The organism is Hyphobacterium sp. (assembly GCF_043584775.1).
GTDB lineage: Bacteria > Pseudomonadota > Alphaproteobacteria > Caulobacterales > Maricaulaceae > Hyphobacterium.
In genome coordinates this window covers 1,318,645-1,374,877 of record NZ_CP121327.1, presented here as the reverse complement: position 1 = coordinate 1,374,877, position 56,233 = coordinate 1,318,645, and the positions used below count along the sequence as shown (strand labels likewise).

At 58.8% G+C, this 56,233-nt stretch carries 56 protein-coding genes, 1 tRNA gene and 1 pseudogene (2 of these 58 running past the window's edge); 39 read left to right on the top strand and 19 right to left on the bottom strand.

Annotated features, from left to right (window positions below; genetic code table 11):
• On the top strand, positions 1 to 350 hold the 3' portion of the coding sequence (locus tag P0D52_RS06795) for an IS1595 family transposase (protein WP_394694664.1). Its footprint begins 517 nt before the window's first position; only the last 350 of its 867 coding nucleotides appear in the window; its start codon lies off the left edge, out of view; the stop codon is at positions 348 to 350.
• A gap of 120 nt (positions 351 to 470) precedes the next feature.
• On the opposite strand, the gene P0D52_RS06790 is transcribed toward P0D52_RS06795, so the two are convergent.
• The 4 genes from P0D52_RS06790 to P0D52_RS06775 all read right to left on the bottom strand — a co-directional run bounded on the left by P0D52_RS06790 (position 471) and on the right by P0D52_RS06775 (position 3,826).
• Positions 471 to 1,343: a hypothetical protein gene (locus P0D52_RS06790; RefSeq protein WP_394694663.1), complete on the bottom strand. Its 873-nt coding sequence runs from the start codon at positions 1,341 to 1,343 to the stop codon at positions 471 to 473.
• Between the two features lie 91 nt (positions 1,344 to 1,434).
• Positions 1,435 to 2,220, bottom strand: a complete 786-nt coding sequence (gene trpC / locus P0D52_RS06785; protein WP_394694662.1) for an indole-3-glycerol phosphate synthase TrpC — start codon at positions 2,218 to 2,220, stop codon at positions 1,435 to 1,437.
• Positions 2,217 to 3,236 (bottom strand): anthranilate phosphoribosyltransferase, encoded by a 1,020-nt coding sequence (trpD, locus tag P0D52_RS06780; RefSeq protein ID WP_394694661.1) that lies wholly within the window; start codon positions 3,234 to 3,236, stop codon positions 2,217 to 2,219. The genes trpC and trpD overlap by 4 nt, the downstream gene beginning before the upstream one ends.
• Positions 3,236 to 3,826 (bottom strand): anthranilate synthase component II, encoded by a 591-nt coding sequence (locus P0D52_RS06775; RefSeq protein ID WP_394694660.1) that lies wholly within the window; start codon positions 3,824 to 3,826, stop codon positions 3,236 to 3,238. Before P0D52_RS06775 ends, trpD begins: the two co-directional genes overlap by 1 nt.
• A 118-nt stretch (positions 3,827 to 3,944) precedes the next feature.
• Here P0D52_RS06775 and P0D52_RS06770 point away from each other — a divergent pair, with 118 nt between their 5' ends.
• Positions 3,945 to 4,877, top strand: coding sequence for a divergent polysaccharide deacetylase family protein (locus P0D52_RS06770; RefSeq protein WP_394694659.1), 933 nt, complete (start codon positions 3,945 to 3,947; stop codon positions 4,875 to 4,877).
• Here P0D52_RS06770 and trpE read toward each other — a convergent pair.
• Together trpE and P0D52_RS06760 are read right to left on the bottom strand one after the other, a co-directional pair.
• On the bottom strand, positions 4,839 to 6,281 hold the full coding sequence (gene trpE / locus P0D52_RS06765; protein ID WP_394694658.1) for an anthranilate synthase component I: 1,443 nt from the start codon (positions 6,279 to 6,281) through the stop codon (positions 4,839 to 4,841). The genes P0D52_RS06770 and trpE overlap by 39 nt on opposite strands.
• Positions 6,278 to 8,191 carry a SurA N-terminal domain-containing protein gene (locus P0D52_RS06760; protein WP_394694657.1) on the bottom strand — a complete coding sequence of 638 codons (1,914 nt, stop codon included), beginning with the start codon at positions 8,189 to 8,191 and terminating at the stop codon, positions 6,278 to 6,280. The genes trpE and P0D52_RS06760 overlap by 4 nt, the downstream gene beginning before the upstream one ends.
• Positions 8,192 to 8,303: 112 nt before the next feature.
• Here P0D52_RS06760 and tpiA point away from each other — a divergent pair, with 112 nt between their 5' ends.
• The 16 genes and pseudogenes from tpiA (at position 8,304) to P0D52_RS06680 (ending at position 20,544) form a co-directional block, all read left to right on the top strand.
• Positions 8,304 to 9,020, top strand: coding sequence for a triose-phosphate isomerase (gene tpiA, locus P0D52_RS06755; RefSeq protein ID WP_394694656.1), 717 nt, complete (start codon positions 8,304 to 8,306; stop codon positions 9,018 to 9,020).
• A gap of 85 nt (positions 9,021 to 9,105) precedes the next feature.
• A complete protein-coding gene (locus P0D52_RS06750; RefSeq protein WP_394694655.1) occupies positions 9,106 to 10,089 on the top strand; it encodes a PleD family two-component system response regulator in 984 nt (327 codons plus the stop codon).
• 32 nt (positions 10,090 to 10,121) lie between these two features.
• Positions 10,122 to 10,448 carry a preprotein translocase subunit SecG gene (gene secG / locus P0D52_RS06745; protein WP_394694654.1) on the top strand — a complete coding sequence of 109 codons (327 nt, stop codon included), beginning with the start codon at positions 10,122 to 10,124 and terminating at the stop codon, positions 10,446 to 10,448.
• 77 nt (positions 10,449 to 10,525) lie between these two features.
• Positions 10,526 to 12,154, top strand: coding sequence for a CTP synthase (locus P0D52_RS06740; protein WP_394694653.1), 1,629 nt, complete (start codon positions 10,526 to 10,528; stop codon positions 12,152 to 12,154).
• A 77-nt stretch (positions 12,155 to 12,231) separates the two neighbouring features.
• Positions 12,232 to 12,888, top strand: coding sequence for a GIN domain-containing protein (locus P0D52_RS06735; protein ID WP_394694652.1), 657 nt, complete (start codon positions 12,232 to 12,234; stop codon positions 12,886 to 12,888).
• Between the two features lie 111 nt (positions 12,889 to 12,999).
• The gene (gene rpmF / locus P0D52_RS06730; protein WP_394694651.1) at positions 13,000 to 13,182 is read left to right on the top strand and encodes a 50S ribosomal protein L32; all 183 of its coding nucleotides are present in this window, start codon (positions 13,000 to 13,002) and stop codon (positions 13,180 to 13,182) included.
• Positions 13,183 to 13,289: 107 nt separating this feature from the next.
• Positions 13,290 to 14,564: a phosphopyruvate hydratase gene (gene eno / locus P0D52_RS06725; protein ID WP_394694650.1), complete on the top strand. Its 1,275-nt coding sequence runs from the start codon at positions 13,290 to 13,292 to the stop codon at positions 14,562 to 14,564.
• A 375-nt stretch (positions 14,565 to 14,939) separates the two neighbouring features.
• On the top strand, positions 14,940 to 15,245 hold the full coding sequence (locus P0D52_RS06720; protein WP_394694649.1) for a septum formation initiator family protein: 306 nt from the start codon (positions 14,940 to 14,942) through the stop codon (positions 15,243 to 15,245).
• Positions 15,246 to 15,349: 104 nt separating this feature from the next.
• Positions 15,350 to 16,384 carry a pyruvate dehydrogenase (acetyl-transferring) E1 component subunit alpha gene (gene pdhA / locus P0D52_RS06715; protein WP_394694648.1) on the top strand — a complete coding sequence of 345 codons (1,035 nt, stop codon included), beginning with the start codon at positions 15,350 to 15,352 and terminating at the stop codon, positions 16,382 to 16,384.
• Complete coding sequence (locus tag P0D52_RS06710) at positions 16,384 to 16,782, top strand: nuclear transport factor 2 family protein (RefSeq protein WP_394694647.1); 399 nt, start codon at positions 16,384 to 16,386, stop codon at positions 16,780 to 16,782. The genes pdhA and P0D52_RS06710 overlap by 1 nt, the downstream gene beginning before the upstream one ends.
• Positions 16,782 to 17,189, top strand: coding sequence for an MAPEG family protein (locus tag P0D52_RS06705; RefSeq protein ID WP_394694646.1), 408 nt, complete (start codon positions 16,782 to 16,784; stop codon positions 17,187 to 17,189). The genes P0D52_RS06710 and P0D52_RS06705 overlap by 1 nt, the downstream gene beginning before the upstream one ends.
• Positions 17,189 to 18,125, top strand: a pseudogene (locus P0D52_RS06700) (biotin/lipoyl-containing protein). Before P0D52_RS06705 ends, P0D52_RS06700 begins: the two are co-directional and overlap by 1 nt.
• Positions 18,125 to 18,523, top strand: coding sequence for a GFA family protein (locus P0D52_RS06695; RefSeq protein ID WP_394694645.1), 399 nt, complete (start codon positions 18,125 to 18,127; stop codon positions 18,521 to 18,523). Before P0D52_RS06700 ends, P0D52_RS06695 begins: the two are co-directional and overlap by 1 nt.
• Entirely contained in the window at positions 18,520 to 18,834 is a 315-nt protein-coding gene (locus tag P0D52_RS06690; RefSeq protein ID WP_394694644.1) for a hypothetical protein, read from the top strand. The genes P0D52_RS06695 and P0D52_RS06690 overlap by 4 nt, the downstream gene beginning before the upstream one ends.
• A 1-nt stretch (position 18,835) precedes the next feature.
• Positions 18,836 to 20,182, top strand: a complete 1,347-nt coding sequence (locus P0D52_RS06685) for a pyruvate dehydrogenase complex dihydrolipoamide acetyltransferase (RefSeq protein ID WP_394694643.1) — start codon at positions 18,836 to 18,838, stop codon at positions 20,180 to 20,182.
• A complete protein-coding gene (locus tag P0D52_RS06680) occupies positions 20,182 to 20,544 on the top strand; it encodes a cupin domain-containing protein (protein ID WP_394694642.1) in 363 nt (120 codons plus the stop codon). The genes P0D52_RS06685 and P0D52_RS06680 overlap by 1 nt, the downstream gene beginning before the upstream one ends.
• A gap of 91 nt (positions 20,545 to 20,635) precedes the next feature.
• On the opposite strand, the gene P0D52_RS06675 is transcribed toward P0D52_RS06680, so the two are convergent.
• Positions 20,636 to 21,532 (bottom strand): haloalkane dehalogenase, encoded by an 897-nt coding sequence (locus P0D52_RS06675; RefSeq protein WP_394694641.1) that lies wholly within the window; start codon positions 21,530 to 21,532, stop codon positions 20,636 to 20,638.
• Positions 21,533 to 21,666: 134 nt separating this feature from the next.
• Here P0D52_RS06675 and lpdA point away from each other — a divergent pair, with 134 nt between their 5' ends.
• The 4 genes from lpdA (at position 21,667) to P0D52_RS06655 (ending at position 25,022) form a co-directional block, all read left to right on the top strand.
• Positions 21,667 to 23,079, top strand: coding sequence for a dihydrolipoyl dehydrogenase (gene lpdA, locus P0D52_RS06670; protein WP_394694640.1), 1,413 nt, complete (start codon positions 21,667 to 21,669; stop codon positions 23,077 to 23,079).
• A gap of 21 nt (positions 23,080 to 23,100) precedes the next feature.
• Positions 23,101 to 23,451 (top strand): hypothetical protein, encoded by a 351-nt coding sequence (locus tag P0D52_RS06665; RefSeq protein WP_394694639.1) that lies wholly within the window; start codon positions 23,101 to 23,103, stop codon positions 23,449 to 23,451.
• Positions 23,452 to 23,527: 76 nt separating this feature from the next.
• Entirely contained in the window at positions 23,528 to 24,196 is a 669-nt protein-coding gene (locus P0D52_RS06660; RefSeq protein ID WP_394694638.1) for a hypothetical protein, read from the top strand.
• A gap of 85 nt (positions 24,197 to 24,281) precedes the next feature.
• Positions 24,282 to 25,022 carry a hypothetical protein gene (locus P0D52_RS06655; protein WP_394694637.1) on the top strand — a complete coding sequence of 247 codons (741 nt, stop codon included), beginning with the start codon at positions 24,282 to 24,284 and terminating at the stop codon, positions 25,020 to 25,022.
• Here P0D52_RS06655 and P0D52_RS06650 read toward each other — a convergent pair.
• The gene (locus P0D52_RS06650) at positions 25,019 to 26,782 is read right to left on the bottom strand and encodes an AMP-binding protein (RefSeq protein WP_394694636.1); all 1,764 of its coding nucleotides are present in this window, start codon (positions 26,780 to 26,782) and stop codon (positions 25,019 to 25,021) included. The genes P0D52_RS06655 and P0D52_RS06650 overlap by 4 nt on opposite strands.
• Before the next feature lie 248 nt (positions 26,783 to 27,030).
• Between P0D52_RS06650 and P0D52_RS06645 the strand changes: the two genes are divergently transcribed.
• The 4 genes from P0D52_RS06645 to P0D52_RS06630 are packed head-to-tail and all read left to right on the top strand — an operon-like array spanning position 27,031 to position 30,701.
• The gene (locus P0D52_RS06645; RefSeq protein WP_394694635.1) at positions 27,031 to 27,909 is read left to right on the top strand and encodes a hypothetical protein; all 879 of its coding nucleotides are present in this window, start codon (positions 27,031 to 27,033) and stop codon (positions 27,907 to 27,909) included.
• Between the two features lie 45 nt (positions 27,910 to 27,954).
• Complete coding sequence (locus tag P0D52_RS06640) at positions 27,955 to 29,217, top strand: polymer-forming cytoskeletal protein (RefSeq protein WP_394694634.1); 1,263 nt, start codon at positions 27,955 to 27,957, stop codon at positions 29,215 to 29,217.
• A 57-nt stretch (positions 29,218 to 29,274) separates the two neighbouring features.
• Positions 29,275 to 30,237 carry a lipoyl synthase gene (lipA, locus tag P0D52_RS06635; protein ID WP_394694633.1) on the top strand — a complete coding sequence of 321 codons (963 nt, stop codon included), beginning with the start codon at positions 29,275 to 29,277 and terminating at the stop codon, positions 30,235 to 30,237.
• Positions 30,234 to 30,701, top strand: a complete 468-nt coding sequence (locus tag P0D52_RS06630; RefSeq protein WP_394694632.1) for a type II toxin-antitoxin system RatA family toxin — start codon at positions 30,234 to 30,236, stop codon at positions 30,699 to 30,701. The genes lipA and P0D52_RS06630 overlap by 4 nt, the downstream gene beginning before the upstream one ends.
• 6 nt (positions 30,702 to 30,707) lie before the next feature.
• On the opposite strand, the gene P0D52_RS06625 is transcribed toward P0D52_RS06630, so the two are convergent.
• Together P0D52_RS06625 and P0D52_RS06620 are read right to left on the bottom strand one after the other, a co-directional pair.
• Positions 30,708 to 31,208 carry a CinA family protein gene (locus tag P0D52_RS06625; protein WP_394694631.1) on the bottom strand — a complete coding sequence of 167 codons (501 nt, stop codon included), beginning with the start codon at positions 31,206 to 31,208 and terminating at the stop codon, positions 30,708 to 30,710.
• Positions 31,201 to 32,328: a bifunctional 2-C-methyl-D-erythritol 4-phosphate cytidylyltransferase/2-C-methyl-D-erythritol 2,4-cyclodiphosphate synthase gene (locus P0D52_RS06620; RefSeq protein WP_394694630.1), complete on the bottom strand. Its 1,128-nt coding sequence runs from the start codon at positions 32,326 to 32,328 to the stop codon at positions 31,201 to 31,203. Before P0D52_RS06620 ends, P0D52_RS06625 begins: the two co-directional genes overlap by 8 nt.
• Before the next feature lie 110 nt (positions 32,329 to 32,438).
• On the opposite strand from P0D52_RS06620, the gene dusB reads away from it, so the two are divergent.
• The 8 genes from dusB to hflX all read left to right on the top strand — a co-directional run bounded on the left by dusB (position 32,439) and on the right by hflX (position 42,503).
• The gene (dusB, locus tag P0D52_RS06615; RefSeq protein ID WP_394694629.1) at positions 32,439 to 33,413 is read left to right on the top strand and encodes a tRNA dihydrouridine synthase DusB; all 975 of its coding nucleotides are present in this window, start codon (positions 32,439 to 32,441) and stop codon (positions 33,411 to 33,413) included.
• Between the two features lie 120 nt (positions 33,414 to 33,533).
• Positions 33,534 to 35,732 (top strand): ATP-binding protein, encoded by a 2,199-nt coding sequence (locus P0D52_RS06610; RefSeq protein WP_394694628.1) that lies wholly within the window; start codon positions 33,534 to 33,536, stop codon positions 35,730 to 35,732.
• 3 nt (positions 35,733 to 35,735) lie between these two features.
• On the top strand, positions 35,736 to 37,139 hold the full coding sequence (locus P0D52_RS06605; protein WP_394694627.1) for a sigma-54-dependent transcriptional regulator: 1,404 nt from the start codon (positions 35,736 to 35,738) through the stop codon (positions 37,137 to 37,139).
• Positions 37,140 to 37,151: 12 nt separating this feature from the next.
• Positions 37,152 to 38,525, top strand: coding sequence for a Trk system potassium transporter TrkA (gene trkA, locus P0D52_RS06600; RefSeq protein WP_394694626.1), 1,374 nt, complete (start codon positions 37,152 to 37,154; stop codon positions 38,523 to 38,525).
• Positions 38,526 to 38,531: 6 nt separating this feature from the next.
• On the top strand, positions 38,532 to 39,944 hold the full coding sequence (locus tag P0D52_RS06595) for a potassium transporter TrkG (RefSeq protein WP_394694625.1): 1,413 nt from the start codon (positions 38,532 to 38,534) through the stop codon (positions 39,942 to 39,944).
• A 5-nt stretch (positions 39,945 to 39,949) separates the two neighbouring features.
• Positions 39,950 to 40,873, top strand: coding sequence for a D-amino-acid transaminase (locus P0D52_RS06590; RefSeq protein ID WP_394694624.1), 924 nt, complete (start codon positions 39,950 to 39,952; stop codon positions 40,871 to 40,873).
• 44 nt (positions 40,874 to 40,917) lie between these two features.
• Complete coding sequence (gene hfq, locus P0D52_RS06585; RefSeq protein WP_109260329.1) at positions 40,918 to 41,178, top strand: RNA chaperone Hfq; 261 nt, start codon at positions 40,918 to 40,920, stop codon at positions 41,176 to 41,178.
• On the top strand, positions 41,175 to 42,503 hold the full coding sequence (hflX, locus tag P0D52_RS06580; RefSeq protein WP_394694623.1) for a GTPase HflX: 1,329 nt from the start codon (positions 41,175 to 41,177) through the stop codon (positions 42,501 to 42,503). The genes hfq and hflX overlap by 4 nt, the downstream gene beginning before the upstream one ends.
• Here the strand turns inward: hflX and mazG are convergent.
• The 7 genes from mazG to P0D52_RS06545 form a co-directional block, all read right to left on the bottom strand.
• Complete coding sequence (gene mazG, locus P0D52_RS06575) at positions 42,500 to 43,297, bottom strand: nucleoside triphosphate pyrophosphohydrolase (protein WP_394694622.1); 798 nt, start codon at positions 43,295 to 43,297, stop codon at positions 42,500 to 42,502. The genes hflX and mazG overlap by 4 nt on opposite strands.
• An 86-nt stretch (positions 43,298 to 43,383) precedes the next feature.
• Entirely contained in the window at positions 43,384 to 44,220 is an 837-nt protein-coding gene (locus P0D52_RS06570; RefSeq protein ID WP_394694621.1) for an MBL fold metallo-hydrolase, read from the bottom strand.
• On the bottom strand, positions 44,217 to 45,002 hold the full coding sequence (locus P0D52_RS06565; RefSeq protein WP_394694620.1) for a TatD family hydrolase: 786 nt from the start codon (positions 45,000 to 45,002) through the stop codon (positions 44,217 to 44,219). Before P0D52_RS06565 ends, P0D52_RS06570 begins: the two co-directional genes overlap by 4 nt.
• A 2-nt stretch (positions 45,003 to 45,004) precedes the next feature.
• Positions 45,005 to 46,012, bottom strand: a complete 1,008-nt coding sequence (locus P0D52_RS06560; RefSeq protein WP_394694619.1) for a DNA polymerase III subunit delta' — start codon at positions 46,010 to 46,012, stop codon at positions 45,005 to 45,007.
• Positions 46,005 to 46,637 (bottom strand): dTMP kinase, encoded by a 633-nt coding sequence (gene tmk, locus P0D52_RS06555; protein WP_394694618.1) that lies wholly within the window; start codon positions 46,635 to 46,637, stop codon positions 46,005 to 46,007. The genes P0D52_RS06560 and tmk overlap by 8 nt, the downstream gene beginning before the upstream one ends.
• A complete protein-coding gene (locus P0D52_RS06550) occupies positions 46,637 to 47,776 on the bottom strand; it encodes a D-alanyl-D-alanine carboxypeptidase family protein (RefSeq protein WP_394694617.1) in 1,140 nt (379 codons plus the stop codon). The genes tmk and P0D52_RS06550 overlap by 1 nt, the downstream gene beginning before the upstream one ends.
• A 76-nt stretch (positions 47,777 to 47,852) precedes the next feature.
• The gene (locus tag P0D52_RS06545; RefSeq protein ID WP_394694616.1) at positions 47,853 to 48,701 is read right to left on the bottom strand and encodes a septal ring lytic transglycosylase RlpA family protein; all 849 of its coding nucleotides are present in this window, start codon (positions 48,699 to 48,701) and stop codon (positions 47,853 to 47,855) included.
• Positions 48,702 to 48,820: 119 nt separating this feature from the next.
• Between P0D52_RS06545 and P0D52_RS06540 the strand changes: the two genes are divergently transcribed.
• A tRNA-Ser gene (locus P0D52_RS06540) sits at positions 48,821 to 48,908 on the top strand.
• A gap of 55 nt (positions 48,909 to 48,963) precedes the next feature.
• Here the strand turns inward: P0D52_RS06540 and P0D52_RS06535 are convergent.
• Positions 48,964 to 49,152: a YadA-like family protein gene (locus P0D52_RS06535; RefSeq protein WP_394694615.1), complete on the bottom strand. Its 189-nt coding sequence runs from the start codon at positions 49,150 to 49,152 to the stop codon at positions 48,964 to 48,966.
• Positions 49,153 to 49,497: 345 nt separating this feature from the next.
• A complete protein-coding gene (locus P0D52_RS06530) occupies positions 49,498 to 51,672 on the bottom strand; it encodes a M12 family metallo-peptidase (protein WP_394694614.1) in 2,175 nt (724 codons plus the stop codon).
• A 487-nt stretch (positions 51,673 to 52,159) separates the two neighbouring features.
• Between P0D52_RS06530 and P0D52_RS06525 the strand changes: the two genes are divergently transcribed.
• From P0D52_RS06525 to kynU, 4 genes are all read left to right on the top strand, one after another.
• Positions 52,160 to 54,031 carry a M2 family metallopeptidase gene (locus tag P0D52_RS06525; protein WP_394694613.1) on the top strand — a complete coding sequence of 624 codons (1,872 nt, stop codon included), beginning with the start codon at positions 52,160 to 52,162 and terminating at the stop codon, positions 54,029 to 54,031.
• A gap of 147 nt (positions 54,032 to 54,178) precedes the next feature.
• Positions 54,179 to 55,024, top strand: coding sequence for a tryptophan 2,3-dioxygenase (locus tag P0D52_RS06520; protein WP_394694612.1), 846 nt, complete (start codon positions 54,179 to 54,181; stop codon positions 55,022 to 55,024).
• Complete coding sequence (kynB, locus tag P0D52_RS06515) at positions 55,024 to 55,653, top strand: arylformamidase (protein ID WP_394694611.1); 630 nt, start codon at positions 55,024 to 55,026, stop codon at positions 55,651 to 55,653. Before P0D52_RS06520 ends, kynB begins: the two co-directional genes overlap by 1 nt.
• Positions 55,654 to 56,233, top strand: partial view of a kynureninase gene (gene kynU, locus P0D52_RS06510; protein WP_394694610.1) — the 5' end (the start) only. Its footprint extends 662 nt past the window's final position; the window shows 580 of its 1,242 coding nt (coding positions 1–580); the start codon lies at positions 55,654 to 55,656; its stop codon lies off the right edge, out of view.

The following is a 56,233-nucleotide window of genomic DNA, read 5'->3' as shown; positions in this document are numbered from 1 at the left end:
TTGTTCCAAACCGCTACGCTAAAACTCTGGTCCCTATCATTCGTCAGTGCATCGCAGAAGGTACGCGCGTTATGACTGACGACTGGTCAACCTATCGCGGCCTTCGTAACTGGGGCTTCTTCCATGAAAGCGTCAATCACAGCGCTAAAGAGTACGTTCGCGGCGATGCGCATACCAACAATATCGAAGCGTTCTGGTCAGGCGTTAAGCGGATGGTCAAAGGCACCCATATCTGGGTAAGCCCCAAGCACCTGCCTACTTATCTCGGCGAGGCGGAGTTTCGGTACAACCTGCGGAACCAGCCGCAGATGATGTTCCCGCTTTTGCTGTCGGCTTTCCAGCGGCCATAGCCTCCGTCAGAGCGTCAAATCTAGCACCGTCTGCCGTGCGGTAGTGTTCCGCAGCAAAACGCTCTAGCTGGCCGCTCTTGCGGGCTTCTTCTAGGGATAGGTATCGGCCTCTGGACATGCTCAACCCTCCTGAACAGGCTTCAGATATTCAACGCTTTCTTTTTGCACATTAACACCTTCAACATAAAACGTCTTTCCAACTTGACGCCCGCCGACCAACAATTCCGGAACATTGGAAATAGATACCTCATAATCGACCTTCATAACGGCCTCGGGTGTTTCTTCATCTACGCCGCCAAACTCCAGCGCATAAGACAGCATCGCCGAAAAGGTGTCAGAGGGCTTGTAAATCCGCACGCGACCGGATCGAATTTTTTCACTAGTCTCCGGATTTACAGGGGAAGTAAATCCCGAACTTGCCTTGCCGGTTTGATGTTGCCGCCCATCAATATTGTAGTCCCAACCGCACCCCTTCAGCTTCAAACGACGAGGCGAGCGGTTTCTGAAAGCAACTTCTAACCACAGATCCACGCCGTCTACGGTGTGTATTCCCGCGACCTTGATGCCATTTGGAACCAAATCGGCACTTTCTGGCACAACATTCGAACTAGGCTGAAAGCCTTTATCAACGCGCAAAGAGGGCTGCTTAGGTGGTGAGCGATATGATTTTAGCTCGCTTTTTGTTGGCCCTACTGGCGGAGTGGGTGGATTTGTATCGTTTTCTGAAAGCGACCGAAGGTTCCGCCGATCATAAATATCGATGCGTAGATTAACGAATTTCCGCAGCCAGTTCGGCATTCCCGTTTTTCGAAGCCATAGAATGATCGACCACGCGCCGGTTATAATTCCTAACCCTATTAAGATGAAGGCGACAATTAGTAGAATGCGGCTGTGGTTCGGGTCTAGATCAGGCATCGCAATGTCCAGAACCGCAAGACCAAGCCCAAACAACATGGTCGTCGCTGTAATCCAATATCTGTCGCTCTGATTCATCCCCAATGAATGCACGTTCCAAGTGAGTTTGTGGAGTCGTCATAACGTCACATACCTCAAGGGGATATATGGGACGTCAAGTAAACGGCGATCAGCCCAGAAGTTGACGCGTCGCCTCTGTCACATCCGCTTGCCGCATCAGGCTTTCTCCGACGAGCAGGCCTTTGGCGCCAGCGGCCTTGAGCCGGACGACATCCGCATGCGTGGCGATACCGCTCTCGGCAATGGCGAATCGATCTGCCGGAATATTCGCCGCGAGGTTCTTGAAGGTCGAGAGAGACGTCTCGAATGTCGTGAGGTCGCGATTATTCACGCCAATCAATTTCGAGGGCAGGGCGAGGGCCCGCTCGAGCTCGGCCGCATCATGGGTTTCGATCAGGGCGGCCATGCCGAGATCCTGCGCCGCCTGAACCAGATCCAGCGCCAGCGCGTCGTCTACGCTGGCCATGATCACCAGGATCGCATCTGCGCCCAGCGCCCGCGATTGTTTGGCCTGCCAGACATCGAGCAGGAAGTCCTTACGAAGGGCGGGCAGGGACACAGCGCCACGCGCCTGAGCGAGATAGTCCGGATGTCCCTGAAAACTGGGTTGATCGGTTAGAACCGACAGGCAGGCCGCCCCGCCATCGGCATAGGCCTTGGCCAGAGATGCGGGATCAAAATCATCCCGTATCAGTCCCTTGGACGGGCTGGCTTTCTTGATTTCGGCAATCAGGGCGATGCCTGAGGCGCCGGCCTTGGCGGTCAATGCGCCTTCAAAATCGCGCGCCGGACCGCATGCGGCGATCATCTCGTCCAGGCGTGCATTGCTGAAAACCGCTTTCTCGGCGGCAATTTCATCGCGCTTGTAGGCCTCGATCTTGCGAAGCGCGTTCACGCTTCGCCTCGGGAAATCTGCGCCATCGTCTCCAGTGTTGCTTTTGCAGCGCCGCCATCAATGGCAGCAGCGGCCATCTGCGCACCGTCCTTCAGATTCCTGGCGAGCCCGGCGACGATGAGCGCTGCGGCCGCGTTCATGACGACGATATCGCGATAGGCCGACGGCTGGCCGTCCAGAAGGGCACGCAGGGCGGCTGCGTTTTCTTGCGGAGTGCCGCCGATCAGGTCTTCGATCACAGCCTGGGGCAGGCCGGCATCGGACGGCTGCAGCGTGAATTCGGTGATCTGGCCATTATCAAGCTCAACCACACGGGTTTCGCCGGTCGTGGTGATTTCATCCAGACCATCCGAACCATGCACCACCCAGGCAAATTCACAGCCCAGCGTGTGCAAGGCTTTTGCGACCGGCTCCTGCCAGCGGGCATCAAACACGCCCAGCAATTGACGTTTGGCTCCGGCGGGGTTCGCCATCGGCCCCAAAAGGTTGAAAATCGTCCGCGATCGCAGCGCTTTACGTGCGCCGCCGACATGGCGCACGGCGGAATGGTGCGCGGGCGCAAACAGGAAACCGGCACCGGCCTCCCTGACCGAACGCTCCACCTGATCAGGCGTCGCTTCCAGATTGATGCCCAGCGCGGCCAGAACTTCCGATGAGCCCGATTGGGACGATGCCGCGCGGTTGCCATGTTTGGCCACCTTTGCGCCGGCGCCCGCGGCGACAATCGCGGCCGCCGTGGAGATATTGTAGGTGCCCTTCGCATCGCCGCCTGTGCCGCAAGTATCGATGGCGCCGGCGGGGGCAGTGATCCCCTTCATCCGCTTGCGCAGCGCTCTGGCACCGATGGCGAGATCGTCAGGCGTTTCGCCGACAGCGGCGAGGCCAATGAGGAAGCCGCCGATCTCGGCTTCTCCGGCTTCGCCCTCCATCAACAGGTCAAAAGCCCCGGCAATGTCGTCCGCTTCAGGGTGTTCGCCGCGAGAGAGCGATTGCAGGCAGTTATGAAGCGCGCTCATCAGGCGATCTCCTTCACCGGCAGACCGGCCAGTGTCATGAAATTGGCGAGCACATCATGCCCGTATTGGGACGCAATGGATTCAGGATGAAACTGTACGCCGTGTAGCGGCCGCGATTTATGGCGCATGGCCATGTTTTCGCCGTCGGCGGTGCGGGCATTGATGATCATCCCGCTGTTATCAGGCAGGCCTGCCACGGCCAGAGAATGATAGCGCGCTACGCCAAACGGGCTGGGTAATCCGGCAAAAACGCCGCTTCCATCATGTGTGATATCGCTGGTTTTGCCGTGCATGATCGCCTTGGCCTGAACGGTCTGTCCGCCAAATATCTCGCCCATGCATTGATGGCCGAGGCAGACGCCAAGGATGGGCAGTTCATCCGGTGCAGTGCGCAGTATATCCATGCAGATTCCCGCGTCTTCGGGACGCCCCGGGCCCGGCGACAGGCAGATGGCGGCAGGCTTGAGCGCCAGCGCATCGGCCGCTGACATCACATCATTCCGGATGACATGGGTCTTCGCTCCCAATTCCTCGAAATAATGCACGAGGTTGAAGGTGAAGCTGTCATAATTGTCGATGATCAGCAGCATGAAGGCCGGTCCCGTTGGTTTGCGCGGTAATCTAGGCAAGCGCCTGCCGCGTGCAATGCTGCAATGCGGTAATTGCGGGTAAACGAGACGTTAACCGAAGCGGTGTGTGGGTTATGTCATGCGCAAGCGCACCCTTCATCCTTCGACGCCTCTGGTGTCCGGCCTGATCGCGGCTCTGGCCTTCATGGCGGGGGCGGCGGCATTCGAGTTTGGCCGCAGCACGGCAGAAGCGGAGACACGTGCGGTGGATTTCCCGGCGGAGTCCATAGCGATGGTGGCTCCATCCGTTGAAGCGCCGATAGCCGTGGTGGAGGAGGTTCAACCCGATCTGCGCCCGGTCGTCGCTCTTGTGATCGATGATGCCGGGATTGATCCGCAACTGACGCGCCGCACCATGGCGCTGAATGTCCCGCTGACCCTGTCATTTCTGCCGTATGCAGAAGCGACACCCGACCTGGCTCGGGCAGCGGCAGCCAATGGCCATGCTGTTTTCCTGCACATGCCGATGGAGCCTTTTGGCCTCGAAGACCCGGGGCCGGGGGCACTGACGCGTTATCTGCCGCCGGATGAAATGGCCCGCCGGGTGAATGCCGCGCTGGAACGTGTGCCGGGAGCCATCGGGCTGAACAATCATATGGGCAGTGCCTTTACCGCCGAGGCCGCGGCCATGCGCGCGGCCCTGACGCCACTTGCAGGCCGTGATCTGATCTTTCTCGATTCCCTGACTTCAGGCCGCAGCCGCGCCGGCAGAATTGCCGACGAGCTTGGGCTGATCTCCTATCGCCGCGATATATTCATCGATCACGATGCCGATGCGGTTACGGCTTCTCTGGATGCACTGGTCGCAGCGGCGCATCGAAACGGGCAGGCCATCGCCATCGGCCACCCGCGCACGGGCACGCTCGAAGCTCTGGAAAGCTGGCTTCAGGGCGAGGCGGCGCAATCGGTCCGTTTTGTGACCATGTCAGAATACGCCGAGGCAATCCGGGAATCAGCGGAACTGGCGGAAAGATCAGACGAAGCGGTGGGCCTGTTCGGCGGCGCGGAATAGGGCCTGCGCCTTGTTGATGCATTCCTGACGTTCCGCTTCCGGATCTGAATCGAGCACAATCCCGGCTCCCGCCTGAACATGCATCTGGCCGTCCTTGACCAGCGCAGTTCGAAGCGTGATCGCCATGTCCATATTGCCATCGGCGCTGAAATATCCGGCAGCGCCGGCATAATAACCGCGCCGGTACGGCTCGATTTCATCGAGTATCTGCATGGCCCGCACTTTTGGCGCGCCGGACACTGTGCCCGCCGGAAACCCGGCAAACAGGGCAGATATTGCGTCTTCGCCGTCAGCCAGCTCGCCTTCGACATTGGAGACAATGTGCATGACGTGGCTGTAGCGCTCGACGATTTCGCGTTCCGTGATGCGGATTGTACCCGCTTTTGCGACCCGGCCGACATCATTGCGGCCCAGATCCAGCAACATCATGTGCTCGGCGCGCTCCTTCGGGTCCGCCAGAAGATCAGCTTCCAGCGCCGCATCCTCGGCAGGGTCGGCGCCGCGTGGGCGTGTGCCGGCGATCGGACGGACTGTGACTCTGCCGTCGCGCAGGCGGACCAGAATTTCCGGGCTCGACCCCGTCACGGCATAACCGTCAAACTGGAAGTGGAACAGAAAGGGGGAGGGATTGAGCCGGCGCAACGCGCGGTAAAGCGCAAAGGCCGGCAGATCGAAGCCGGATGAAAAGCGCTGGCTGAGAACGCCCTGGAAAATATCCCCGGCTTTGATGTGCTGTTTGATCCGATCAACACTGGCGCGATAGGCGTCTGCATCGAAGGTGGAGACCGGCGCGATCGATTGCTCGGGACCCGTTCCGGAGGCAGGCAAAGGTGCATCGAGTTGGTCGAGCAGGCCTTGCAAGCGGTGCCGCACCTCATTTTCCGACGCGCCTGCAACCACCCGTCCATAAGCGGTGATTTCCTGTTTGAGGGCATCAAACACGATCACCACGCGCGGCCGGATCAGCCGGGCTTCCGGAATGCCCGCTGGATCATCGGCTTGCGTGTCGGGCAGGGGCTCGATCGCCCGGATCAGGTCATATCCGACATAGCCAAAGAGGCCGGATGCAATCGACGGAATACCGGCAAGTTCTGGAAGCTGTGCCTCCGAGATCAGATTCCGGAGCGACGCAACAGGGTCGCGGCCATCCGGTTTTGGCGCAAGGCCCGATTCCGGTTCCTGAAGAAAGGGCTGACCCTTTTCGACCGTCCAGATGAGGTCCGGATCCATGCCGATGGCCGAAAACCGCCCCCGAAAAGACCCGCCCTCAACGGATTCAAGCAGGAAAGCGTTCTTGCGGTCTCTTGCCAGTTTGAGAAAGGCAGCAACCGGCGTGGTCAGGTCATCAACCCGATTGACCGAGACCAGTCTGCCAGAAGAGCCCGCGAAGCCGGTCTGCGTCACTGGATTGCGTTAGGATCGACCACGCCCAGAGCCTGATCGCGCAGCTGCACATTGACGGCCGAACCATCATAGTCGAATTCGCGATAAAGGGCCGACACCAGGCTGGAATCGATATCCCGGCGATATCCCTGGTTCAGGAAGTCCTCGACCTGCGCCAGAACTTCCGGCTGCGGGATTTCGCCATCCCGCGCGGCATTGACGCGAAGCACCATGTGCGACCGGCCGGAACCCGTCCGGGTCGCTTCCATTTCACCGACATCAAGACCGAAGGCCAGGGACACAACCTGGCGGCTGAAATTATCCGCCGTCTGGTCCCGACGCAGGCTGGCCTGTTCGACGCGGAAATCCGGATTGGCGGCTGCGATGGCGTCGAGCGTCTGTCCGCTCTCCACGAGTTCAACAACCTCGTTGGCAAGTGCCTCGAGGCGGGAATCGATCTCCTGCAAACGCCAGACAGTTTCGGCATCATCGCGGGCCTCTTCCAGCGTCCGGACCCGTGGTTCTTCAACCACATCTACGCGCGCGGCAAAGAAATTGCCGTCGCCATATTCGGTCAGTTCGCCATCAATCAGGGTCGGGCTGGCAAAAATGGCCTCCAGAACATCCTGTTCTTGGAAGAAAACAAAGGCAAAGCGGCCATCATCATCACGGCCCTGATTGTCGACAGGTTGGTAGACCGCATAGGGCAGGTCCGCAGCCAGAGCGGATTCCTCGATGTTGAAGCCGCTACCCCGTGCCTCTTCATAAGCGCCAAGGTCTGCGTACAGGGCATCTTCAGCCGCGGCCCGGGCCAGCTCATCGCGGATTTCAGCACTCCGCTCTTCGAGTGTCGGAATGTCATCGTCCTGCGCCGCCTCGACGACGATGGCAAACCAGCTGCCAAACCGCGTTTCCACGGCAATCGTGTCGCCGGCGGCCATTTCAAACAGCGCATCTCGCACCTGTTCGTCCGGCACCTGATAGGATTGCCGGTCTTCCTGACGCGATGGCGGATTACCGCCAAGGTCAGCGGCAATCGCCGCCGGGTCTTCGTCATTACCCAGGCGTTCGGCCGCTTCACGGGCGGCGCTCTCATTATCGAAAGAAATCTGGGTGTAGGTACGGGTGGCGGGTGTGCCGATGGCGCCCACCTCAAGTTCATACTCGTATTGCTCGGCGATCTGCGTTTCATCGACGGTGACGTTGCCGAGATAATCTTCAATTCTCAGACGCATGATGGTGAATCCACGCCGCGCCGGCGTCGTGAAGAATTGCGGATTTTCGTCAATCGTCGTCTGGAGTTGCTCATCGGTCGGTTCGCCGATTTCACCCGCCGCAGACGGGGATATGATCAGCGCTTCCAGGTCCCGGGTTTCCGACAGATAGCGGGTCAGAATGGTGCGATAGACATCGGGCTGGCGAATGCCATCGAACAGCCCTTCGGTCAGCTGGCGCAAAACGATATCGTTCCGGATTTCTTCCTCGAACTGGTTTTCGCGCTGACCGGCACTGGCCAGATAATTTTGGTATCCGAGGCGGTCAAAACCGCCAGTGATCGGGTCGACGAACGCCTCAAACCCGATGATTTCGTTACGAACGGCTGCGTTGGAGGCGGAAATCCCCAGAGAGCGGGCCTGAGAGCGCAGCATGGCATCGAGCACCAGCTGGTTCAGAACGGTGTCGCCCAGACCGTCTGCACGGGCCTGCTCCTGCGTATAACTCGGGTTTTCTTCCCGCTCGCGCTGTACGGCGCGGTCGAAGTCCCGTGACAATTCGTAAACCGTCACGCGCTCATTGCCGACCGTGGTGACGGCGGTGCCCGGCGCTTGGAAGATGTCATTCACGCCCCAGAGCGCGAAGCTCACAATCATCAACCCGATGATGACGACGAAAATGGGGTTTTTAATGGCATTGCGAACGACAGAAAGCATTGACGAGAGCCCGATATTCTTGCGTGAGTGCCGGAAACTAGCGGCGGCGTTTACAGGCCGCAAGCGCGCCGTCATTGTCCGGTGCAACGGAATCAGACCGGAGGAGGGGTGAATGGCGCGCCGTATGCTGATCGCAGGCAATTGGAAAATGAATGGTTTACGCCAATCACTTGGATTTCTAGAGGAAATCCGTCCCGCAGCCCATTCCCGGCGCAATGTGGATGTTCTGCTAGCCCCGCCGGCGACGTTGATTGTCAGCGCTGCAGAAATCGCAGGGCCCGTTAAAATCGGCGGACAGGATTGTCATATTCACCCGTCCGGCGCGCACACCGGCGATATTTCAGCGGAAATGCTGCGCGATGCCGGGGCCAGTTATGTCATCGTCGGGCATTCCGAACGCCGGGCAGATCACGGCGAGAGCAGCGAGCTGGTCCGCGCGAAAGCAGAAGCGGCGCAGGCAGCGGGGCTGGTTCCCATGATTTGCGTGGGCGAAAGCGAATCCGACCGTCGTGAGGGGAAGGCCGAAGCGGTCGTGGGCGAGCAACTGCACCAGTCACTTCCAGGAAGCACGGCTTATGTTATCGCCTATGAGCCGGTCTGGGCGATTGGGACCGGATTGACAGCCTCGCTGGACGATATCGCGGCAATGCACGCCTTCATCCGCTCGAAGCTGCCAGACGGAGCGACGACGCAAATCCTGTATGGCGGATCGGTGAAACCGGCGAATGCGGCAGACATCCTGTCACTTAACGATGTGGACGGCGCGCTTGTGGGTGGCGCCAGCCTGAAAGCGGCAGATTTTGGTGCAATTATCGAGGCCGCCCCGTAAGATTCGAAACGTCGTCGTAAGCCGATATCAATCATTTTCCGGCATGAATTGAACTCGACTACCTATAGGGTTCGGGGTGAAATCAATGGCGGAAATGGATCTTCAGCGCGCGTCAGTCCTGCTTTTCGATCCCGTGCACGTAAATTTGCGCACCACGCGCTATGCACTGAATGAAATTGGATTTCGCTCCATTGAAGCCACCAGCGCCGTTGATGAGTTCCAGCGCCAGTTGCGCGACAATAGCTGGGACATGATCGTTGCCGAATGCTCGGCTCCCAAAGTTGATATATTCAAGTTGGTCCGCATGATCCGGCGCGGCGAGATGACGCCCAATCCCTATGCCGTGATTGCGTTGACGTCCTGGACGCGCGATGGCGCACACGTACGTCTGGCGATCGAGTCCGGCGCAGATGATGTCATTGTCCGCCCGTTCTCGACGCTATTTGCCGAAGAACGAATCCGGACAATGATCCGCAAGCGCAAGGCCTTTGTGGTCACCAGCGATTATGTCGGCCCGGACCGCCGATCCGGTGACCGGGCGGCGGAAGCCAATGACTCAGTGATCGTACCGAATACGCTTCAGGCGAAAGCCGATGGCGATGAAGAGCAATTGCGCGAGGCCTATATGGGCATTCGCGAAACAAAAAAGCAGATTGAAGGCGAACGGATCCGGCGTCTCGCCATGCGAATTGTTGTTACCACGGAATTACAATTTGATTCCAAGGCGGGGCCGGCGAAAGCCTTTGACCCCGCTGACATGATGAAGACAGCTCGCGAATTGCGTGATCAGCTGGAACAATGCGGACGGTATGATGCCGTGCAGGTGGCAGAGGCCCTGATTGATCACGCCCGTAACTTCCGCAATCCGGATGAGAGAAACGTCAAGAATTTCCGCCTGGCGAAAGAGTTGGCGATCGGGACCTATGCCGCTTATGCGAACGGTCAGTCACTGGAAAAAGCAGAGAATGAAATCTCGTCGACAGTGCAGGCTCTGCGAACGCGGCTGTCATCCGCCGCTCCGGGGAGTAGCGTTCAGGACTTGCCTGCGCTAAAAGCCGCCACCATGTAGACGGGGTTCCCGAAGAAGGCGGCGATTTTGCCATGATGACAGTACTTTTGATCATTCAGCTTCTGGTTTCGGCCGGGCTGGTAGGCGTGGTTCTGATGCAGCGCTCCGATGGTGGTGCGCTGGGCATTGGCGGCGGCGGTGGCGGCATGATGTCGAGCCGCGGCGCAGCGACCGTGCTGACCCGCTCGACCACCTTCCTCGGGGCTGCTTTCTTTGCCCTGTCGATTATATTGGCGATTGTGGCCGGCGTGGATGCACAGGGACGCAGCGTTTTCGACGAGGTTGAAGACGATGCTCAAACGCTTGATCTGACGATCGAGGAAGATACTTCGACGCCATCCCTGCCGGACGAACGCTAGTCTTTCACTGACATTTCCAATGAACTGACGGATGGCGCGCTTTCGCTGCGTCCGAATCTGGGTTATTCAGAATTCCCATGCCGCGATATATCTTCATCACTGGCGGCGTGGTCTCCTCGCTTGGAAAAGGCCTCGCCTCCGCCGCACTCGGTGCTTTGCTTCAGGCGCGTGGATATAAAGTCCGCCTGCGCAAGCTGGACCCCTATCTGAATGTCGATCCGGGAACCATGTCGCCTTACCAGCATGGTGAGGTGTATGTGACCGATGACGGGGCCGAGACCGATCTGGATCTGGGCCATTATGAGCGTTTTACCGGCGTCGCCGCTGCGCAAAGCGACAACATCACGACGGGCCGCATCTATTCGACCATTATCGAACGCGAACGCCGCGGCGATTATCTGGGCGCGACCGTGCAGGTGATTCCGCACGTCACCGACGCCATCAAGAATTTCGTGCTGTCGGACGCCGGCGACGTGGATTTCGTGCTGTGCGAGATCGGCGGCACCGTGGGCGATATCGAAGGCTTGCCCTTCTTTGAAGCCATCCGTCAGCTGGGCCAGGAGCTGGGCCGGGACAACGCCATATTCCTGCACGTTACCCTGCTGCCTTACATCAAGGTCGCCGGCGAGATGAAAACCAAGCCGACCCAGCACTCCGTCAAGGAATTGCGGTCCATTGGTATCCAGCCCGACATTCTTCTCTGCCGTTGTGAGCAACCGCTGGATCCCGGTGATCGCCGCAAGATAGCGCTCTTCTGCAACGTGCCGGAATCAGCCGTCATCGAAGGTCAGGACGCATCGTCATTGTATGATGTGCCGCTGGAATATCACGGCCAGGGCCTCGATAGCGAGGTTCTGAAGCGTTTCCGTATCGAGGACGCACCGGAGCCCGATCTGTCGCGCTGGGAAGCGATTTCCCGCACCATTCACGAGCCGGACGGCGAAGTCACAATCGGTGTTGTTGGAAAATATACCGGCCTTCTCGATGCCTATAAATCGCTCAACGAAGCCCTCACCCATGGCGGTATTGCCAATAATGTGAAGGTGAAGCTCAAATGGTTGGATTCCGCACAGTTCGATAACGCGGACACCTTCGCACCGCTGGAGAATGTTCATGGCATTCTCGTGCCGGGCGGATTTGGTGAGCGCGGCGCCGAGGGCAAGATTGCCGCAGTCCGCTTTGCGCGCGAACGCAAGATTCCGTATTTCGGAATTTGCTTTGGCATGCAGATGGCCGTGATCGAAGCGGCTCGCCATCTCGCCGGCCTCGAGAAAGCCAATTCCTCGGAGTTTGGCCCGACCGAAGAGCCCCTGATCGGCCTGATGACCGAGTGGACGCGCGGAAATGATATCGAGCGTCGCGGCAGCGATGATGATCTGGGTGGCTCGATGCGGCTGGGCGCCTACAAGGCGACGCTGAAAGAGGGGAGCCGGATTCACGAAATCTACGGCTCATCCCAGATCGAGGAACGTCACCGGCATCGTTATGAGGTCAATATCGCCTATCGCGAACAGCTGGAAGCCGCCGGGCTCAAATTTGCGGGCCTGTCACCTGATGGCGTTCTACCGGAAACGGTGGAGTTGGAAGACCATCCCTGGTTCATTGGCGTGCAATACCATCCGGAGCTGAAATCCCGCCCGTTTGAGCCGCACCCGCTTTTTGCCAGCTTCATCAAGGCCGCTGTCGAGCAAAGCCGGCTGGTCTGATTTTCATTCGGTTGCATCCAATTGCCGGAGCAGGTGCATCCCTGAACTGACGACGCGTGTCAGGACGGGAGAAGACCATGATGAAATACGCTTTCAGTGCCCTTGTTGCGATCGGGCTGGCGGGAACGGCCGCAGCGCAATCAGCCACCACCCAACGCTCGATAGACAACTTTCGCCATCTCGATGCGGGCGGAAATTTCGACATCCGTTTTGAACCGTCGGATGTCGCCAGCCTGCGATTTGAAGGCGATGTGGACGATATCGACGATATCGAAATCGATCTGCGGGGCGATACGCTGGAAATCCGGCAGGACCGCGGCGCACTGGGGTGGTTTGGCCGGCGGCGGCATTTGAACCTGACGGTCTATGTGAGCGGCCCGGGCGTCAGCTCCTTCGAATTCTCTCGCGGCATTGACGCAAATATCAGTGCGCTGGAGGGGGATGATATTGCGATCCGGGTCTCGACCGGTGCCGATGCGGAGTTTTCCGGCACCTGTGGGACGGCACGAATCAATGTGTCGACCGGCTCTGATCTCGACGGACGGGATTTGGCGTGTGGCACAATTCGCGCGAATGCCTCTACCGGTGCAACCGTCACAATTGATGCCCGCGACGAACTGGTGGCGAATGCCTCGACCGGCGCGGATATCCGGTCGATCACGCGGCCACAAAGCCTGAGCGTGCGGTCCAGCACCGGCGGAAATGTCCGCGCAGGCAGCCGTCGGTCGAATTAGCCGCAGTCCATGCACCAAGGCGGTTGCGTTCGCCGGTGAGTGAGGCTATACGCCCCGGTCTTCGCGGGGGTGTCCCTGCGTTACCTGTTCACTTAACGACCGGAGAGACCTATGGCGGTCCCCAAGAGAAAAACGACCCCGTCCAAGCGCGGGATGCGCCGCAGCCACCACAAGCTGGCTAATCCTTCCTACGTGGAAGATCAGGACTCTGGCGAATTGCGCCGTCCTCACCATATTGATCTGAAGACCGGCATGTATCGCGGCAAGCAAATTCTGGAGCCGAAGGAAGACTAGGGTCTTCTGAGGTTTCATTTGGAATTCGGATGAACGCGTGGGCTTGCGCCCGCGCGTTTTTCTTTTATGACGCGCCCGGACACTGACTTTGAACCCGGAGCGCTTCCATGACTGCAATCGTCGACATTATTGGCCGTGAAATTCTCGACAGCCGGGGTAATCCCACGGTCGAGGTCGATGTCGTCCTCGAAGATGGCAGCATGGGCCGTGCGGCTGTGCCGTCCGGCGCGTCAACCGGCGCACACGAAGCCGTCGAGATGCGCGATGGCGGCGAGCGCTATAATGGCAAAGGCGTCCAGAAGGCGGTTGAAGCGGTTGAATCCGAGATTTTCGACGCGATTGGCGGCATGGATGCCGAACAGCAGCGCGATATCGACGATACGCTGATTGCTCTGGACGGAACCGACAACAAGAGCCGTCTGGGCGCCAACGCGCTTCTGGGCGTGTCTCTGGCCACCGCCAAGGCCGCGGCGAACTCTCTGGCACTCCCGCTTTATCGCTATATCGGCGGCATCAATGCCCGCGTATTGCCGACGCCGATGATGAATATCGTCAATGGCGGCGCCCATGCGGACAACCCGATCGATTTCCAGGAATTCATGATCATGCCGATCGGCGCGCCCAGCTTCTCGGAGGGGCTGCGTCAGGGTGTCGAGATTTTCCACGCGCTGAAATCGCGCCTGAAGGCGGACGGCCACAATACCAATGTCGGGGATGAGGGTGGTTTTGCGCCCAATCTGAAAAGCGCCGAAGAAGCACTCGATTTTGTTATGGCGGCGATCGAGTCGGCCGGCTTCAAGCCGGGTGATGAAATCGGTCTGGCGCTGGATGTGGCTTCGACCGAATTCTACAAGGACGGCAAATACGTGCTCGAAGGCGCGGGCGTGACGCATGATGCCGAAGCCTTCGCAGCCTATCTCGCCAAGCTGGCCAATGACTATCCCATCATTTCCATCGAAGACGGCATGGCCGAAGATGATTGGGACGGTTGGGTCGCGCTGACCGAAGCGGTCAGCGGCAAGGCCCAGCTGGTCGGCGATGATCTGTTCGTGACCAATCCGGTGCGCCTGGCAAAGGGTATCGAAATGGGCGCGGCCTCCGCTGTGCTCGTGAAGGTCAACCAGATCGGCACCCTGTCTGAAACCATGGATGCGGTCGAAATGGCCCTGCGCTCTGGCTATGGCGCGGTGATGAGCCACCGTTCGGGCGAAACCGAAGACACCACCATCGCCGACCTCGCCGTGGCGCTGAACTGCGGTCAGATCAAGACCGGCTCCCTGGCGCGCTCGGACCGCACCGCGAAATACAACCAGCTGCTGCGCATTGAAGCACAGCTCGGCGCACAGGCGCTTTATGCCGGCGCGGATCCGATCGCAATGTAGGCGTTCGCTTTGGGATTATTCTGGTTTCTGACGATACTTTTCCTTTTCGTGTTTGCGGCCGGCACAAATCGCAATGGTCGCAAATAAGGGCAGGGGATGGCGCAGGCGTCATTCCCGCTTTGTTTGATACGTGAATGAGGTGAGTGTTCCAGGCGAGGAGCGCTCATGCTGGACTTCATATCGAATTATTGGTGGATGTTTGCGCTGCTGATCCTGCTCGGTGGTTCGGGTGGCCGAATCCGTAACCGCCACAAGGACGATTAATTCGATCCCCGTAACCCTTGATTCACCCTGTTGAGGTTCAATGCCTCATCAGAAAACGAGCCGGGATGAACCTGGCCGATTTCAGACTTGGTGAATGAGGTGGGCAGCCGGATGCAATCCCTGAAACGACTTTTTCCATCCATGCTGTTTGCCGCGATGATCGCCTATTTCGGCTATCACGCCCTCAATGGCGAACAGGGCGTTCTGAACTGGATCGTGGTCAAGAACCAGATCAACGAGGCCGAGATCGAGCTGGCCGAGGCCCGCGCCGAACGGGAAGCTCTGGAAGTGCGCGCCGCGCGGCTCCGCTCGGACAGTCTCGACCTCGACTATGTCGAGGAGCGCGCCACCGCCTTGCTGAATATCGCGCACCCGCGCGATTTTGTGGTGGACATAGAGACGCCGCGCGAGCGTTAAACACCCGTTCAAATCACGAAATTGCAGCTTGCCGTAAGCGGCAACTTCCTGTTATGGCCAAGCCAAAGATCAGGGAGTGTGGACTTTAGTTCACATACGAAAGAATGGCTGCAAAGAAATCTGCTGACCGGACGACCGACACCGCTGCAAAGCGGGCCAAGGGGCCAGAGGCCAAGGTCACCAAGAACGACCTTCTGACCTATTACCGCGACATGCTGATGATCCGCCGTTTCGAGGAGAAGGCGGGCCAGCTTTACGGCATGGGTCTGATTGCCGGTTTTTGCCACCTCTATATTGGCCAGGAAGCCGTTGTTGTCGGTGTGCAGGCAGCGCTCGACGAGGGCGATCAGGTCATCACGGGGTATCGCGACCACGGCCACATGCTGGCCACCGGCATGGATCCGAATGGCGTGATGGCCGAGCTGACCGGGCGCGAAGGCGGTTATTCACGCGGCAAGGGAGGCTCCATGCACATGTTCAGCCGCGACAAGCAGTTCTTCGGCGGTCATGGCATCGTCGGCGCTCAGGTCTCCATCGGCACCGGGCTGGCCTTCTCTGACAAGTACAAGAAGAACGGCAAGGTCTGCGCGACGTATTTCGGCGACGGCGCGGCCAATCAGGGCCAGGTCTATGAGAGCTTCAACATGGCCAAGCTCTGGGATCTGCCGGTGGTCTACATCATCGAGAACAACCAGTACGCCATGGGCACCTCGGTGAAACGCGCCTCATCCGAAACGCACCTGCACAAGCGTGGCGCGTCCTTTGGCATTCCCGGCATCGAAGTCGACGGCATGGACGTCATCGCCGTGCGGGAAGCCGCCGCGAAGGCGCGCAAGCATTGCATGGAGGGCAAGGGCCCGTTCATTCTGGAAATGAAGACCTATCGCTATCGTGGTCACTCCATGTCCGACCCGGCGAAATACCGGACCCGTGAAGAGGTCGACGATATCCGCTCGCACCACGACCCCATCGAGGGCGCGAAGGAACGCCTCCTGAAGGAGAAATTCGCCACTGACGACGATCTCAAGAAAATCGACAAGGACGTGAAGGCTATCGTCAACGCCTCGGCAGATTTCGCCAAGGAAAGCCCCGAGCCCGATCCGTCCGAACTCTACACCGACGTTTTGGTGGAGAGCTGATGACACCCGCTGAATTCCTCCATCTCTGGCACAAGGCCGTCCTCAGCAAGGATGCGGCGCTGTTGTCGTCCATCATTGCGGAGGGCTGCGAATTGCATTCGCCAGTCGTCTGGAAGCCGACGAGCGACAAGGCCTATCTCATTCACATCCTGCAAGGCGTTATCGATACGATTGATGACTTTGCCTATCGGGAGGAATGGGTGAAGGAGAACGGCATCATTCTGGAATTTACCGGCACGGTCGCTGGAAAAGGCCTCGTCGGGATCGACAAGATCACGCTCGGCGAAGATGGCCGTATGATCCGTATCGAAGTCCTAATCCGCCCCATGAATACCTATATCGAATTTGCCACCCGCATGCGCGAACACGCGCTGGCCTTCAAGAAGGAAATCGCCTGATGATGCCTCTGGAACTCTCCTATCTCGTATCCGCGATCGCCCTCTATTTCGTGATGATTGCGGTACAGGCTTTCCTGTCCAACATCGAAAACAAGCCGGCCGCCATGGCCGGCAGCCGCGATGGCATAACAGATAAGGGCGTCATGCTCGGCCGGGCGCGCCGCGCCAATGCCAACATGGTTGAATCCCTGATGATGTTCGTGCCGCTCGTCCTGGTCGCTTACGTCACCGATAATCTGAACGGCATGACCGAGCTTGGTGCCGGCCTGTTTCTCGCCGCGCGTATCGTCTATGCCCCGATCTACTGGTTCGGGATTCCTTGGCTGCGCACGCTCGTCTGGGCGGCCGGCCTGACGGGTATTGTCCTCATCTTCCTGCAAGTCCTGCCCTTTACCGGAGCCGCCTGATGCCAATTGAAGTTTTGATGCCAGCGCTCTCGCCGACGATGGAAGAGGGCAATCTTGCCAAATGGCTGGTGAAGGAAGGTGATACCGTCTCTTCCGGCGATCTTTTGGCCGAGATCGAGACCGACAAGGCCACGATGGAAGTCGAGGCCGTGGAAGAGGGCAAGGTCGGCAAATTACTCGTCGCCGAAGGCACGGAAGGCGTGAAGGTCAATGAGCCCATCGCGCTCCTGCTGGAGGAGGGCGAGGACGAGAGCGATCTGGATTCCTATTCGACGGATGGCGGCGGCGCCAAATCGGCCCAATCGGACGAAGAAGATGACTCTTCAGATTCAGACCAGGACGACGGCGAAGCCGAAGACGAAAGCGCCGACGCCGCCCCCGAGCCTGTGCGTCACGCTAAGCCGGCCGCGTCAGACCCCGAAATTCCCGATGGCACCGATATGGTCCCGACCACGGTGCGCGATGCCTTGCGCGATGCAATGGCCGAGGAAATGCGCCGTGACGACACGGTTTTCGTCGTTCATGACCTTCAACTTCGCCATGCAGGCGATCGACCACATCATCAACTCGGCCGCGAAGACCCTTTACATGTCCGGCGGCCAGATGGGCTGCCCGATGGTGTTCCGCGGCCCGAACGGCGCGGCGTCTCGCGTGGGCGCCCAGCACAGTCAGGACTATTCGGCCTGGTATGCGTCTGTGCCCGGCCTGAAAGTGATCGCGCCCTATGATGCGGCGGACGCCAAGGGGCTACTGAAAGCCGCCATCCGTGATCCGAACCCGGTCGTCTTCCTCGAACACGAGTATCTCGATGCGCCGCCTGCGCGCGTGCATCAAAAGGACGTGCCTCTGCCCTATGCCGGCAATCTCGAAAAACTCTCCCTGCCGGGCAAGGACGATGTCGTCCGCGCGGCGAAACAAGTCTGTTACGTGGACTGATGGCAGCGCCCACCAAACCCCGCAGCGGTGGCTGCCATTGTGGCGCGGTGCGCTTCACGGCTGATCTGCCGGACGAGATTGTCGCGCTGTCGTGCAATTGCTCGATCTGTGCGATGACGGGCTTCATCCATGTCATCGTCGAGCCGGAGCAATTCCATCTGGAAAAGGGCGAGGGCGCGCAAAGCGAGTACACCTTCAATACGCATCAGGCGAAGCATCTCTTCTGCCCGACCTGCGGGGTGAAGAGCTGGTATTATCCGCGCTCCCATCCGGGCAAGGTTTCGATCAATCTGCGCTGCTTCGACAGTGATCAGGGCATTTCCGGCCGGATCGTGGATTTTGACGGTGCCAACTGGGAAAAGAATGTGAACGAGATCAATCCGGAGATGAGCGCATGATCGCCGCCCTCTTTCTGTCGCAGGCATTGTCGCCGGCCTTTCCCGTCCTCGAGCCGGACACGATCTGCCGCGGCGACCGGGCCTGCCTGACGCGCGAAGCCGGGGCGCTGGACCGCTTGCAGGAGAGCTGGGCCGGGCAGCCGGAAGCGGCGCGCGCCCATTGCACTGCAAAAATCGTCGCCGGTGACATCGATCAATATGCAGGCCTGGAAGCCTGCCTCATTATTTACCGGGTGATGGGCGATCAGGGCGCGGATGAAATCACGCAAGCCGCGATCGACCTGACGCCCGCTTCCGCCGAGAGGAATTAGAATGCCGATAGAAATCCTCATGCCCGCCCTGTCGCCCACCATGGAAGAGGGCACGCTCTCCAAATGGCTGGTGAAGGAAGGCGATACGGTCAGCTCCGGTGACCTGCTGGCCGAAATCGAAACCGACAAGGCAACGATGGAAGTCGAAGCCGTCGATGAGGGCGTCGTTGGAAAAATCCTTGTTGATGAAGGCACGGATGGCGTGAAGGTGAATGCCGTCATCGCCCTGCTTCTGGAAGACGGCGAAGACAAGAGCGCGCTCAAGGATTACTCGCCCGAGGGCGGACCTGATGTGTCGTCTGACACGGCAGATGACGATGCCGGCGACAAGAAGACGGGAAAGGACGAAAAGTCCGCGAAACCGGAAAGCAAGGCGGACGATAAGCCTGCCGTAAAGTCACAGTCGTCCTCAAAAGACGATAAAAATGATGGCCGGATCAAGGCCTCGCCACTCGCCAAACGGATGGCCGAACAGGCGGGGATCGATCTCAAGGACGTCGACGGTTCCGGACCGAATGGTCGTATCGTCAAGCGCGATATTGAAAACTTTGACGGCAAGCCGGAACCGGTGAAATCAGAGGCGCCGAAAGCGGCTGCCCAGGATGCGCCGAAAGAGATCAGCGAGGATGCGCCTCTGGCGCGCTATGGCATTTCCGAAGATCGCTACACGGTCGAGAAAGCCGATGGCATCACAAAGATTTCGGCCAAACGTCTGACCGACAGCTTCCGCGATGTGCCGCACTTCCCGCTGACCGTGGATTGCGAACTGGATGCGCTGCTGGCTTTCCGCAAGCAGGTCAATGAGAAAGCCCCGGAGGGCGTGAAGGTCTCGGTCAATGACATATTGATCAAGGCGTCCGGGCTCGCGCTGAAGCGTGTGCCGGAAGCCAATTCTTCGTGGATCGAGGATGGCCGTATCGCCCGCCACAAGCATGCTGATGTCTCGGTGGCCGTGGCCATTGAGGGCGGTCTGATCACACCGATCATTTTTGACGCGGACGCCAAGGGCCTCGCACAAATCTCGACAGAAATGAAAGACCTCGCAACGCGCGCCAAAGACCGTAAGCTGAAGCCGGAAGAGTTCCAGGGCGGTACGTTCAGCCTGTCCAATCTGGGCATGATGGGGATCAAATCCTTTGCCTCCATCCTCAATCCGCCGCAGGGCATGATCCTGTCGGTGGGCGCGGGCGAGGAACGTCCGGTGGTCAAGGATGGCGCTCTGGCCAAAGCGACGGTGATGACGGTCACACTGACCTGCGACCACCGCGTTGTGGACGGCGCTACCGGAGCGAAGTGGATCTCGGCCTTCAAGGGCTTCATCGAAGACCCGATGACGATGCTGATGTGATGAAAACCAAAGTTTCCATCGCCGAAAAGCACACCCTGTTCGATGAGCGCTGGACGCCCAAAATCATCGCCGGGCTAGACAATTACGATGTGAAGATCGCCAAGGTCGAAGGCGAGTTCGTCTGGCACAAGCACGATGAAGAGGACGAATTCTTCCTCGTCACCAAAGGCCGGCTGAAGCTGGAGCTGGAGGGCCGCGATGACGTGGTTCTGGACGAAGGCGAAATCTATGTTGTCCCGGCCGGCCTCCAACATCGCCCCGTCGCCTTGCCTTACGCCGAGATCATGATGATCGAGCGCAAGGGCGTCCTGAATACCGGTGATGCCGGGCATGAGCGGGCGGTGGTTGCGAAACGATTATGAGTGTTCCGTCATCCCCCGATTTATTCGGGGGATCTGAAACTCTCTCAGATTGCCCGGACAAGCCGGGCAATGACGGGAGAAAAGTCAGCGGCTACATACCAAACGTCTCCAGCGCCGCTTTCGCAATCGGCTCGCCCCATTCCTGAACAAAATGGCCGCCATCGGCGATTTCCATGGGCTCGGGGCATCCCTTGATCAGTTTCTGTAGCGCGCGCATGGCGGGCGGGCCTAGCACTGGATCCTGCATGCCAATTGCCATGAAGGTGTCGCCGGACCAGTCCTGGTTCCAGAATTTTGCGGCCTTCAGATTGGTGTCCACGCCTTCCATGTCCGGCGAGACTTGCACCAGCATCGGGAACCGCCGTACGCCACCCATATAGGACGGGTCGGGGAAGGGGGCCTGATAGGCTGCCACTTCTGTATCGTCGAGAATGGGCGTGGCGCGCTTCATCAGATCGCCGACATTGAACTCCGGATTGGTCGCGACATAGTCGCGCCAGGCCATGAAGCCCGGCCCGGGATCCTTGCCGACCCCCAGTCCGGTATTCATGACCAGAAGGCGCGTGAAGCGATCCGGATAGTCCATCGGCACGGACAAGCCCAGCAAGCCGCCCCAGTCCTGACAGACCAGACAGACATCCTTGAGGTCCATGTATTCGATGAAGGCTTTCAGGGAATTGCGATGAAAGTGGAAGGTATAGTCCTCATCCTTCACCGGCTTGTCAGACCGGCCAAAGCCGAAAAAGTCCGGCGCCACCACCCGGTAGCCCGCGTCGAGAAACACCGGCATCATCTTGCGATAGAGATAGGCCCAGCTCGGCTCGCCATGCAGGCACAGGAAGACGGGTGCATCTTTCGGACCCTCATCCACATAATGCATGCGCAGGCCCTCATATCCCGGCAGATCCTCGATATAATGGGGGTCGTAATGCCAGTCCTTCAGATTGGCGAACCGGTCGTCCGGCGTGCGAAGTGCATCGATTGTCATCTGGGTCTCCCTCGGGTTTGAGTGCACCTTGGGCAAACAATACCCGGCTGCAAACCCGGTTTGCGGTTGAAGCATTGATTTTTCTGTGACCAACCGCCAAACCGGGCACTGAATTTACGCAGGAGTTTCAAGGCATGGCGGACGCATTCGACCTCATCGTGATCGGTAGTGGACCGGGCGGTTATGTCACCGCCATTCGCGCGGCTCAGCTGGGCATGAAAACCGCCATCATCGAACGCGACAAGCTGGGCGGTATCTGCCTAAACTGGGGCTGTATCCCGACAAAGGCTCTGCTGCGAACCTCCGAAGTTTATCATCTGATGCACCGTGCAGATGAGTTCGGCCTGTCGGCCAAGGATATCAGCTTTGACATCAAGAAAGTGGTCGAGCGCTCGCGCAAGGTTGCGGGCCAGCTTTCCGGTGGCATCGGCCATCTGATGAAGAAGAACAAGATTACGGTCATCGAAGGGACGGCGCGGCTGGAGAAGGGATCGTCCGCCCCCAAAGTCATCGTCAAGGCGAAAGACGGCAAGGACGCATCCTATCAGGCCAAGCATGTCGTGCTGGCCACCGGCGCGCGCGCCCGAACCGTCCCGCAGGCCGGACTGGAGCCGGACGGCAAACATATCTGGACCTATCGCGAAGCCATGGTGCCGGAGGAGATGCCGAAATCCCTGCTGGTGATCGGATCGGGCGCGATCGGCATCGAGTTCGCCAGCTTCTACAAGACGATGGGCGCTGATGTGACCGTGGTCGAGATGATGGACCGTGTCTTGCCCGTCGAGGATGAGGAAATCTCCGCCTTTGCGGCCAAGCAGTTCAAGAAGCAGGGGATGAAGCTCATCACCGGCGCGCAGGTCGAGAAACTCGACAAGGACGCGAAATCAGTGAAAGCCACGGTGAAGACCAAAGACGGCAAGAGCCAGACGATCGAGGTCGAAAAAGTCATTCTCGCCATCGGAATCACCGGCAATGTCGAGGGCCTTGGTCTCGAAGACCTCGGCGTCAAGATTGAACGCGGCCATGTCGTCATCGACGGATATGGCGCGACCGGTGTCAAAGGACTTTATGCCATTGGCGATATCGCCGGACCGCCCTGGCTCGCGCACAAGGCCAGCCATGAAGGCATTATCTGCGTTGAAAAAATCGCGGGCAAAAACCCGCATGCCATGGACACCTCCAACATTCCCGGCTGCACCTATTGTCATCCGCAGATCGCTTCGGTCGGCCTGACGGAAGCCAAGGCCAAGGACGCCGGTCACGACGTGAAAGTCGGCCGCTTTCCGTTTGTCGGTAATGGCAAGGCCATCGCGCTCGGTGAGGATCAGGGCCTCATCAAGACCGTGTTCGATGCCAAGACAGGCGAGCTTCTCGGCGCGCACATGGTCGGCGCAGAAGTCACGGAGCTCATTCAGGGCTTTATGGTCGGCAAGGTGCTGGAAACCACTGAACAGGAATTGATGCACGCCATCTTCCCGCACCCTACGCTCTCGGAAATGATGCATGAGAGCGTGCTCGATGCCTATGGCCGCGTGATTCACATCTAGATCGCCTGAAGGGAGGGCAACATGGCTTACGAAACAGGTATCGGTGCCAGCCATTTGACATTCGGTTCTCTGTTCCGGATCTTCTTCTGGAACAGCCTTTCTTTCTGGATGCTGTTCGGTACGCTGATGGCTTTCCTGTCGTTGGCCGGCATGGACACGGTCAGCTGGAATGGCCAGCCGGTCCATGGTGTCGGAGGCTTCATCACCGGCCTGCTCATCTCGTTGATTGCCGGCGGCATATTCTCCGCCCTTGGCGCTGTGCTGTCGGCTCTGATCGTCAAACTGGTGGGCAGATTCCTGCCTCTCGGAAATCTGCGTTCCAGCAAGCAGAGCTTTTCCAACGTCTCGACCGTTTTCAGCGACGACAACTGAGACCTGCATCCGATCCGTGTATTTCCTGCATCATTCTTCCAAAGGGCCGGATTGCGGCCATAATGGGAGCCTGATCATGAAAGCCATTCTTTGCCTTGCCGCTTCGACCTTTGCTCTGACCGCTTGCAGCTATTCTGCAAGTGGACCGGCAAGCAACCGATCCATTGACCGCGCCGGCCTTGTCGCTGCCGGAGACATCGATGCTACCGGGAGTGCCGAATACGCCGGCATGTTCGTCGATGCCGGCGGCAATATCGATCGGGATCTGTCGCTTGCCGGCGCCAATGTCGTTTCGGACGCCCGCGTCGGCGGTGACCTCAGCATGGAAGGTGCCCGCATCCGGTTCACCGGCCGCGTAGACGGCAATACGGAAGTTGCCGGCGCAACCATGTATCTCAACGGCTATTTCGGTGGCCGCATGGAGGTCATGGGCGCGCGGGCCACGATTGACGGCGACGTATTGGGCGAACTGGAAGCCATCGGTGCCCGCTTCAATCTTCAAGGCCGGTTTGCATCCCCCGTCCGCGTTGTCGGTGGCGGACGTGAAGGCCGCAATGGCCGCATCGTTATATCCGGTGCGTTAGAGCAGGGCGGCTATATCTGTGCCAGCCAGGTTGATATTCGTCGCAATGCTCAAATCTCCGGCCCCTTGACGATCATCGCTGAAGATCGTCCGGACTGGGATGGCAGCTATGATTTCGAGGCTCTGAACGGGCGTGACTGCGAACATCTTTCACGCGGATAAAGCGAAAGCCGGTTGCATCAAACGCAAAAAACAACAAGATTGCCCGCTGGAAGGGGCTCTCTTTTAATCCCTGAGGGAGCTTGAAATGAACAAATCAATCTATCTTTTGGCGGCATCTGTGGCCGTCCTTGCCGCATCCCCGGCGCTGGCGCAAAGCCAGGATGTCTCCATGTCCGGCATAACAGTGGACTATTCGGGCGACGTCTCCGGCGATGGCGATTTTTCCGGAGCGACCGTGGATGTCAGCGGCTCGTTTGGCGGCGATCTGGAAGTGTCCGGTGCGTCCGTTGAAGCCGATGTTGAAGTCGGCGATGATCTGGAAATCAGCGGCGGTGCAGTCGATATCCGCGGCTCAGTCGGCGGCGATGCCGAAATCAGTGGTGGCGCCATTGATATCAATCTCACCGTAGCCGGCCGCAGCGATATTTCCGGCGGCGCCATTGATGTCTACTCCGGATCTGTTTTCACGGGCGATACCGAAATCTCGGTCGGTGCCATGGATTTTGGCGGTCATGCGATGTCCAGCCTGTCGATCCGGTTTGGCGATCTGGACTTTACCGGACGGGCCGACGCCGCCGTCGATTTTGAAGGCAATAACCGCGAGGGCATCTTCCGCCGCCGCGACCGCAGTGAAATCGAAATCTCTGGCGTGCTGAATGCCGGTGGCACGATCTGCGCTCACGAAGTCCGTTTCCGCGAGGGTGCCGAGGTCAATGGGCCGCTCACCGTCCACGCGGATGAGGAACCGGATTACGCGGCCGGATTCGACGCTTCCAATATCAGCTTTGTCATGCGCGAGCGCGAGCGTTGCCGCGACGACGACTAATCGCCGCCTTTGGCAAGCTTCTCGACCGCAACATAGTTGATCTTGCCAGTGCCCAGAACGGGGATCTCGGAAACCGGGATCACCCGTTTTGGAATCGATAGCTCGGCAATGCCGTGACTGCGGGCAAAGGCGACCATATCACTTCGCTCCGCATTCGCATATTCTGTCACGATTACAACCTGTTCGCCTTTCCGGGGGTCGGGCAGTGTGACAGCAGCATGCAGACAATCCGGCCAGAGTGACGTGGCGATATTTTCAACGACCGCCAGCGACACCATTTCTCCGCCGATCTTGGCAAAGCGCTTCTGGCGCCCACGGATCTGGACACAATCCTCTTCATCGAAGATGACAATATCGCCGGTATCGTGCCAGCCATCCTTGGGCGGATGGATCACGCCGGGCTGATCCGTAAATATATAGCCCTGCATGACATTCGGGCCCTTCACATGTAGGCGTCCACCGTCCTCGATGCCCTCAACCGGCTCCAGCCGGGCCGACATGCCGGGAATCATCCGTCCTACCGAGCCGGGCTTGTTTCTTTCGGGTTGATTGACCGCGATCACGGGGGACGCCTCAGTGGCCCCATAGCCTTCGAGTATCATCAGATCGAACTCGCGCCGCACCATCGTCCGCGTTTCATCTTTCACGCGCTCGGCCCCGCAGAGCACAAAGCGGAGGCTGTCAAAATCACCTTTCTCGGCAACGCGGGCATACTGGTTCAGGAAGGTATCGGTAGCAAAGAGCACGGTCGCCTTGGTCTTGCGCACCCGCTCCATAATGGTCTTGCCTTGCAACGGGCTGGGATGAAGTACGGCCGGAATGCCAACGAACAAGGGCAGGAGCAGGCCGCCGGTCAGGCCAAAACTGTGAAATGTTGGTAGCGAGTTGAAGACGATATCCGTCGGGTAGATATCGACATGCGCACGCGCCTGTTCGACATTGGCCACCAGGTTCTGATGGCTCAGCGCGACGCCTTTCGGATCACCTTCGGTACCGGAGGTAAAGAGAATGACGGCCGTATCGTCCGGACTGACGCGAGTGGCGACAAAATCGGGGAAAATGGGTCCCAGCAATGCCCGCACCTTGTCACCCAGCCCGATCGATTCCCGAACGTCTTCGAGGTAGATCATCTCGTGATCTTCAGCGAGTTGAAGCTCCAGTTCTTCCAGGCCGCCGAGCTCAATAAATTTGTGTGCCGTCACAATTTTCGTGGCCTCGGCCCCTCGGCAGGCGGCCTTGATGGCTTTTGGGCCGGCCGTGAAATTCAGCATGGCCGGGATGCGGCCATAGGCATTCAGGGCAAAAAAGGCGATGCCAGCCCCTGCACCGGTGGGCAGAAGGACGGCGACTTTCTCACCCTTCTCGGTCAACCGCGAAAGTGCGGATCCCAGTCCGAATGACGCTCTCAGTATTTCATTGTAATCAAATTTGCGGCCATCGGCATCGATGATGGCGACCGCCTTGCCGCCAACCTTGGACTTGGCGCGCATCATGGCCTGCAACACAGAACGCCGGGCGCGCGACAGCTTGAATGGAGCGCCCTCCAGTAACGGCCATGTCGACGGGTCTGACTCCGGCGTCTGATCACTGTCTGACGCTATGGGTACTGTACTGTCCGGGGTAATGTCAGCGGATGTGAGATCCGTTGCATCAGCCTCGGTCTCGGTGACGGCATCAAGCGCGTCGGCAGCCGGAATGTCAGACTCTCTGGCGTCATGATCGACAGCAGAATTTCTGTCCGCGGGTTTCCCGTCGGTCATTATAGTCTCCCCGTGTCACGCGTTTGCGCGTTTGTCATATCGTTGACGCAGACGTTAAGGGCACAAGACGTTCCTGAAAAGCCCGAAATTCCGTTCACTTGCCGCATTGCCAGTGGTTGAAGTGTCAAAGATTTATCGATTAACGAAAAATCGCTTTCATATCGAATTTCGATATGCTATGACGATTCCATCGCTGGGGAGCGTATTGGATCACGAAGAATGATCCTTCGAGTCTGGAGTTTTCGGGCATGAGAATTTTTCTTGCCGTGAGCGTGTCTTCTGGCGCTCTGATAATGGCCGGCTGCAGCAATAGCGCCGCCGCCACGATATACGTGGATAATGATCATCACGGCCGCTCAAACGGCGTGCATCAATTCGATCAGGATGGCGATGTCAGCCTGATGGGTAGTGACATGACGATTCGTGGCCGCATTGGCGGCGGTCTGTCGGTTGTTGGTTCTGATCTGGATGTTTCGGCAGAGATCGGCGAGGGCATGTCCCTGGTCGGCTCGGACGTCGTATTTGACGGTAGCGTTGGCCGCGACGCCAATATTGCGGGCAGCGATGTCGAGTGGTCCGGATCGGTCGGTGGTGATGTTGAGATCGCCGGTAGTGACGTCGAATGGAGCGGCTCGGCCGAAGGCAGCCTGTCGATTGCCGGTAGCGATATCGAAGTCGATGGCCGTATCGGCGATGATCTGGATATTGCGGGCAGCGATATTGATGTTTCGACCGGCAGCCGGATCGCCGGCGACCTCTCGATTGCCGGCAGTGATCTGAATGTTTTTGGTGAAATTGCCGGAGATGCCGATCTGGTCGGCAGTTCAATCGATATCGAGGGCCGCATTGACGGTGCCCTGATGGCCATTGCCTATTCCCGCCGCGGATGGAGCTGGTCATCTGACAACAGCCACCAGCGTATCCGTATTGATGGCGCTATTGGCGAAGGCAGCGCCGTTTGCGCCCGTCGTGTCACGATTGGCCGGGACGCCGTTCTGGCCAATGGCCTGGTGGTTTTCGCCGACGAAGCCCCGGTTTTCGAGAATGGCGCGTCACAAACAGGCGTGAGCTATGAGGAAATTGATGGCCGCGACTGCGACGACCTGCTGGAAACCTACAATCGCTAATCCCTATTCGCACCCAAACGTTACGCCGGGGGGCGAACGGAGGTAATGATGTTCATTCGATCACTTTTTCTGGCAGCAGGGCTGGCTGCAATGCTCGCTTCGGGCGCGGTTGCACAGACATTTGGCGGCCATGTCGAGTTCCGGGATGTCGATCGCGACGGCGACCTCAAGGTCATCGCGGGTTCGGCCGAAATTTCCGGCCGGATCGGAGAGGATTTCGCCGTCTTTGGTGGCAGCATCGAAGTTGATGTCGAAGTCGGCGGCGATATCCGCATTGCCGGCGGCAGCGTCATGGCGGAAGGCAGTGTAGCGGGCGATGGTGAATTTGCCGGTGGCTCTGTCGAGGTTGCGATGGATGTCGGCGGCGACGCCGAGTTCGCGGCCGGCTATGTCCGCTATGAAGGCGTGATCGAAGGCGATCTGGATACGGCGGTTGGCGTGCTCGAATTGCAAGAAGCGTCCACCGTCAACGGATCTGCAGATCTGACGGGTCAGACCATCACCCTCAGAGGCCGGATTCTCGGCAATCTGGATGCGCTCGCGGAAGAAGTCATTATCGCCGGCCGCATTGACGGTGATATCGACATTGAGGCCGAACATCTGGTGATCCAGCCTGGCGCGATCATCAATGGCCGTATTGAGTATTCCGGTCCAAATCCGGCAGAAGTGTCGTCAGACGCCGTCATGGCCAACGGGATTGAATACACCTTCCGTGAGCTCGATTTCGACTGGGACGGTGATCAGTTTGATGGCGTGGATATCGATTTCGATATTTTGCCTCCTGCCGAGGCCTTTGCGGTCGCAGGCGTCGGTTTCTCGCTCCTGCTGGGCCTTCTGGCGCTTCTGATGATGCCGCGCGGCGTTGCGCGTCTGAGCCGCAAATTCCGTCAACAGCCGCTGTTCGCGCCGCTGCTGGGTCTGCTTCTGCTTCCGACTGGCTGGATCATGCTGATGATGGCCGGCACCGTTCTGCTCGGCATTTCGATTGTCGGCATTGTCCTGATCCCCTTCTGGTGGGTGTTTGGGGTCTTCGTGATCCTGCTGGCCTATCCGCTAGGCGCGATCGCCGTGGGCGATCTGATCCTCGCGCGTACGGGCCGTAGTGATCCGGGCCTCGGACTTCGGCTGCTTGGAATGATGGTGATTCTCATTCTGGCTTCGGCACTTTGGGTGGTTCCGCTTCTGGCGGTCATTGCCGGTGCCATCCTGTCCTGGATTGGTCTGGGCGCTTGGGTTCTGGCGGCCTTTGGCAGCAAGGATAATGCGCAAGCAGCACCCCAGCCGTCTGCAGACGATGGTGCCGTGTGAACACAAATTGCGGGCGGCGCTTGAAGCCGCCCGCAACTAGCGCCATGTTGCGCCGCAATGGCCAATCTCATTGATACCCTTGCGGGCGAACAAAAGCCCCGGCACCCGGAAAAGCAGCATCGCCCGGATAACCCCGTTCTGCGCAAGCCGGACTGGATCCGTGTTAAAGCGCCGGTGGGTGGCGATTACGCGGAAACGCGAAAAGTCGTCAAAGACAACAATCTGATCACTGTGTGCGAAGAGGCGGGCTGCCCGAATATCGGCGAGTGCTGGACGCAGAAACACGCCACCTTCATGATCCTGGGCGACACCTGCACAAGGGCCTGTGCCTTCTGCAATGTGAAGACGGGCCTGCCGCAGGCCGTTGATTACGATGAAGCCAATCGTATTGGCGATGCTATTGTGAAAATGGGGCTCAAGCATGTCGTGATCACATCGGTGGACCGCGATGACCTCGAGGATGGCGGTGCCCAGCATTTTGTGGATGTCATCAACGCCATTCGCACGGCTTCGCCACAGACGACAATCGAAATCCTGACGCCGGATTTCCTGCGCAAGGATGGTGCGATCGACACCGTGATCGATGCCCGGCCGGACGTCTTCAATCACAATCTGGAAACAGTGCCGCGGCTCTATCTCTCGATACGCCCGGGGGCGCGCTATTATCACTCCCTGCGGCTGCTGGAGCGCGTCAAGGAACGCGATCCGGCACAATTCACCAAGTCCGGCCTGATGGTGGGTCTGGGTGAAAGCAAGGAAGAGGTGATGCAGGTCATGGACGATATGCGGTCGGCGGGGATCGATTTCCTGACCATCGGCCAGTATCTCCAACCCACGCGGAAACACGCCTCTGTTCAGCGCTTTGTCGAGCCGGCCGAGTTCAAGGCCTATGAAACCATCGCCCGCGCCAAAGGCTTCCTGATGGTATCGGCAACGCCGCTGACGCGGTCCAGCTATCATGCCGGAGACGATTTCGTGCGCCTCAGGGCCGCACGGGATGCTGCGCTTGCAGGCAGATGATTACCCGGCATTCGGAACGCTTGCGGGTGCATCATGCGCCATCCGACGTCTTTGAGCTGGTCTCCGATGTCGAGCGGTATCCCGAATTCATCTCCTATCTGACGACACTGCGCGTCCTCAGCCGTGAGACGACCGGAAACAGCAGCACTTTCATCGCGGAAGCGGTCGCACGATACAAATTTGCCCGGGAACGTTTCGTCACGCGCGTTGTGGCGGACCCGGCAACGCTTCGCGTATCGGTCAATCTGGTGGAAGGGCCCTTCCATGTTCTGCGCAATGTCTGGCAGATGTCGGAATGCGAGGATGGATCAACTGCCATCGATTTTGAGCTGGAATTCCAGTTCAACAATATGGTTCTGGACATGCTGGTCCGCGCCAACAAACAGCGTGCCGTTCAAATGATGATCGGTCTGTTTGTGTCTGAAGCCGACCGCCGGTATCCGATCATCGGCAATGCCGGATAGGTCAGTCTAGCTGCGCTCAACGCCGGACAGAAGCAAGACCAGCGCCTGCCGGACGGCGGCCTGACGCACATTATCCCGTCCGATATCACCCAAACTCATCTCCAGCGTTTCAATCAGACCGCGGGAGGTTGCCAAGCCAAACCAGACAAGGCCGGCGGGCTTGAAATCGCTGCCGCCAGGCCCGGCAATGCCGGTGATGGAAACGGCAATGTCCGCACCGGATTCTGACAAAGCGCCCAGCGCCATTTCCCGGGCCACAGGTTCCGAAACCGCTCCAAATTCGGCGATGAGGTCGGGATCAACACCCAAACTGTCGATTTTCGCGGCGTTCGAATAGGTTATATAGCCACGATCAAACGCATCCGAAGAACCTGGCACACGCGTGATCGCGCCGCCGACAAGTCCGCCGGTGCAGCTTTCAGCGGTCGCCAGACGAAGATTTCCCGATCTCGCGGCTTCGACCAGACGGATCGCAAGGGCTGAAATTTCGGCTTCGAGATCATTCATAACGTTTCACCGTGACAATGGCGTGTGCCGCAATGCCTTCACTGCGACCGGCAAACCCCAACCCTTCCGTCGTGGTCGCCTTGATATTCACGGACCCTGGGCGCAGTCCGAGCATATCCGCGATCCGCGCCTTCATGACGTCGCGATGCGGCCCGATTTTGGGCTTTTCACATATGAGCGTGATGTCTGCATGGACCGGTAGGGCTCCGGCGTCACGCGCCAATGCAACCGCATGATCGACAAAGGCTGAGGAGGCGGCCCCTTTCCATTGAGGATCAGAGGGCGGAAAGTGCTGGCCAATATCTCCCGCTCCGATGGCTCCGAGCAGGGCATCAACGAGCGCGTGCAGACCCACATCCGCATCTGAATGGCCAATCAGCTCGAACGGGCAGGGGATATTGACCCCGCAAAGCCAGACACCATCGCCCGGCCCCAGCCGGTGCACGTCATATCCTGTTCCGCTGACAGTGATCATCTGTTCATGGGAGGCGGGCATCTGGAAATCCTCGGCGAAGGTCAGCTTGATATTGGCAGGGTCACCGTCAACGATCTGCACCGCCATGCCATCAGAACGCGCAAGACTGGCCTCGTCAGGATAGGAAATTCCGGCATCGGCGCCATCAAATGCTGTCATCAGGCACTCGAAATGGAACGCCTGCGGTGTTTGCACACGCACGAGGGTATCGCGATCTATGCCCGCCGCAATGTGATCGCCATCCCGGCTAAACATCGCATCGGTCATCGGCAGGCCCGGCACGGCGGCCACGCCGTGGTCCAGCGCGTTGCACAGACGCTCGATGAGAACGCACGAAACAAAGGGACGTGCCGCATCATGAACAAGGACATGATCCGGCCGCTCGGCATTCAAGGCTAGCAAGCCATTGCGTACGGACTGACTGCGGGTTTCGCCGCCATAACAACAGGATGCTGAGAATTCCTGATTCGCTGCGTTGAACAGGTCCTGATCATCCGGGTGGATCACAACCATGATCGTGTCGATCCGCGGATGCTGATGAAACGCTCTCAGAGTGCGGCTGAGAACCGGCTCGCCATCAAGGTCACGATACTGTTTCGGCAACCCGCCGCCCGCCCGGTGTCCACGCCCGGCAGCAACAATCAAGGCAGCAGTTTTCGGGGGTAACACGGCGGCTCTCGGTCCCGGCTTGCGATTCAGAAGCCTCCTCTATAGGTTCCGCCAACTTTTTAGGCCAGCCGCGAAGCACTCGATAGATGATTCAGATCGGTCCCCACCAGATTGATGCGCGCGCCATGCTGGCGCCGATGTCTGGCGTGACGGATTTGCCGTTCAGAGCGCAGGCGCGGGCCTTTGGCGCGTCACTGGTCGTCAGCGAAATGGTGGCCAGCGAGGAATTGGTGACCGGCGGCAAGCAGGCCTGGGAAAAGGCGGCCATGGATGATGGTTCGGGCCTGAAAATCCTCCAGCTCGCCGGGCGGGAAGCGAGATGGATGTATGAGGCCGCGAGGATCGCCGAAGGCGAGGGCGCCGACATTATCGACATCAATATGGGGTGCCCGGCCCGGAAGGTGACCAATGGCCTGTCCGGTTCCGCCCTGATGCGCGATCTGGATCATGCCATGAGCCTGATCGAGGCCACCCTGTCCGCCGTGAAGGTGCCGGTCACGCTGAAAATGCGCCTTGGGTGGGATCATGACAGCCTGAACGCGGCGGAACTCGCGTCCCGGGCCGAGGCGGCCGGCGTCAAGATGGTGACGGTGCATGGCCGCACCCGGCAACAATTCTACAAGGGTCAGGCCGACTGGAGGCGCGTAGGAGACGTCACCTCCGCCGTGTCTATCCCGGTTGTGGTGAATGGGGACATAATCGACATCGAAACCGCCCGCTCGGCGCTCGCTCAGTCAGGGGCAGATCTCGTCATGATCGGGCGCGCGGCGGAGGGACGGCCCTGGTTGGTAGCAGAGCTGGACGCCGCACTCGCGGATAAGCCACAGAGCATTTCCATCTCCGAGAAATTATCCGCCATTCAACAGCAACTCGATCAGTCCCTGTCTTTCTATGGAGATCATATCGGCCTGCGCATGATGCGAAAGCATCTTGCAGCCTTTGTGGGTTGCGAATTTGGCGGCCAACCCGGATTGCGCAAAAATCTCTGTCAGACAAACGATCCTGCATCCGTGTTTGAATGTCTGAATCGGCTTGAAGGGGCGGGAAATATCGCGGCCTGATCCGGATGTGTCCAGAACGACACAAGGGCGTTGATTTTCAGCAACAACTCAACGAAACTCCGGCAAATGTCGGCTGAGAACAGCGATCCTTCTACCTCGGTTCTACCAGAAACCGTCAACTTGCCGCGCGCTGTCGTCGCTGCGCTCTGGGCGGGTGTGGCACTGGCCACAGCAATCATCATCCTTGCGGCCTTTGTCCTGATTTTCGGGGATGATCAGACCTTTCCCGGTCGCCGCAATCTCGTCTACCTGCTGCTGGCCAACCTCGTCATCCTGAGCGGACTGGCCGGACTGGTCGGCTTTCGGGTAGCGCGCCGTTTTGCTGGACGTAAATATGGAGAGCCGGCACCGAGACTGCATCTTCGCTTCATCGCCATGTTCTCGCTCGCGGCAGCCGCGCCTGCCATTCTGATGGCGCTGTTTCTGGGCGGCATCCTGACACGCGGCGTGGAGTACTGGTTCGGCGAACGGGTGAATACGCTGGTGGAATCCGCCGCGGACACGGCCGCCGTCATCGTCGAGCAGCAATCCCAGCAGGCGCTGAGCGAAATTCAGCTGATGGCGTTTGATATCAGTGGCGCCGAACCGGTCGCCGCTTTCTCTCAGGATCCGGAAACCTACACCTCCTATTTCCGGCGCCAGACGATCGTTCGCGGCTTTCAGTCGGCCTATCTGGTTGATAGCAATGGCGATATTCTGGCGCGAGCGGAGGATTCCGGATCGCCGGCCTATATCAGCCCCTCTGACCGGCTGTATCAGCTGGCGCGGGATGGCGATCTTGGCGTTTCCGATCCGGAACAGACCTCCGGAACCGAGCCGGCTTTGCGCGGGCTATTGCTGCTCCCGGCATATGAGGACGCCTTTTTGTACGTGACGCTGGATGTCGATCTCTCTCTGTTATTGAGGGCCCAAGCCGCATTGGATGATTACCGGTCTGCGACACAAAGCGAGGCGGAAACGCGGCTGGTCTTCGTGCTCGTTTATCTGGAGACGGCTTTCCTCATTCTGCTCGGCGCGATCTGGCTGGCACTATCCGCCGCCACCCGCGTTGTGCGGCCCGTTGCAGAACTCGTGCGGGCAGCAGAACAGGTGCGGCAGGGCAATCTGGATACCCGTGTCGACGTCAAACGCGACGATGATGAGATCGCCACTCTGGGCCGGGCTTTCAACCGCATGACTCGGCAGCTCCGCGGGCAGCGCCGTGAACTGGTGATGGCTCACAGCCAGTCGGAAAACCGGCGGGCCTTCACCGAAGCGGTATTGTCCGGGATCAGTGCGGGCGTCATCCGGATTGATGACCAGGATCGCATCACGCTGGCAAATCGGCCGGCTTGTGACCTTCTTGGCCGCGATGAAGACGCCCTGGTCGGCGAAAAACTGGCCGTTGTGTCTCCGGAGCTCGAAAGCGTCGCCATACAGGCGCGCCAACGGCCGGGCGATATTGCCAGTTCACAAATTGAACTTTCAGAGGATGAAGAGCGCCCGATCAGCCTGAATGTGCGCGCCGGACTGGATCCGGATGCCGGTTTGATTCTGACATTCGATGATGTCAGCCGGCTGGTCGCTGCCCAGCGGAGCGCTGCTTGGGGGGACGTGGCCCGCCGCATCGCCCATGAGATCAAGAACCCGCTCACCCCGATCCAGCTGTCTGCCGAACGCCTGCAGCGCCGCTATCGCAAGCAGGTGGCAGAAGAGGATGTCGAGACATTCGACAAATGCGTCTCGACCATTGTTCGTCAGGTGAGTGATATCGGCCGAATGGTCGATGAATTCTCATCCTTTGCCCGCATGCCACAGCCCAAAATCGAACCGGTGGGGATGACCGAGTTGATCCAGAACGTGGTCTTCGCTCAACGCGTCGCAAGCCCGTCTGTGGCCATCGAATTCACCCATCCCGACAATGATGTGCTGGCCGATTGCGATGAACGGCTGGCCGCGCAGGCGCTCACGAATATCGTTAAGAACGCAGCCGAGAGTGTTACAGCCCGGATCGATTCCATGGCTGGCACCAAACAGGCCGGACGTATCCAGCTGACCCTCGAGACCGCCGATGGATTCGCGGAAATTACCATTCAGGACAATGGTCTGGGCTGGCCCCTGGCCAACCGGGAACGCCTGACCGAGCCGTATATGACGACGCGCGAAAAAGGCACCGGGCTTGGCCTCGCCATTGTGAAACGCGTGATGGAAGACCATCGCGGCCGGCTGGAACTTGACCAGCCGGTCGACGGTATCGGCGCGATTGTACGCATGAAATTCCCGGTATCGGACCAGAATGGCCCGGATATCGCTTTGAAATCAGAAAATGCCCAGGTGTGAGACATGGCGAACGACATCCTCATCGTAGATGATGAAGAAGATATCCGCGATCTGGTGGCCGGATTGCTTGAAGACGAAGGCTATCAGGCCCGCGAAGCGGCCAATGCCGATGATGCGCTGGCGGCCATTCGCACGCGCAAGCCGTCACTGGTGATCCTCGACGTCTGGCTGCAAGGTAGCCGGCTGGACGGCATCGAATTGCTTGGCGAAATGAAAAAAGTCGATCCGGAATTGCCCGTGATCGTCATTTCGGGCCACGGCACAATCGAGACCGCAGTCGCGGCGATCCGCAAGGGCGCCTATGACTTTATCGAAAAGCCATTCAAGAGCGACAAGCTCATCCTGACAATCGAACGGGCCATGGAAGCCAGCCAGCTTCGCCGGGAGAATGCCGAACTTCGGGCGAGGGGACCGGGCGAACCGGAACTGGTTGGCAAATCCGGACCGATCTCCCAGCTGCGGCAGATGATCGACCGCGTCGGTCCCACCAATAGCCGGGTTTTGATCACTGGCCCTGCCGGAAGCGGTAAGGAAGTCGTGGCCCGTCTGATCCATGCGAAGTCACCACGCGCCAAAGCGCCCTTCATTGCGGTCAATGCGGCGGGCATGGAGCCTGACCGTGTCGAGGAGGAGCTGTTCGGATCTGAGACAGATCAGGGTCTGGTCTCCCAGATTGGGCTTCTGGAACGCGCGCACGGCGGAACACTATTCTTCGATGAAATCGGCGACATGCCGGTAGCCACGCAAAACAAGCTGTTGCGAATGCTGGTTGATTCCAGTTTCCGCCGGCTCGGCGGCGGTGCCGATGTCAAAATCAATGTGCGTGTCATTTCATCGTCCTCGCGCAATCTGCGCGACCACATCTCGGCCGGGTTGTTTCGTGAGGATCTGTATCACCGCCTGGCGGTGGTGCCGGTTGATGTTCCCGGATTGTCAGAGCGGCGGGAAGACATCCCGCTTCTGGTGGAGCATTTTCTGTCGCGGATCACCAGCTATTCCGGGCTTACGAAACGCGCCATCGGCGACGATGCCATGGCGGCGCTTCAGGCGCATGACTGGCCCGGAAATGTCCGCCAGCTCCGCAATAATGTGGAGCGCCTCCTGATTCTGAGCTCCGGCAATGAAGACGGACCGATTACGCTTGATTCGCTGCCGTCCGAAGTCGCCGGTCGTGAGACCGATGATAGCGGCTTTGATGCCGAGCGCATGATTGCTCTGCCGCTTCGAGATGCGCGTGAGAAATTCGAGCGGGAATACCTGAAATCACAGATAAACCGCTTTGGTGGTAATATTTCCCGGACCGCCGCCTTTATCGGCATGGAACGCTCGGCCTTGCATCGCAAGCTGAAGTCTTTAGGGGTAAATACCTCTGAGGCCCGCTCTGACGGCGAGCTCACCGAGGAATAAGGATTAGACGCCATGAAGGCTGTCGTTTGTGGGGCCGGGCGCGTTGGATATGGCATTGCCAAAGCGCTTTCCCGTGAAGGCAATGCGGTCACCGTTGTCGACTGGTCGCAGGAATTGATCTCGCAGATCACGACGGACCTCGATGTCCGCGGGATTGTCGGGCATGGCTCCCACCCTGAAGCGCTCGAACGGGCAGGGGCGGCCGATGCCGAGCTGATAGTGGCCGTCACGCATTCCGACGAGACCAATATGGTCGCCTGTCAGGTGGCCCATTCGCTTTTCAAGACACCGATGCGGATTGCCCGGGTCAGAGCGCAGGCTTATCTGGATCCGGCCTGGCGCGGCCTGTTTTCAACCGGCAATCTGCCGATTGACGTGGTGATCTCACCGGAACTGGAAGTCGGACGCGCAATCCTCCAGCGGGTCGAAACGCCGGGCGCTTTTTCAACTGCGCTGTTTGCCGGCGGGCGGGTTCAGTTGCTCGGCATTCGCATGGATGAAGAAAGCCCCGTGGCGGGCTCCTCGATCGAACAGATCCGCGAGATTTTCCCGGATCTGCGTTTGTCGCTCTGCGGAGTGAATCGCGACGGCAAGCTCTTTATCCCCACCGTGGCTGACCCATTGCTAGCGGAAGACGAAATCTATATTTCCATCGAGCCCTCCATGCTGGAGCGGGCGCTGCAGATTTTCGGCCAGAAGACCGACAAGGTGCGACGGGTCGTTATCATCGGTGCGGGCAATATCGGGGTATATGTCGCTCAGGCACTCGAACGTATCGGCCGGGTCAAAGTGCGCCTTATCGAGGCCGACAAGAAGCGCGCCGAAATAGCGGCAGATCAGCTCAAGAAAACCGTCGTCCTGCACGGCGACGGCCTGACACCGGATATGCTGCGCGAAGCGGGAGCGGACCGTGCCGAGCTCGTCGTTTGCGTAACCAATGATGACAAGGTGAACCTGCTGACATCAGTGATGGCAAAGCGCGAAGGGGCCGGCCGTTCTATCTGCCTGGTGAACGAGCAAGCCTTTGAATCGCTTCGTGAACCTCTGGAAGTGGATGCCTTTATCGACCCGCGAACGACAACCGTTTCCACCATTCTCCAGCATATCCGCCGGGGCCGCATCACCGGGCTTCAATCCATTGCAGGCGGTCTGGCCGAAGCGCTCGAAGGCGTCATCCTCGCAACCTCGCCCCTTCTTGGAAAATCCATCGATGATCTGGAACTGCCCGACAATGTAACCATTGGGGCGCTGGTGCAGGCCGGAAAAATCTACATGCCGGGCGAGGGGGCTGTGGTGAAGGAAGGCGATCGTATGCTTCTGTTTGCGGAATCCGCCGCCGTTTCGAAAGTCGAACGCCTGTTCCGCGTCAGCCTGGATTATTTCTAGGCTACAATGCGCTCCCTCGGATTCCTCAGGCCACTGGGTCAGACATGGACCGCACTGGCGATTGCCATCTTCCTGATCGCTCTCATGACATTGATGACCCAGTCATGGTTGGCCGCCAGAGCCTTTCTGATCACGGCAGCAATGCTGGGATTTGCCGGCGGCCTGATCTGGTCGGCGTCGGCCGGAGTCAAGCTGGTGGCGAGGGCGGTCGAGGCTTCGGCCTATGTGATGGTGCTCTGGATACTCACGCCGATATTCCTGATCGTTCCCTTTCTGCTGTTATCGCCGGATCTGACTTATCTCGAAGCGCTCTTTGAGGCCTACTCGGCGTTTACAACAACCGGCGCGATCCTGATCGCGCCTGAAAACATTCCCGACACGCTGATTTTCTGGCGCTGTGTGCTCAGCTTCATCGGCGGGTATCTTACGCTCCTGACGGCTGCGGGTGTATTGGCGGCTTTTGACAAGGCCGGCCTCGAATTGCGCAAATCGATCCTGCTGACCGTGAGCAAGGAGAACATATTCTCCAACCTGCATGTCGCGGCCAAGCGGATTGCGCTCATCTATGGTGGACTGACCGCCATCGGCTTTCTGTTGCTTCTGGCATCCGGAGTTCCCGCATTCGAGGCCCTGTGTCTCGCTTTTTCTGGCATTTCAACGGGTGGATATACGGTGTCTTCCGGCGCGCTGGAGGGACAAGTCAACGGATTGGCGATCGCAATCATTGCCGGTCTGACCTTTATCGGCGCAAGCAATATTGCGTACCTGAGGAATCTGGCATCGCGTCGTGAAGTCCGGATGGATATCGAACCCCTGGCGATGATCGCCACCATCGCCGCCCTGGCGCTCCTGTTTTTTATCGGCACGTCGCATGATGCGGGCCCGCATCACGTGATTGCCGACGCCATATTCGTCGTTTCGACCGCAGGCTTTACGGTGTCCAATTCTGCAGGGCATGTCCCGCTGGCCGCCGTGCTCGCAGCAATGATTGGCGGCGCAGTGGCGTCGACGGCAGGCGGCCTGAAGATATCGAGGCTGGTTATTCTGTCGCGCACGGCCCTTGTTGAATTGGCCCGTATGGCGCATCCGTCCGGCATTGTGTCCGTCAAATACCGGGGACGCACGACAGAAAATCCGGCCATGCTGGCGCTCTGGACAACCGTGCTTGGATATATCGGCCTTGTCGCCATCGGCGTGGTCCTTCTGGCCCTTTCCGGGGAGCCCTTCGAAGGGGCGTGGAGCGCCGCCGCGACGGCTATTGCCAATGCCGGACCTTTGCATGATCAATTATCACCCAGCCATGCCTGGGCTGATTTATCGCCGGTATCGCTCGGGATCACCGTCCTGCTCATGGTGCTGGGCCGGTTGGAGGTTCTGGCAGGTCTGGCGGCCATCGCGTCGCTTTTCAGAAGGTTCTGAGTTCCATGTCACGCATTGCCTACGTCAATGGACAATATGTTCCGCATCGTCATGCCCGCATCCACATTGAAGACCGTGGCAACCAGTTCGCGGACGCGGTCTACGAAGTCTGGGGCGTTCGTGATGGCGCACTGATGGATTTTGACGGACATATGACCCGTCTGGCGCGGTCACTGGGAGAGTTGAAAATCCGCCGGCCCATGTCGGATGCCGCGCTGAGTGCGGTGATCAACCGGATGGTGGAGATTAATCATATCCGCAATGGTCTGATTTATCTGCAGGTATCGCGCGGGCAAGCCAGACGCGACCATGTTTTTCCGCCCGCAAAGACCCGGCCGGGTATCATGATTACGGCCAAGTCTCTCAATGCGATCAAGTCCGAAGCCCGGGCGCAGAAAGGCATTGGCGTTATTACCCGGCCCGATATTCGCTGGGGGCGCCGCGACATCAAATCTGTTTCCTTGTTGCCGAATGTCCTCGCCAAACAGGCTGCCGCCGAGGCTGGAGCAGGGGAGTGCTGGCTCGTGGATCCCCAGGGCTTCGTGACAGAGGCCTCCTCCTCCAACGCCTGGATTGTGACGAAAGACGATGTGCTGGTAACCCGCGCGGCCAGTCAGGACATATTGAATGGAATCACCCGGCGAACGCTCTTTGCGCTGGCGGAAAACGCCGGCCTGCGAACCGAGGAACGCGCCTTCACGGTGGAGGAGGCTCAATCGGCTCGCGAAGCGTTTGTCACATCGGCATCGGCATTTGTGACGCCCGTCGTGGAAATTGACGGAAAACCGGTCGGAAATGGCCATGCGGGAAGCTTTTCCTTGCAGCTTCGCGCGACTTATGTTGCAACTGCGAACGAACGGGCTCGCAAGCGGGCGCCGAGGCCGTCGGTCTGGCTGGTTGCGCAGCGGGGCGAACGCCTTGTAAATTAGACTTTCGGTTCGAGAAAAAGAACAAGAATAATTGGAGCAGGCCAATGTCGGGCGAACGTAAAAGCAATAATCTGCAAGATGTCTTCCTCAATTCCGTGCGGAAGACCAAAACCCCGTTGACCATTTTTCTGGTTAATGGCGTCAAGCTCCAGGGTGTTGTGACCTGGTTTGATAATTTCTGCCTGCTGCTCCGCCGCGATGGCCAGTCGCAACTTGTCTACAAGCATGCGATTTCGACGATCATGCCTTCCGCGCCGGTCAGCCTGTTTGAGGCTGAGCAGGACGATGAGGACAGTGAAGATTGATCGAAACCGAAACGCCCGCTGACAAGGCTATCGTTATTCGCGCCCGATTGGGCGTCGAGGATCCCGAAGAAACCGCACGTCTGGAAGAAGCCACAGGTCTTGCCGAAGCGCTGGGGCTGGATGTGATTGAATCCACATTTGCGCCGGTTCGCAAGATTGATCCCGGCCGGTTCTTCGGACGCGGCAAACTGGATGAAATCGGCGATCATATTCGTGAGATTGGCGCCAGCGTGGCCATCGTGGACGCCGCCCTGTCACCCGTACAGCAACGCAATCTGGAAAAGGCCTGGAAGGTCAAGGTGGTCGACCGTACGGGCCTGATCCTTGAAATATTCGGGCTTCGCGCGCGGACCAAGGAAGGCCGGCTTCAGGTCGAGCTTGCGCGATTGGCTTATGAACGATCGCGCCTGGTCCGGACCTGGACCCACCTGGAACGTCAGCGTGGCGGGCAGGGCTTTATGGGTGGTCCGGGGGAAACCCAGATCGAGGCCGACCGCCGTATTCTCGCAGACAAGATGGGGCGGTTGCGTCGCGAACTCGAAGAGGTGCGCCGCACGCGGGCTTTGCACCGTAAATCCCGGCAGGTCGCCCCTTATCCCATGGTCGCCATCGTTGGTTACACCAATGCGGGAAAGTCGACCCTGTTCAACAAGATTACCGGCGCTGGCGTCTTCGCCAAGGACATGCCGTTCGCGACGCTGGACACGACCATTCGTGGCTTCAAGACGCCGGCCGGCACGCAACTCCTCCTGTCAGACACGGTGGGATTCATCACCGATCTGCCCACGGAACTCGTGGCGGCCTTCCGCGCGACGCTGGAGGAGGTGAGAGAGGCTGACATTATCATCCACGTGCTGGATGTGTCGGCGGTCGATTTCGAAACCCGCCGCCGCGAGGTTGAAGCCATCCTCGACGCCATTGATGCCGGGAGCGAACACGATCAGCCGGTGATCGAGGTCTTCAACAAGATCGACCTCTGGCAAAACGATCAGGAGCTGGACCCTGACAGTCTCGCCGACTTGCCACGCAAGAGCGAGGATTCGCTCTGCGCCATATCGTTATCCGCCCAAACGGGAGAGGGCATTGATCGCCTTCTGCACGCGATTGACCGCGCCATGGCGGACAAATCTGTGGTTCTGGCCGTCAAGGCGGGCGTGAAGGACCAGCGCGCGCTGGCCTGGTTACACCAGCACGGCGCTGTCCTGTCGGAATCGGTAGACGATCAGGGCGTCACGACGGCCCATGCGCGATTATCGCCGGAAGAGGCGGGACGGTTTGCCTCCCAGTTTCCCGAGCTCGCGCCGAATTTCGAGGACGCCAACTAGCGGTTTTCGTGGCCTTTGGCTTCGTTCCAGAGCGCTTCCATATCCTCAAGGCAGGTCTCGCGAATATCGCGGCCCTGGGATTTCAATGTCGTTTCGATAAACCGGAACCGGCGTTCGAACTTGGCATTGGCCCGCCGCAAAGCAGCTTCACTATCAACTTTGGAATTCCGCGCCAAATTCGTACAAACAAACAGTAAATCACCGATCTCATCTTCGATCTTGTCGGCCTCGTCCAGATCGATGGCTTCGCGTACCTCGGCCAGCTCTTCATCGACTTTTTCAAGCACCCGCGCGGCATCCGGCCAGTCAAAACCCACGGTGGCGGCGCGCTTCTGGAGCTTCTGGGCGCGTTTCAGTCCGGGCAGGGCGAGGGGAACATCGTCCAGCAAGCCGTCAGAACCGGTTTTCTCCTTGCGCTCGGCCGCTTTCAGATTCTCCCAGTCAAGGGTTTGGGCTTCGGCATTGGCGTAGGATTTATCTCCGAATACATGGGGGTGACGGCTCACCATCTTGTCGGAAATGGCATTCGCAACGTCATCCAGATCAAATAATCCGGCTTCCTCGGCCATACGGGCGTGAAAGACGACCTGTAGCAATAGATCTCCCAACTCATTCTTCAATTCTGCCATATCGCCGCGGCGGATAGCATCATCAACCTCATAGGCTTCTTCGATCGTATAGGGGGCGACGGTTTCGAACGTTTGCTCGATATCCCAGGGGCAGCCGCTATCGGGATCGCGCAGGCGCTCCATAATGCTGCGAAGACGTTGGAGTGGAGTTTCGTGTTCCATCATGGTTGGCCCATCTTCATATCACAATATAACGCATAATGTATATTATGAGGCATAATATATGTTATTTGGATCATTGAGGAATATCCTCACGAACCAGTCTTTCGGATGCAAAGGCCATCATAAGCTGGCGTAACCCCTTCCGGCAATTTTTTGGCCAGAACATCGTAATCAAGATCAACATGAAGGTTGGTGAGAATGCCCTGTCCCGCACCAGCCTGTTCAAGCCAGGCCAGTGCATCGCTGACGCTGGCATGTGTGGGATGCGGCGTCTCTCGCAGCGCATCGACAATCCACACCGGTACATTGCGGAAAATTTCGAACGCCGGCTCCGGTACGGCGCTGACATCCGGCGAGTATGCAAACGGTCCACATCGGAAGCCGGCCGCGATAATTCCGCCATGCTGCAGCCGCGCCATGCGAATTGGCATGCCACCGCCGGGTCCATCTATGTGAAAAACCTGGCCTTCGGATGGAATATCTCTGGCCTCGAGGATCGACGGATATGGCGAACCGGGCCTGGAGTCGAAGACATATTTGAAACGCGATGTGAGACTGGCGGCCGTTTCCGGAATCATCCAGACCGGCATCCGCTTTCGCGCGCGCAGCACATAGGGCCGCAAATCATCAATCCCGTGGGTCTGGTCGGCATGGTCATGCGTATAGATGACTGCATCCAGCCGCTTCACGCCTGCCGATATCATCTGTTCACGAAAGTCCGGAGACGTATCAATGACTGAAATCGTGCGGCTTCCTGTTTCAAATAGTGCTTGTGTTTCAGCGTATTCAATCAGAATGCTACAGCGCCGCCGCCGGTTCTTCGGATTGTCGGGATCACAAGCGCCCCAGTCTCCATCCGGGCGCGGCACACCGCCGGATGAACCGCACCCCAATATCGTCACCTGCCAGACCGCCGCATCGGTCATGCCGGGCGTTCCGCTTTGGAAAACAGCCGGAAGAAGGCATCCGTCGTGCGCCTTTCACCTTCTTCTTTGGTCCAGCCGAGCGTGTCGCAAACCCCGGACAGTACATCCGGCAGGAAGGACGGCTCATTCCGGCGCCCGCGATGCGGCATTGGCGCAAGATAGGGACAATCGGTCTCGATTATCACCCGGTCCGCCGGGATATGATCCCGAAAAACGCTGCGAACGTCATCCGCCTTCTTGAAGGTGATGATACCGGACGCCGCAAAATACGCTCCGAGTGCGGCGCCGCGCCGCGCGAGCTCCGGTCCACCGGTATAGCAATGCAACAAGGCGCGGAAGGCGCCCTTCCCCATTTCCTCTTCGAGCAGATCCGCCATTTCCGTATCGGCCTCTCGTGTATGCAGGATCAGCGGCAGATCGGTCCGCCGCGCCGCCTCGATATGGGTGCGCAGGCTCTGAAACTGATCGTCTCGCGGGCTGTAGCCATAATGAAAATCCAGCCCGGTTTCGCCAATACCGATCACTTTGGGGTGCGCTGCGATCTCGATCAGCTCGTCAGCGGTGATATCGGGCCGGTCCTTGGCGTGGTGCGGGTGTGCGCCAATCGTGCACCAGATATCATCATGGGCCTCTGCGATGGCAGAAACCTCTTCAAAATCAGACAGCCGGCAGCAAATCGCGATCATACCGCTGACGCCGGCCGAGCGCGCACGATCCAGCACCTCCGGGAGGTCCTCGGCGAACGTCTCACCGTGCAAATTAGTATGACTATCGATCAGCATATTCAGACACGACTGGCGCGCGCGGCGCTTTCCATATGAGCAAAGGCTGCCAAAGCCGCCTGCTTGGCATCGAGATAAACGCCCTCTGCTTCCGATTCCAGCCCCTGTATCGCCTTCCAGGCATCCAGCCAGGGCTCTGGCGCATTACCGTTTTCGGCGGCTTCCTTGGCCAGCCGCGCCGCATTGCGGGTCAGCGAGGCATAAAGATGGGGACGCAGGGATTCGCCGGCTTTTGTAGCGACCTTTGATGCCAATCGCCGCGATGCGCGCGTATCCCAATTGGGTAAGCGCCGCAAAAGGTCACGCACATCCTTTTCAAGACCTACAGCGCCGGACTGAAGCAGCGCCAGCGCCCGACCCGGCGCGCCACCGGCCAGCTCTGACGCGGCGGCCGCTTCGTCTGCCGAAATCCCGTGCGCCGCGACCAGCCAGTCCCGTGTTGCTTCAATCGACGGCGCCCTCAGATCCAGCTGCCGGCAGCGCGACCGGATGGTCGGCAAGAGACGTCCGGGTGAATGTGTGACCAGCAATAGCAATCCCTGTTTGGGTGGCTCTTCCAGTGTCTTGAGCAAGCCATTGGCGGCATTGCGATTAAATTCGTCCATGGAATCGACGATAACGATCCGCCAACCGTCTTCCCCGCCGCTGCGCGAAAAGAAGTCCGGAACGCGGCGCACTTCATCAATGGTGACTTCACCGCGCCAGCGCTTGCGCTTGTCATCCCAGGGCCGGCGAATGGTCAGAAGATTGGGATGGGCCTGCGCCCTCACCTTTTGCCGGGCGCTGTCGGTATTACTCGATCCGGAAAGCAGCGACAGGGCGGCTTTGTAGGCAAAACTGGCTTTGCCGACGCCCTTTGGCCCGGTGATCATCCAGGCATGATGCAGGCGACCGGATTGCCGAGCGGAATCGAACTGCGCCATGGCAGCGTCATGACCGAAGAGCTGGTCAATCTCGCGCGGCGGCGCACATCCGGCTTCGCAATCGGGTTCAAGATCCGGACTAGTCATCGTTCAACCGCTCCAGCACAGCCTTCAATGCGGCTTCTGCGACGTCGGCGGGATCATCCTCGCCATTCAGCGTCACAAAGCGATCCGGTTCTTCGGCGGCCAATTGGTGAAAACAGGCCCGCAAACGCTCGTGGAAAGCCAGCGCTTTGGATTCAAACCGGACCTCCAGGCCCAGACGGTCGCGGGTCCGGTGCAGACCGGTTTCCGGGGCAATATCCACCAGCAAGGTCAGGGCGGGTTGAAAATCATTCAGGGCCAGCCGGTGCAAGGCTTTCAACCGATCCAGCGCGATCCCGCCCGCTGCCCCCTGATAGGCCATGGTGGAGTCCGCAAACCGGTCTGAAATCACGATCGCGCCGCGGGCCATGGCGGGCTGGATGACTTTTTCAACGTGATCGACACGGGCGGCGTAAAACAGCAAGGCCTCGGTCATGGCCGACCAGCGTTCAGTGTCGCCCTTGACCAGCAGGGCGCGAATTTCCTCGGCCCCCGGCGTGCCCCCGGGCTCCCGCGTCAGGACAACTTCCCGCCCCCGGCGGATCAGTGTGGATTGCAAGGCCCGCGCGAGTGTGGACTTGCCGGCCCCCTCACCGCCTTCCAGAGTGACGAATAGTCCCTTTGGCATCAATTGGCGCCAAACAGACTGCCCAGGCCAGCGAGCGCCCGACCGACCATGCCCTGCTTGGCGACATCCGCGGCCGCTTCCAGATCATAGCTGCGGGTTTCAATGCCCGGGCCGGACACCTCCAGCCTGGCCACCACATCGCCCTCGGCAATCGGCGCGGCAAGCGGGCCTGAATAGACGACTTCCGCACGCACATCATCGCGTGACCGCGTATGGACACCGACGCGAACATCCTGTGTCAGGCGCAGGGAGACCGTGTCTGCCTGCCCCAGAAACACGTCTGCTTCGCCGACAATTACGCCGGAATCTGCCAGATCCACGACCTCGAAATCGGCCAGCGCCACGCGCATCAGGCGTTCGCCCTCACTGGCGCGGGCACGTTCGCTTTCCATACCGTTATAAACGACAATCCGGCGTGTACCGTCGCGCACTCCCGAGGCGACCAGGCCATAGCCGCTTTCCTGCGTATGGCCGGTTTTCAGGCCATCGACCTCGTCCATGGTCGCCAGCAAAGGATTGCGATTGAACTGGCGGATCCCGTTATAGGTAAATTCCCGTTCGGCGAAAATCTCATAGAGATCAGCATGATCGCGGATAAGGATTGCGGCCAGACGCGCCAGATCGGCCGCGCTGATCACCTGTTCCGGATGCGGCCAACCGGTCGAATTGGCGAAACTTGCACTCGTCAGTCCCAATTCATGCGCGCGCGTGGTCATGTCCGCCGCAAAGGCGGTCTCCGACCCGGACAGTGCTTCAGCCAGAACGATGCAGGCATCATTGCCGGACTGGATGATAATCCCGCGCAGCAAGTCCTCGACCCGCACGCGGGAATTGATCTCCAGAAACATGGTGGAGGAACCGGACGCGGCCCCACCGGTGCGCCAGGCATGTTCGGAAACCGGCAATTCGTCATCCAGAGACAGAGCGCCGCGATCGATGGCTTCGAAGGCCATCAGCAACGTCATCAGCTTCGACATGGAGGCCGGCGGCATCGGCTCTTTGCCATTGTGATTGAAGAGGATTTCACCGGTATCGTAATCAAGGATTACGGCATGGCTGGCAGTGGTCTGAAAATCCTGTGCCTGCGCCAGGGGCGCAAAACAGAGCAGGCAGAAAAAAATGAATGCGCGCACGAGCATTTCTCCATCGCGGAATCAGACAGCCGGTTGATTGCCCTGATTGAAACGCGATGCCGCTCTGGCCGCAAGCCTGCTGTCAGTTCAGCGCCACAACCCGTGCATCATAGACCCCGTAACGGGTCAGGTCGCGGCTGAGGGAATCAGCTTCCGAGCGGGGCAGATCATCGCCCACATAAACACGATAGATACGCCGTCCGGCCGAGCGGACATCCTCAATCCGGACATCCCCTGCAGCCGCCAGACGCCGGCGCATGGCTTCCGCGTTTTCGCGTTCGGAGAAGGCCCCCGCCTGGACGCGATACCGGGCGCCAGGATCGTTTGAAGCGTAAATGCGCGAAGGCGCAATTGTTCCCGCCGGGGCAACTCCGTCCGGTGGTCCCAGATACCGAACCCGGACACGGGCCAGTCCTTGCGACAGGAAGCCAAGCTCAATCGCCGCAGCGCGACTGACATCCAGAATACGATCATCGGCAAACGGCCCGCGATCATTCAGGCGCAGTATCGCCGTGCGGCCATTCTCCAGATTGGTCACCTCGATCATCGCCGGGATCGGCAAGGTCGTATGCGCCGCAGACAGCGCATTCTGGTCAAAAATCTCGCCATTTGCGGTCGGAAGTCCATGGAAATTGGGTCCATACCAGGACGAAACGCCAATCTCGTCATAATCATCATCGCGGGCCGGCACATAGGTACGGCCAGCGATGGTATAGGGACGTCCGATTTTCTGCTCGCCGCTGCTGCCGCCATTCCAGGCACTGGCGCCGCTTCCGGAATTCGTGGTTCCGGAGGATGTGGACCGGCCGGGCGGCGATGAAATATCAATGCCGCGAACAATGTAGGATGCGGGCGATGATGAACACGCGCTCAACACCGCCGAACAGACCATGGCCGCAATCACAACCGAAGACCTGGCTGAAAACCCCACAGCACTTCTCCTGCGCCTGTAAAACAGGTGGGATTTGTACCGGAAAGGAATGAAACAAGTGTAAGCATAAGCCGGTTGCCTTTTACCAGCCTCCCCAGCTAAGAGAAACCATCATCTGCGGAGGGGTGGCAGAGTGGTCGATTGCGGCGGTCTTGAAAACCGTTGAGCCGCGAGGTTCCGGGGGTTCGAATCCCTCCCCCTCCGCCAGAGATACAAAAAAGCCCGGCACCACGGCCGGGCTTTTTTGCATTTTTCAGGACGTCTACCAGCCCCAGCGGACGCCAGCACGACCACCAACCTCGCCCGTATCGGCTCCGAAGCCAAAGCCCGCATTGATCGAGAAGGTCTCGTTCACACGCGCCGCGCCCGAGAAGGCAAAGGCCGAGGAGTTGTTGAAGAAGCCATAATTGGCCGACAGCGAGAAATTCTCACCCGAAGCCAGCGACGTCACACCCGCTATGGCCAGCGCCAGAGCGACACCGTCGCTTTATTGCGCAGCCTCCCGGCCCATTAGAGATGGCGTCAGCCGCCCGCAACGGATCATGCCCGGCTCGCGGCGCCTTGCGGCTGATAGATTTTCAGGATTCTCGCAGTGTCGTGGCTTCAATCAAAGAATTTGTTGTAGGGGATAGGAATCTTCATGTTAGACCATTGATAGTCTGTATTTTAGCTCGAAGTCAGGGATCATGGACATTCTACACATTAGTCCGCCATTACGTCGTTTTTAACGTCGGCTCAAATAAAAAAGGCCGCTCCGGAGAGCGGCCTTGATAAGTCTGGATGTCCTGTGCAGGTATTATTGCGTACGGACAGCCACGCTGGTGGCGCCTACGGCATTTCCACCTTCTGCAAAGCGGACGAAGACGCGGTTGCGCGCCGGATCATTTGCGATTGCAGCACCGGTTCCTCGTACGAATATGCCAAATGTGGCCGTGCCATTGGCGCCGACGGCAATATTCTGAGTAGCAGCCCGAGGCGCCGTGCAGGCACCAAGTGCATCGGTGGGACAAATTTCAATATTATTGATTGCCAGTGTGCGGCCACCTGTATCAGCAGAAACAACAATATTTCCCGCATTGCCAACATTGGAAATTGCAACAGCAAAAACGCCGACAAAATTACCTGTCGTGGGAACATTCACTCGTCCCGGATCGCCGGATGTGGCGAGCGCCACAATATCCGCCGAACCGGCTGCAGTGGACCGGAAGGTCAGCGAATTCAGACCCAGCGTATACTCTGCCGACCGCCGATTGGCACAATAGGCCTCAATGAACAGATCGCTTTCGTTATTGTTCGAGGGATAGAAAGCCTGTGTACCGACACCGTCCACAAAATCGGCCGCACTTGTTACGGAGAATACGTAATTCTGTGCAGCGCCCGCAGCAATGTCAGCCGGCGTGTTGACGGTGCCGCTCAGGGCATTTGCAGCTGTGGTCGTCTGGTATGAGAACTGAGCCGCCGACGCTCCAGCCAGCCGCAAGCCGCAGCCTGTCGCCGTTGATCCGGTAGCGGCCGGATTGATAATTGTGGCAAAAGCTGTCGCAGCCGTGCCGTTCGTGACCGACCGCGTTATCGGGAGAACCGAGGAGACAACCCGGGGGGCTTCAGCACGGAAATTCACGACATTCAGGCTTACTTCCCTTGCCGCCCGCGCATTATCCGCTGGATCATTCGTCAGAACTCCATCCACATCAGCCGCAGCAGCGGGAGCCGCAATCCCGCAAGCCGCGCCATTGGGGCAAAGATTGATGTCCGGATTCGAGAAGTACAAGGCTTCGGCTTCACCGCCGGGACCGTTAGGAGCGCCGGGCGGACATGTCACGCCCCCGCCGGAAGAATAGGCCATAATCGTGCCAAATGTGCAGTCGACCCGGTGACCATGGGCGTAAGTCCGAACGCCGCCGCCTGGCGTGCCGCCCGCGTCCTCGACATTGTGCGCAAAGCCTAGATTGTGCCCGATTTCATGCGCGAAAGTCACATCAGAACAGAAGCTGTACTGACCAACAGGGGTGTCTGTATCCGCGATCCAGTCTGCGGAGACAGAGTATCCAAAACGACGGCTGTTCTGATTGATCACGCCATTCGTGGAGGGCTGTCCAATCCCCCACGCCAGGCCACAAGAGCTCTGGCCCGTCAGGGAACGCTGAAGGATCGCGACAAGATCGGCACCGTATGTAACGCCCGCTGCCCGTAATGCGCTGAGATCCTGCGTTTCAGGCGTATCCCCATTGGGATTGCCAGACAGATTGTTCAGTGTTTCGCTTTGATTGGCAGCGTCATTCGTCAGGGTAACAGAGTCGAGATGAACCAGCCGCGCACGCAGCCCGGTATCGGAATCGATCAGCGCCTGATCCAGAACGGCCATCAAGTATTGTACGCGGCCACCCGTTGCGAGGCCCCAACGTGCCGAAAACCCTTGTGAATAGAAAACGGCAATATCGACAATGCCGTTGGATCCAACCGGAACCGCTTCGGCAATGGTCTCGCCAGCTTCAGCGGCGCGTGCGCGACCTTCCTGAACGACCAGATCATAATTAGGAATAAGAACGTCATTGCGGTTCTGGAGACGCTCACCGCCTTCGGGGAGCTGCATAATGCGATGACCATTGGCCTCGGGAATAATCATCCACAAACCGTCTTCGGTCTGGATACGCCCGAACACAAAGCCGTTGGTCTGTGTAATCAGAACACGATTGTGAATGGTATGTCCGGCCAGACGACCGACCCAGACCCGCGATCCCATTTCCTGATCTTCGATCCGGTCGAGCTCGGCTTCATAGCCCGGTCCGAAATTGAGCGAGACACGATCACCGACATCCATTCGCATGACATCAGGATTCAGCGATTCAAATAAGATCCGCGTATCGCCATCGCTATCCGCCGTAACCGAAACACCCCCAAACATATCATCAGCAAATGCCATCGAAGGCATCGCCGCGATAGCAACCCCGGCAATTAACAAGCGTTTCATAAAGTTCTCCCCAAGAAAAATAGTGCACAGCTCCGCAGCCAACTTTTTAATCCGGCCAGCAAAGAATCCCGTCAAGCATACACCTGATTGTCCGCTAATGCCATTTATTCCGCCAATCGCCATCCTGATACCCCATTGGCCCGCCCTTCAGGCTTCCCCTCTCGGTTCATAGGTCCTCGTAAGCCAATATCTGCTCCGCCTCTTGCGCACCGCGACAGCGGCTCATCGAATTCTGGCGAATTCTCATAATTGGTCCCGACGGAATAGCGGCAATCCGACAAAAGCGGATCGAGATCACGCGAAGGCCATGGACGAAACAACCAATCTGAATTTTCGCCGCGCTGGGTCAGCTGACGAAATTCCTGATCACGTCACCGCCGGCGCATTCCCGGAAGCGACAGATGTTTGCACAGCGATTCGGGGGTTACAAATATCCCCTCCCGCAATAGGGTCGCTTTGATTTTCTAACGTCTCAGGGGAGATCAATATGAAGACGTGGATGTATGGTGTTGCCGGCCTGGCGCTGCTGTCTCTTGCCGGTTGTGGGGAGAGCGAAGCGGTTAGTCAGAACGAGCCCGCCGGGACTGAAACCGCTGCGGCGGATACGGCGAACGATACCGGAAACGTAACGATCGCTGATGCAGAAGCTTTCCTTGAAGCAACGGAAGCGGAGCTCGCCGAGTTCAACGAATATGCCAGCCGGGTTTTCTGGGTCTATTCCAACTTCATCACCGAAGACACCGAGTATCTGGTCAGCCGCGTAAGTGCCGAAGGCACCGAAATGGCGGTTCGCATGGCCGTCGGCACGGCACCGTTTGCGGAACTTGAACTGCCGCTGGATTTGCGCCGTAAAATGACCAATCTGACAGCGGGCATAACCCTCCCTGCCCCGTCGGAAGGCAATGGCGCCCAGGAGCTCGCCGTGCTGACGACCCGCATGTCATCCGCCTATTCAACGGGCACGATCGAGATTGATGATACCGAGACCACGCTGAATGAGCTTGAAGTCCTGATGGGCACAGAGCGCGATCCGGAATTCCTGTCGACGATCTGGAATGACTGGCGGGCCGCCATTCAGCCTGAGCAGATGGCTCAGGACTACGCCGACATGGTGGAAATCGCCAATGCGGGCGCCCGCGAGCTCGGCTTCTCTGATCTCGCCGAGATGTGGCTGTCCAATTACGACATGCCGGCCGACGAGATGGAAGCCGAAGTCGAACGTCTCTGGGGACAGGTCGAGCCGCTCTATGAGCAATTGCATTGCGCTGTCCGGTCCGAGTTGAGCGCCGAATATGGCGCGGATGTACAGCCCGAGACCGGCATGATCCGCGCGGATCTGCTCGGCAATATGTGGGCGCAGGGCTGGGGCCCGATCCGCGACATTGCCGGCGTTGAAGGTGGCGGCGAGAGCTATGATCTGACCCAGCTGCTCGTCGATGCGGATTATAATGCCTACGACATGGTTGAGGCCGGTGAGCGCTTCTATACCTCGCTCGGTCTTGATCCGCTTCCCGACACCTTCTGGGACCGCTCTCTGATCGTCCGGCCGGAAGACCGTACCGTGGTCTGCCATGCCTCTGCATGGAATATCGATTCACGCGGCGATATCCGCATCAAGATGTGCACCAATGTGAATGCCGAGGACTTCCGTACGGTCCATCACGAACTCGGGCACAATTACTATCAACGCGCCTATCAGCATCAGGACACGCTGTTTCAGACCGGTGCCCATGACGGCTTCCACGAAGCCATCGGCGATTTCGTCGCTTTGTCCGTCACGCCGGAATACCTCGTCCAGATTGACTTGCTCGATGAAAGCGCGGTTCCCGATGAATCCGCCGATCTCAGCCTGCTGATGGATCTGGCACTCGACAAGATCGCCTTCCTGCCCTTTGCCGTGATGATGGATCAATGGCGCTGGCGTGTCTTCCGCGGCGAAATCACGCCGGAGGACTACAACACGGCGTGGTGGGAATTGCGCAACCAGTATCAGGGCGTTTATCCGCCGGTCGAACGGCCCGCGAATGCCTTTGACCCGGGCGCGAAATACCACATCGCCAATAATGTGCCGTATCTGCGCTATTTCCTGAGCTACATCCTGCAATTCCAGTTCCAGCAGGCCGCTTGCGAAATGGCCGGTTGGGAAGGCCCGCTTCACCGCTGCACCGTTTACGGCAATGAGGAAGTCGGCGCCCGCTTTAATGAAATGATGGAAATGGGTGCCTCCCAGCCCTGGCCGGATGCGCTGGAAGCCTTCACCGGCACACGTGAAATGGACGGCTCGGCCATTATCGCTTACTTCCAGCCGCTGATGACGCACCTGGAAGAAGAGAACGCCGACCGCGACTGCGGCTGGTAACACGTCTGCATGAAGCAAAATCAAGGGCGGTCCTCGGGCCGCCCTTTTTTATGGCTCGGCTCGGGTTGTCGATAGCATCTTGCCGCCTTCCGTCATGGCAACACTCGGACTAGGCTCGACGCAATTCGAAACAAATGGAATCTGCAAATGCCTGAATCCATCTCGACATCCGTCGATCTGTCCGGAGAGGACGTGCACTGGTCGCCTGAAGGCGGTCTCTCCTACGGGGCCTATCTGAAACTTGATGACGTCCTGAAAGCCCAGAAACCGATTACCACCGAGCATGACGAGATGATGTTCATCATCATCCATCAGGCGTCTGAGCTTTGGCTCAAACTGTGCCTGCATGAATTGGATGCGGCGATTGAATGCATCAATGCCGGTGAATTCGGCCCGGCCTCGAAAATGCTGTCCCGGATCGCGCGGATCCAGGAACAGCTGACCCAGTCCTGGTCGATTCTGGCTACCATGACGCCGGCGGATTATCTGAAATTCCGCGACAAGCTGGGGCAGAGCTCCGGCTTTCAGAGCTATCAGTACCGCATGCTGGAATACCGTCTCGGCAACAAGAATGCCGCCATGGCACGGGTGCATGGCAAGTCCGAACACGCCGATGCGGTGCGTGACTATCTGAACAAGCCCAGCATCTATGATGAGGCCCTGCGCCAGCTGGCAAAAGCCGGATTTGATATTCCGGCCGACCGCCTCGACCGGGACTGGTCAGAGCCTTACAAGCCTTCATCGGCTGTCGAGGCCGCCTGGAAGGAGGTCTATTCCAACATTGACGAGCACTGGCAACTCTATGAAATGGCTGAGAAGCTCGTGGATCTGGAGCAGAAATTCCAGCAATGGCGCTTCAACCATATGAAGACCGTCGAGCGCATCATCGGCTTCCGGCGCGGCACCGGCGGATCCGGCGGCGTCAGCTATCTCGTCAAGGCGCTCGACCTGCGCCTGTTCCCTGAACTCTGGACGGTCAGGACATCGCTCTGATGGCGAAACGCCTGATCGATATTTCCCAGACCCTTCGCCCTGCCCTGCCGGTCTGGCCGGGAGACACCGCCTTTGCACTGGAGCCGACCTGGACGATCGAGCCCGGCTGCCCGGTGAATGTGTCCCGTCTCACGCTATCAACGCATTCCGGCGCCCATGCCGACGCGCCGCTCCATTATGACCCGCAAGGAAAAACGATCGCGGAGGTGGATCCGGAGATTTATGTCGGCCCCTGCCATGTCTTTGATGTCCGCCAGGCAAAGGACCTTGTGCGCCCCGACGATTTCAACCTGGCCGAGGCCAATGGCTGTCATCGTATTCTGTTTCGCACCTTCGACCGGTTTCCGCACGATCATTGGGTATCGGACTATGCCGCCATTGCGCCCGAAACCATTGAGTTACTGGCGAGCGCGGGAGTGAAACTTGTGGGTATGGACGGCCCCTCCCTCGACCCCGAAACGTCCAAAACGCTGGACGCACATAATGCGGTCCGGACGGCGGGTATGGCCATTCTGGAAGGCCTGGTGCTGGATGATGTGGACGAAGGCGCATACGAATTGATCGCTGCGCCACTGAAAATTGCCGATGCCGATGCCGCACCCGTCCGCGCCCTTTTGAGAGAATTGTAGATGACCCGCATAACCTTCGACGACGTCAGCCATCTGGATGAACAGGATAGCCTCGCCCCCTTTAGTGCGCGTTTCGATATTCCGGACGGGCTGATCTATCTGGACGGCAACTCCCTCGGGTGCTTGCCAAAAGCGGCAAAAGACCGGTTGAATGAGGTTGTCACACGGGAATGGGGCCAGGACCTCATCCGGTCCTGGAATTCGAATGACTGGATCAATGCGCCGGCGCGCATCGGTAACAAAATTGCAAAACTGATTGGCGCAGACGATGGAGAAGTTATTGTTGGCGACAGCACATCCATAAATGTTTTCAAATGCCTCAGCGCATGTCTTCAACTAGATAATTCACGCACCACGCTGATCACCGAGACCGGTAACTTTCCCACCGACGCCTATATGACAGAAGGCCTTGCGGGTATCGCCCCGGACCGCATCGGCGCGCGATTGGTGGATCCCGATGAGGTCATCGACAGTCTGGACGAGACCACCGCAGCCCTCCTTCTGACCCATACACACTACAAGACGGGCCGTCTGCGGGACATGGCGGCGATTACATCGGCCGCCCACCAAAAGGGCGTCC

Excerpts from the sequence above, each read along its gene's own strand:
- P0D52_RS06655 (WP_394694637.1), top strand. The coding sequence starts at position 24,282 with ATGAACAAATCAATCTATCTTTTGGCGGCATCTGTGGCCGTCCTTGCC.
- tpiA (WP_394694656.1), top strand. The coding sequence starts at position 8,304 with ATGGCGCGCCGTATGCTGATCGCAGGCAATTGGAAAATGAATGGTTTA.
- P0D52_RS06640 (WP_394694634.1), top strand. The coding sequence starts at position 27,955 with ATGATGTTCATTCGATCACTTTTTCTGGCAGCAGGGCTGGCTGCAATG.
- P0D52_RS06605 (WP_394694627.1), top strand. The coding sequence starts at position 35,736 with ATGGCGAACGACATCCTCATCGTAGATGATGAAGAAGATATCCGCGAT.
- P0D52_RS06740 (WP_394694653.1), top strand. The coding sequence starts at position 10,526 with ATGCCGCGATATATCTTCATCACTGGCGGCGTGGTCTCCTCGCTTGGA.
- P0D52_RS06645 (WP_394694635.1), top strand. The coding sequence starts at position 27,031 with ATGAGAATTTTTCTTGCCGTGAGCGTGTCTTCTGGCGCTCTGATAATG.
- rpmF (WP_394694651.1), top strand. The coding sequence starts at position 13,000 with ATGGCGGTCCCCAAGAGAAAAACGACCCCGTCCAAGCGCGGGATGCGC.
- P0D52_RS06790 (WP_394694663.1), bottom strand. The coding sequence starts at position 1,343 with ATGAATCAGAGCGACAGATATTGGATTACAGCGACGACCATGTTGTTT.
- mazG (WP_394694622.1), bottom strand. The coding sequence starts at position 43,297 with ATGATGGAACACGAAACTCCACTCCAACGTCTTCGCAGCATTATGGAG.
- P0D52_RS06735 (WP_394694652.1), top strand. The coding sequence starts at position 12,232 with ATGATGAAATACGCTTTCAGTGCCCTTGTTGCGATCGGGCTGGCGGGA.
- tmk (WP_394694618.1), bottom strand. The coding sequence starts at position 46,637 with ATGCCAAAGGGACTATTCGTCACTCTGGAAGGCGGTGAGGGGGCCGGC.
- dusB (WP_394694629.1), top strand. The coding sequence starts at position 32,439 with ATGATTCAGATCGGTCCCCACCAGATTGATGCGCGCGCCATGCTGGCG.
- P0D52_RS06595 (WP_394694625.1), top strand. The coding sequence starts at position 38,532 with ATGCGCTCCCTCGGATTCCTCAGGCCACTGGGTCAGACATGGACCGCA.
- P0D52_RS06650 (WP_394694636.1), bottom strand. The coding sequence starts at position 26,782 with ATGACCGACGGGAAACCCGCGGACAGAAATTCTGCTGTCGATCATGAC.
- P0D52_RS06570 (WP_394694621.1), bottom strand. The coding sequence starts at position 44,220 with ATGACCGATGCGGCGGTCTGGCAGGTGACGATATTGGGGTGCGGTTCA.
- P0D52_RS06550 (WP_394694617.1), bottom strand. The coding sequence starts at position 47,776 with ATGCTCGTGCGCGCATTCATTTTTTTCTGCCTGCTCTGTTTTGCGCCC.
- P0D52_RS06530 (WP_394694614.1), bottom strand. The coding sequence starts at position 51,672 with ATGAAACGCTTGTTAATTGCCGGGGTTGCTATCGCGGCGATGCCTTCG.
- kynB (WP_394694611.1), top strand. The coding sequence starts at position 55,024 with ATGGCGAAACGCCTGATCGATATTTCCCAGACCCTTCGCCCTGCCCTG.
- P0D52_RS06525 (WP_394694613.1), top strand. The coding sequence starts at position 52,160 with ATGAAGACGTGGATGTATGGTGTTGCCGGCCTGGCGCTGCTGTCTCTT.
- P0D52_RS06560 (WP_394694619.1), bottom strand. The coding sequence starts at position 46,012 with ATGACTAGTCCGGATCTTGAACCCGATTGCGAAGCCGGATGTGCGCCG.
- P0D52_RS06565 (WP_394694620.1), bottom strand. The coding sequence starts at position 45,002 with ATGCTGATCGATAGTCATACTAATTTGCACGGTGAGACGTTCGCCGAG.
- P0D52_RS06690 (WP_394694644.1), top strand. The coding sequence starts at position 18,520 with ATGATCGCCGCCCTCTTTCTGTCGCAGGCATTGTCGCCGGCCTTTCCC.
- P0D52_RS06590 (WP_394694624.1), top strand. The coding sequence starts at position 39,950 with ATGTCACGCATTGCCTACGTCAATGGACAATATGTTCCGCATCGTCAT.
- secG (WP_394694654.1), top strand. The coding sequence starts at position 10,122 with ATGATGACAGTACTTTTGATCATTCAGCTTCTGGTTTCGGCCGGGCTG.
- P0D52_RS06685 (WP_394694643.1), top strand. The coding sequence starts at position 18,836 with ATGCCGATAGAAATCCTCATGCCCGCCCTGTCGCCCACCATGGAAGAG.
- P0D52_RS06625 (WP_394694631.1), bottom strand. The coding sequence starts at position 31,208 with ATGAATGATCTCGAAGCCGAAATTTCAGCCCTTGCGATCCGTCTGGTC.
- trpD (WP_394694661.1), bottom strand. The coding sequence starts at position 3,236 with ATGAGCGCGCTTCATAACTGCCTGCAATCGCTCTCTCGCGGCGAACAC.
- P0D52_RS06630 (WP_394694632.1), top strand. The coding sequence starts at position 30,234 with ATGATTACCCGGCATTCGGAACGCTTGCGGGTGCATCATGCGCCATCC.
- eno (WP_394694650.1), top strand. The coding sequence starts at position 13,290 with ATGACTGCAATCGTCGACATTATTGGCCGTGAAATTCTCGACAGCCGG.
- P0D52_RS06680 (WP_394694642.1), top strand. The coding sequence starts at position 20,182 with ATGAAAACCAAAGTTTCCATCGCCGAAAAGCACACCCTGTTCGATGAG.
- hfq (WP_109260329.1), top strand. The coding sequence starts at position 40,918 with ATGTCGGGCGAACGTAAAAGCAATAATCTGCAAGATGTCTTCCTCAAT.
- P0D52_RS06760 (WP_394694657.1), bottom strand. The coding sequence starts at position 8,191 with ATGCTTTCTGTCGTTCGCAATGCCATTAAAAACCCCATTTTCGTCGTC.
- P0D52_RS06720 (WP_394694649.1), top strand. The coding sequence starts at position 14,940 with ATGCAATCCCTGAAACGACTTTTTCCATCCATGCTGTTTGCCGCGATG.
- P0D52_RS06775 (WP_394694660.1), bottom strand. The coding sequence starts at position 3,826 with ATGCTGCTGATCATCGACAATTATGACAGCTTCACCTTCAACCTCGTG.
- P0D52_RS06520 (WP_394694612.1), top strand. The coding sequence starts at position 54,179 with ATGCCTGAATCCATCTCGACATCCGTCGATCTGTCCGGAGAGGACGTG.
- P0D52_RS06770 (WP_394694659.1), top strand. The coding sequence starts at position 3,945 with ATGCGCAAGCGCACCCTTCATCCTTCGACGCCTCTGGTGTCCGGCCTG.
- P0D52_RS06675 (WP_394694641.1), bottom strand. The coding sequence starts at position 21,532 with ATGACAATCGATGCACTTCGCACGCCGGACGACCGGTTCGCCAATCTG.
- P0D52_RS06660 (WP_394694638.1), top strand. The coding sequence starts at position 23,528 with ATGAAAGCCATTCTTTGCCTTGCCGCTTCGACCTTTGCTCTGACCGCT.
- lpdA (WP_394694640.1), top strand. The coding sequence starts at position 21,667 with ATGGCGGACGCATTCGACCTCATCGTGATCGGTAGTGGACCGGGCGGT.
- P0D52_RS06705 (WP_394694646.1), top strand. The coding sequence starts at position 16,782 with ATGATGCCTCTGGAACTCTCCTATCTCGTATCCGCGATCGCCCTCTAT.
- trkA (WP_394694626.1), top strand. The coding sequence starts at position 37,152 with ATGAAGGCTGTCGTTTGTGGGGCCGGGCGCGTTGGATATGGCATTGCC.
- P0D52_RS06750 (WP_394694655.1), top strand. The coding sequence starts at position 9,106 with ATGGCGGAAATGGATCTTCAGCGCGCGTCAGTCCTGCTTTTCGATCCC.
- P0D52_RS06695 (WP_394694645.1), top strand. The coding sequence starts at position 18,125 with ATGGCAGCGCCCACCAAACCCCGCAGCGGTGGCTGCCATTGTGGCGCG.
- P0D52_RS06710 (WP_394694647.1), top strand. The coding sequence starts at position 16,384 with ATGACACCCGCTGAATTCCTCCATCTCTGGCACAAGGCCGTCCTCAGC.
- lipA (WP_394694633.1), top strand. The coding sequence starts at position 29,275 with ATGGCCAATCTCATTGATACCCTTGCGGGCGAACAAAAGCCCCGGCAC.
- P0D52_RS06665 (WP_394694639.1), top strand. The coding sequence starts at position 23,101 with ATGGCTTACGAAACAGGTATCGGTGCCAGCCATTTGACATTCGGTTCT.
- pdhA (WP_394694648.1), top strand. The coding sequence starts at position 15,350 with ATGGCTGCAAAGAAATCTGCTGACCGGACGACCGACACCGCTGCAAAG.